At 56.0% G+C, this 56,351-nt stretch carries 53 protein-coding genes and 3 tRNA genes (2 of these 56 cut by a window edge); 23 read left to right on the top strand and 33 right to left on the bottom strand.

The annotated features are described in order from the left end of the window. The 3 genes from AC2TEM_RS01670 to AC2TEM_RS01660 form a co-directional block, all read left to right on the top strand. On the top strand, positions 1 to 677 hold the 3' portion of the coding sequence (locus AC2TEM_RS01670) for a branched-chain amino acid ABC transporter permease (protein ID WP_170393049.1). 334 nt of this gene lie to the left of the window's left edge; 677 of the gene's 1,011 nt are visible here — the last part of the coding sequence; its start codon lies off the left edge, out of view; it ends in the stop codon at positions 675 to 677. Further along, positions 674 to 1,987 (top strand): branched-chain amino acid ABC transporter permease, encoded by a 1,314-nt coding sequence (locus AC2TEM_RS01665; RefSeq protein ID WP_170421678.1) that lies wholly within the window; start codon positions 674 to 676, stop codon positions 1,985 to 1,987. Before AC2TEM_RS01670 ends, AC2TEM_RS01665 begins: the two co-directional genes overlap by 4 nt. 227 nt (positions 1,988 to 2,214) lie before the next feature. Then, the gene (locus tag AC2TEM_RS01660; protein ID WP_480438555.1) at positions 2,215 to 2,427 is read left to right on the top strand and encodes a hypothetical protein; all 213 of its coding nucleotides are present in this window, start codon (positions 2,215 to 2,217) and stop codon (positions 2,425 to 2,427) included. A 45-nt stretch (positions 2,428 to 2,472) separates the two neighbouring features. On the opposite strand, the gene AC2TEM_RS01655 is transcribed toward AC2TEM_RS01660, so the two are convergent. Continuing rightward, complete coding sequence (locus AC2TEM_RS01655) at positions 2,473 to 4,020, bottom strand: helicase HerA-like domain-containing protein (protein WP_480855964.1); 1,548 nt, start codon at positions 4,018 to 4,020, stop codon at positions 2,473 to 2,475. 441 nt (positions 4,021 to 4,461) lie between these two features. On the opposite strand from AC2TEM_RS01655, the gene AC2TEM_RS01650 reads away from it, so the two are divergent. Beyond that, positions 4,462 to 5,061 (top strand): invasion associated locus B family protein, encoded by a 600-nt coding sequence (locus AC2TEM_RS01650; protein WP_170421684.1) that lies wholly within the window; start codon positions 4,462 to 4,464, stop codon positions 5,059 to 5,061. A 52-nt stretch (positions 5,062 to 5,113) separates the two neighbouring features. On the opposite strand, the gene AC2TEM_RS01645 is transcribed toward AC2TEM_RS01650, so the two are convergent. Genes AC2TEM_RS01645 through AC2TEM_RS01630 form a run of 4 tightly spaced genes read right to left on the bottom strand, consistent with a single transcriptional unit; the run spans position 5,114 to position 9,348 of the window. Then, positions 5,114 to 6,322: a beta-ketoacyl-[acyl-carrier-protein] synthase family protein gene (locus AC2TEM_RS01645; protein ID WP_170421687.1), complete on the bottom strand. Its 1,209-nt coding sequence runs from the start codon at positions 6,320 to 6,322 to the stop codon at positions 5,114 to 5,116. Between the two features lie 8 nt (positions 6,323 to 6,330). Beyond that, on the bottom strand, positions 6,331 to 6,588 hold the full coding sequence (locus tag AC2TEM_RS01640) for an acyl carrier protein (RefSeq protein WP_170393043.1): 258 nt from the start codon (positions 6,586 to 6,588) through the stop codon (positions 6,331 to 6,333). A 32-nt stretch (positions 6,589 to 6,620) separates the two neighbouring features. After that, complete coding sequence (gene lpxD / locus AC2TEM_RS01635) at positions 6,621 to 7,712, bottom strand: UDP-3-O-(3-hydroxymyristoyl)glucosamine N-acyltransferase (RefSeq protein WP_170421689.1); 1,092 nt, start codon at positions 7,710 to 7,712, stop codon at positions 6,621 to 6,623. A 34-nt stretch (positions 7,713 to 7,746) separates the two neighbouring features. After that, entirely contained in the window at positions 7,747 to 9,348 is a 1,602-nt protein-coding gene (locus tag AC2TEM_RS01630; protein ID WP_170421693.1) for a L,D-transpeptidase family protein, read from the bottom strand. A gap of 345 nt (positions 9,349 to 9,693) precedes the next feature. Here AC2TEM_RS01630 and mepK point away from each other — a divergent pair, with 345 nt between their 5' ends. Next, positions 9,694 to 10,263 (top strand): peptidoglycan L,D-endopeptidase MepK, encoded by a 570-nt coding sequence (gene mepK / locus AC2TEM_RS01625; RefSeq protein WP_170393040.1) that lies wholly within the window; start codon positions 9,694 to 9,696, stop codon positions 10,261 to 10,263. 129 nt (positions 10,264 to 10,392) lie between these two features. Here mepK and AC2TEM_RS01620 read toward each other — a convergent pair. From AC2TEM_RS01620 to iscR, 10 genes are all read right to left on the bottom strand, one after another. Next, a tRNA-Arg gene (locus tag AC2TEM_RS01620) sits at positions 10,393 to 10,469 on the bottom strand. 57 nt (positions 10,470 to 10,526) lie between these two features. Next, entirely contained in the window at positions 10,527 to 11,747 is a 1,221-nt protein-coding gene (locus AC2TEM_RS01615) for a cysteine desulfurase (RefSeq protein ID WP_170421696.1), read from the bottom strand. A gap of 13 nt (positions 11,748 to 11,760) precedes the next feature. Then, the gene (locus tag AC2TEM_RS01610) at positions 11,761 to 12,327 is read right to left on the bottom strand and encodes a Yip1 family protein (protein ID WP_170421699.1); all 567 of its coding nucleotides are present in this window, start codon (positions 12,325 to 12,327) and stop codon (positions 11,761 to 11,763) included. Next, on the bottom strand, positions 12,324 to 12,809 hold the full coding sequence (locus tag AC2TEM_RS01605; protein ID WP_170421701.1) for a YIP1 family protein: 486 nt from the start codon (positions 12,807 to 12,809) through the stop codon (positions 12,324 to 12,326). Before AC2TEM_RS01605 ends, AC2TEM_RS01610 begins: the two co-directional genes overlap by 4 nt. Further along, entirely contained in the window at positions 12,809 to 14,089 is a 1,281-nt protein-coding gene (sufD, locus tag AC2TEM_RS01600) for a Fe-S cluster assembly protein SufD (RefSeq protein WP_170421704.1), read from the bottom strand. The genes AC2TEM_RS01605 and sufD overlap by 1 nt, the downstream gene beginning before the upstream one ends. Further along, positions 14,089 to 14,844, bottom strand: coding sequence for a Fe-S cluster assembly ATPase SufC (sufC, locus tag AC2TEM_RS01595; RefSeq protein WP_170393035.1), 756 nt, complete (start codon positions 14,842 to 14,844; stop codon positions 14,089 to 14,091). Before sufC ends, sufD begins: the two co-directional genes overlap by 1 nt. 51 nt (positions 14,845 to 14,895) lie before the next feature. Next, complete coding sequence (locus AC2TEM_RS01590; RefSeq protein WP_170405842.1) at positions 14,896 to 15,099, bottom strand: hypothetical protein; 204 nt, start codon at positions 15,097 to 15,099, stop codon at positions 14,896 to 14,898. Continuing rightward, entirely contained in the window at positions 15,099 to 16,619 is a 1,521-nt protein-coding gene (sufB, locus tag AC2TEM_RS01585; RefSeq protein ID WP_170393033.1) for a Fe-S cluster assembly protein SufB, read from the bottom strand. Before sufB ends, AC2TEM_RS01590 begins: the two co-directional genes overlap by 1 nt. Before the next feature lie 18 nt (positions 16,620 to 16,637). Next, positions 16,638 to 17,681 (bottom strand): cysteine desulfurase family protein, encoded by a 1,044-nt coding sequence (locus tag AC2TEM_RS01580; protein ID WP_170421708.1) that lies wholly within the window; start codon positions 17,679 to 17,681, stop codon positions 16,638 to 16,640. Between the two features lie 54 nt (positions 17,682 to 17,735). Further along, positions 17,736 to 18,194: a Fe-S cluster assembly transcriptional regulator IscR gene (gene iscR / locus AC2TEM_RS01575; RefSeq protein ID WP_170393031.1), complete on the bottom strand. Its 459-nt coding sequence runs from the start codon at positions 18,192 to 18,194 to the stop codon at positions 17,736 to 17,738. A gap of 178 nt (positions 18,195 to 18,372) precedes the next feature. On the opposite strand from iscR, the gene AC2TEM_RS01570 reads away from it, so the two are divergent. Further along, the gene (locus AC2TEM_RS01570; RefSeq protein ID WP_008758207.1) at positions 18,373 to 19,026 is read left to right on the top strand and encodes an alpha/beta hydrolase; all 654 of its coding nucleotides are present in this window, start codon (positions 18,373 to 18,375) and stop codon (positions 19,024 to 19,026) included. Then, entirely contained in the window at positions 19,026 to 19,271 is a 246-nt protein-coding gene (locus AC2TEM_RS01565) for a hypothetical protein (protein WP_170393030.1), read from the top strand. Before AC2TEM_RS01570 ends, AC2TEM_RS01565 begins: the two co-directional genes overlap by 1 nt. Before the next feature lie 72 nt (positions 19,272 to 19,343). Here AC2TEM_RS01565 and AC2TEM_RS01560 read toward each other — a convergent pair whose 3' ends face one another. Continuing rightward, positions 19,344 to 19,475, bottom strand: coding sequence for a hypothetical protein (locus AC2TEM_RS01560; protein WP_255612097.1), 132 nt, complete (start codon positions 19,473 to 19,475; stop codon positions 19,344 to 19,346). 186 nt (positions 19,476 to 19,661) lie between these two features. Here AC2TEM_RS01560 and AC2TEM_RS01555 point away from each other — a divergent pair, with 186 nt between their 5' ends. The 3 genes from AC2TEM_RS01555 (at position 19,662) to AC2TEM_RS01545 (ending at position 22,836) form a co-directional block, all read left to right on the top strand. Next, entirely contained in the window at positions 19,662 to 19,997 is a 336-nt protein-coding gene (locus AC2TEM_RS01555; RefSeq protein ID WP_480453698.1) for a DMT family transporter, read from the top strand. Between the two features lie 76 nt (positions 19,998 to 20,073). After that, entirely contained in the window at positions 20,074 to 21,891 is a 1,818-nt protein-coding gene (gene typA, locus AC2TEM_RS01550) for a translational GTPase TypA (RefSeq protein ID WP_170421712.1), read from the top strand. A gap of 273 nt (positions 21,892 to 22,164) precedes the next feature. Then, positions 22,165 to 22,836 carry a hypothetical protein gene (locus tag AC2TEM_RS01545; RefSeq protein WP_480855963.1) on the top strand — a complete coding sequence of 224 codons (672 nt, stop codon included), beginning with the start codon at positions 22,165 to 22,167 and terminating at the stop codon, positions 22,834 to 22,836. Positions 22,837 to 22,892: 56 nt separating this feature from the next. Here the strand turns inward: AC2TEM_RS01545 and AC2TEM_RS01540 are convergent, their stop codons facing one another. The 4 genes from AC2TEM_RS01540 to recA all read right to left on the bottom strand — a co-directional run bounded on the left by AC2TEM_RS01540 (position 22,893) and on the right by recA (position 28,080). Then, positions 22,893 to 23,513, bottom strand: coding sequence for a transglutaminase-like cysteine peptidase (locus AC2TEM_RS01540; protein ID WP_170421718.1), 621 nt, complete (start codon positions 23,511 to 23,513; stop codon positions 22,893 to 22,895). Positions 23,514 to 23,873: 360 nt separating this feature from the next. Further along, positions 23,874 to 24,161, bottom strand: a complete 288-nt coding sequence (locus tag AC2TEM_RS01535) for a DUF1330 domain-containing protein (protein WP_170421721.1) — start codon at positions 24,159 to 24,161, stop codon at positions 23,874 to 23,876. Position 24,162: 1 nt separating this feature from the next. Then, positions 24,163 to 26,835, bottom strand: coding sequence for an alanine--tRNA ligase (alaS, locus tag AC2TEM_RS01530; RefSeq protein WP_170421723.1), 2,673 nt, complete (start codon positions 26,833 to 26,835; stop codon positions 24,163 to 24,165). Positions 26,836 to 27,015: 180 nt separating this feature from the next. Next, positions 27,016 to 28,080: a recombinase RecA gene (recA, locus tag AC2TEM_RS01525; protein ID WP_170393025.1), complete on the bottom strand. Its 1,065-nt coding sequence runs from the start codon at positions 28,078 to 28,080 to the stop codon at positions 27,016 to 27,018. A 322-nt stretch (positions 28,081 to 28,402) separates the two neighbouring features. Between recA and AC2TEM_RS01520 the strand changes: the two genes are divergently transcribed. Further along, a complete protein-coding gene (locus AC2TEM_RS01520; protein WP_480790381.1) occupies positions 28,403 to 28,864 on the top strand; it encodes a gamma-glutamyl kinase in 462 nt (153 codons plus the stop codon). 5 nt (positions 28,865 to 28,869) lie between these two features. Here AC2TEM_RS01520 and AC2TEM_RS01515 read toward each other — a convergent pair whose 3' ends face one another. The 3 genes from AC2TEM_RS01515 to guaB all read right to left on the bottom strand — a co-directional run bounded on the left by AC2TEM_RS01515 (position 28,870) and on the right by guaB (position 33,937). Next, positions 28,870 to 31,161: an ATP-binding protein gene (locus AC2TEM_RS01515; RefSeq protein WP_170421731.1), complete on the bottom strand. Its 2,292-nt coding sequence runs from the start codon at positions 31,159 to 31,161 to the stop codon at positions 28,870 to 28,872. Between the two features lie 103 nt (positions 31,162 to 31,264). Further along, entirely contained in the window at positions 31,265 to 32,428 is a 1,164-nt protein-coding gene (locus AC2TEM_RS01510) for an RsmB/NOP family class I SAM-dependent RNA methyltransferase (protein ID WP_170421734.1), read from the bottom strand. 60 nt (positions 32,429 to 32,488) lie between these two features. Continuing rightward, positions 32,489 to 33,937, bottom strand: coding sequence for an IMP dehydrogenase (guaB, locus tag AC2TEM_RS01505; RefSeq protein ID WP_170421737.1), 1,449 nt, complete (start codon positions 33,935 to 33,937; stop codon positions 32,489 to 32,491). Between the two features lie 215 nt (positions 33,938 to 34,152). Here guaB and AC2TEM_RS01500 point away from each other — a divergent pair, with 215 nt between their 5' ends. Together AC2TEM_RS01500 and AC2TEM_RS01495 are read left to right on the top strand one after the other, a co-directional pair. Continuing rightward, positions 34,153 to 36,198 (top strand): ASKHA domain-containing protein, encoded by a 2,046-nt coding sequence (locus tag AC2TEM_RS01500; protein ID WP_170421740.1) that lies wholly within the window; start codon positions 34,153 to 34,155, stop codon positions 36,196 to 36,198. 24 nt (positions 36,199 to 36,222) lie between these two features. After that, complete coding sequence (locus AC2TEM_RS01495; protein WP_170421743.1) at positions 36,223 to 37,080, top strand: class I SAM-dependent methyltransferase; 858 nt, start codon at positions 36,223 to 36,225, stop codon at positions 37,078 to 37,080. Position 37,081: 1 nt separating this feature from the next. Here AC2TEM_RS01495 and AC2TEM_RS01490 read toward each other — a convergent pair. The 4 genes from AC2TEM_RS01490 to AC2TEM_RS01475 all read right to left on the bottom strand — a co-directional run bounded on the left by AC2TEM_RS01490 (position 37,082) and on the right by AC2TEM_RS01475 (position 39,589). Continuing rightward, a tRNA-Gly gene (locus AC2TEM_RS01490) sits at positions 37,082 to 37,155 on the bottom strand. 110 nt (positions 37,156 to 37,265) lie between these two features. Continuing rightward, on the bottom strand, positions 37,266 to 38,330 hold the full coding sequence (locus AC2TEM_RS01485; protein WP_170393018.1) for a methyltetrahydrofolate cobalamin methyltransferase: 1,065 nt from the start codon (positions 38,328 to 38,330) through the stop codon (positions 37,266 to 37,268). A gap of 9 nt (positions 38,331 to 38,339) precedes the next feature. Further along, positions 38,340 to 39,266, bottom strand: coding sequence for a methylenetetrahydrofolate reductase (locus AC2TEM_RS01480; protein ID WP_170393017.1), 927 nt, complete (start codon positions 39,264 to 39,266; stop codon positions 38,340 to 38,342). A gap of 26 nt (positions 39,267 to 39,292) precedes the next feature. Next, positions 39,293 to 39,589 (bottom strand): virulence factor, encoded by a 297-nt coding sequence (locus AC2TEM_RS01475; protein WP_170393016.1) that lies wholly within the window; start codon positions 39,587 to 39,589, stop codon positions 39,293 to 39,295. A gap of 241 nt (positions 39,590 to 39,830) precedes the next feature. On the opposite strand from AC2TEM_RS01475, the gene AC2TEM_RS01470 reads away from it, so the two are divergent. Together AC2TEM_RS01470 and AC2TEM_RS01465 are read left to right on the top strand one after the other, a co-directional pair. After that, positions 39,831 to 40,943, top strand: a complete 1,113-nt coding sequence (locus AC2TEM_RS01470; protein WP_170393015.1) for a Ppx/GppA phosphatase family protein — start codon at positions 39,831 to 39,833, stop codon at positions 40,941 to 40,943. Next, entirely contained in the window at positions 40,943 to 41,659 is a 717-nt protein-coding gene (locus AC2TEM_RS01465; protein ID WP_170393014.1) for an RlmE family RNA methyltransferase, read from the top strand. Before AC2TEM_RS01470 ends, AC2TEM_RS01465 begins: the two co-directional genes overlap by 1 nt. A gap of 6 nt (positions 41,660 to 41,665) precedes the next feature. Here AC2TEM_RS01465 and AC2TEM_RS01460 read toward each other — a convergent pair whose 3' ends face one another. The 3 genes from AC2TEM_RS01460 to AC2TEM_RS01450 form a co-directional block, all read right to left on the bottom strand. Beyond that, on the bottom strand, positions 41,666 to 41,860 hold the full coding sequence (locus tag AC2TEM_RS01460) for a hypothetical protein (RefSeq protein WP_170421746.1): 195 nt from the start codon (positions 41,858 to 41,860) through the stop codon (positions 41,666 to 41,668). A 91-nt stretch (positions 41,861 to 41,951) separates the two neighbouring features. Further along, positions 41,952 to 43,856, bottom strand: coding sequence for a cytochrome c3 family protein (locus AC2TEM_RS01455; protein WP_170422442.1), 1,905 nt, complete (start codon positions 43,854 to 43,856; stop codon positions 41,952 to 41,954). Then, positions 43,856 to 44,713, bottom strand: a complete 858-nt coding sequence (locus tag AC2TEM_RS01450) for a YihY/virulence factor BrkB family protein (RefSeq protein ID WP_170393012.1) — start codon at positions 44,711 to 44,713, stop codon at positions 43,856 to 43,858. Before AC2TEM_RS01450 ends, AC2TEM_RS01455 begins: the two co-directional genes overlap by 1 nt. Positions 44,714 to 44,871: 158 nt before the next feature. Between AC2TEM_RS01450 and AC2TEM_RS01445 the strand changes: the two genes are divergently transcribed. Beyond that, positions 44,872 to 45,963, top strand: a complete 1,092-nt coding sequence (locus AC2TEM_RS01445; protein ID WP_170421749.1) for an AI-2E family transporter — start codon at positions 44,872 to 44,874, stop codon at positions 45,961 to 45,963. 7 nt (positions 45,964 to 45,970) lie between these two features. Here AC2TEM_RS01445 and AC2TEM_RS01440 read toward each other — a convergent pair whose 3' ends face one another. Beyond that, positions 45,971 to 46,651, bottom strand: a complete 681-nt coding sequence (locus AC2TEM_RS01440) for a Crp/Fnr family transcriptional regulator (protein WP_170421752.1) — start codon at positions 46,649 to 46,651, stop codon at positions 45,971 to 45,973. Between the two features lie 191 nt (positions 46,652 to 46,842). On the opposite strand from AC2TEM_RS01440, the gene AC2TEM_RS01435 reads away from it, so the two are divergent. The 3 genes from AC2TEM_RS01435 to cls are packed head-to-tail and all read left to right on the top strand — an operon-like array spanning position 46,843 to position 50,924. Further along, positions 46,843 to 48,453 carry an arylsulfatase gene (locus AC2TEM_RS01435; RefSeq protein ID WP_480453702.1) on the top strand — a complete coding sequence of 537 codons (1,611 nt, stop codon included), beginning with the start codon at positions 46,843 to 46,845 and terminating at the stop codon, positions 48,451 to 48,453. Between the two features lie 60 nt (positions 48,454 to 48,513). After that, positions 48,514 to 49,488 carry an HAD family hydrolase gene (locus tag AC2TEM_RS01430; RefSeq protein ID WP_170421755.1) on the top strand — a complete coding sequence of 325 codons (975 nt, stop codon included), beginning with the start codon at positions 48,514 to 48,516 and terminating at the stop codon, positions 49,486 to 49,488. Positions 49,489 to 49,511: 23 nt separating this feature from the next. Continuing rightward, the gene (gene cls, locus AC2TEM_RS01425; RefSeq protein WP_170421758.1) at positions 49,512 to 50,924 is read left to right on the top strand and encodes a cardiolipin synthase; all 1,413 of its coding nucleotides are present in this window, start codon (positions 49,512 to 49,514) and stop codon (positions 50,922 to 50,924) included. On the opposite strand, the gene AC2TEM_RS01420 is transcribed toward cls, so the two are convergent. Then, positions 50,921 to 51,355 carry an ion channel gene (locus AC2TEM_RS01420; RefSeq protein ID WP_170393683.1) on the bottom strand — a complete coding sequence of 145 codons (435 nt, stop codon included), beginning with the start codon at positions 51,353 to 51,355 and terminating at the stop codon, positions 50,921 to 50,923. The two genes, cls and AC2TEM_RS01420, sit on opposite strands and share 4 nt — an antisense overlap. A gap of 166 nt (positions 51,356 to 51,521) precedes the next feature. Here AC2TEM_RS01420 and AC2TEM_RS01415 point away from each other — a divergent pair, with 166 nt between their 5' ends. Genes AC2TEM_RS01415 through AC2TEM_RS01405 form a run of 3 tightly spaced genes read left to right on the top strand, consistent with a single transcriptional unit; the run spans position 51,522 to position 55,604 of the window. Further along, positions 51,522 to 52,169: an ABC transporter ATP-binding protein gene (locus AC2TEM_RS01415; RefSeq protein WP_170421761.1), complete on the top strand. Its 648-nt coding sequence runs from the start codon at positions 51,522 to 51,524 to the stop codon at positions 52,167 to 52,169. Then, on the top strand, positions 52,166 to 54,580 hold the full coding sequence (locus tag AC2TEM_RS01410) for an FtsX-like permease family protein (protein WP_170421764.1): 2,415 nt from the start codon (positions 52,166 to 52,168) through the stop codon (positions 54,578 to 54,580). The genes AC2TEM_RS01415 and AC2TEM_RS01410 overlap by 4 nt, the downstream gene beginning before the upstream one ends. After that, a complete protein-coding gene (locus AC2TEM_RS01405) occupies positions 54,570 to 55,604 on the top strand; it encodes a lipocalin-like domain-containing protein (protein ID WP_170421766.1) in 1,035 nt (344 codons plus the stop codon). Before AC2TEM_RS01410 ends, AC2TEM_RS01405 begins: the two co-directional genes overlap by 11 nt. A gap of 33 nt (positions 55,605 to 55,637) precedes the next feature. On the opposite strand, the gene AC2TEM_RS01400 is transcribed toward AC2TEM_RS01405, so the two are convergent. After that, a tRNA-Leu gene (locus tag AC2TEM_RS01400) sits at positions 55,638 to 55,723 on the bottom strand. Positions 55,724 to 55,868: 145 nt separating this feature from the next. On the opposite strand from AC2TEM_RS01400, the gene AC2TEM_RS01395 reads away from it, so the two are divergent. Then, positions 55,869 to 56,351: the 5' portion of a YqaA family protein gene (locus tag AC2TEM_RS01395; RefSeq protein WP_170421768.1), read on the top strand. The gene runs 96 nt beyond the window's last position; 483 of the gene's 579 nt are visible here — the first part of the coding sequence; the start codon lies at positions 55,869 to 55,871; the stop codon falls past the right edge of the window.

Here is a 56,351-nt window from a genome sequence, read left to right as displayed (position 1 = left end):
TTCTGGTGATCGTCTCGATGGGTGTGATGTTCATCATGAACGGGCTGGTTCGTTTCATCATCGGTCCGGATGACCAAAGGTTCTCGGACGGAGCGCGTTTCATCGTCTCGGCGCGAGATTTCAAGGCGATGACTGGGCTGCGTGAGGGGCTGGCAATCAAGACCTCCCAGGGCATCACGGTGATCGTGGCGGTTGTCGCCGTGGCGCTGTTGTTCTGGTTCCTGAACAAAACGCGCACTGGCAAATCGATGCGGGCCTATTCTGACAATGAGGATCTTGCGTTGCTGTCCGGTATCAACCCCGAGCGCGTGGTGATGATCACATGGATCATCGTTGCCGCGCTGGCGACCACTGCGGGCGTGCTTTACGGCCTCGACAAAAGCTTCAAGCCATTTGTCTATTTCCAGCTTTTGCTGCCGATTTTTGCCTCGGCTATCGTGGGTGGCCTAGGAAACCCTCTGGGCGCTATCGCGGGCGGTTTCATCATCGCGTTTTCTGAGGTGACGATCACCTACGCGTGGAAGAAAGTGCTGACTTATCTGGCACCTGAAAATCTGGAGCCGTCAGGTTTGGTGCAGTTCCTGTCCACCGATTACAAATTCGCTGTCAGCTTTGCCATTTTGCTGATCGTACTTCTGTTTAAGCCAACCGGCTTGTTCAAAGGAAAAGTGATATGAGCGAGCCCGTCAAAAACACGCTGCTTTTTGTGGTCGTCGGCGCACTCATCCTGTTGACCGGATTCACCCAAAGCTGGAACGCCGCAATCCTGATCCTGAACATGGGCTTGATCTCGGCCATCATGTCGATTGGCGTCAACCTGCAATGGGGCTTTGCTGGCCTCTTCAACGTTGGTGTCATGGGCTTTGTAGCGCTGGGCGGGCTGGCGGTTGTGCTGGTCTCGACACCCCCAACCCCCGGCGCCTGGTCTGGTGGAGGATATGGCGTCATCCTGTCGCTTTTGATGGGCGCGGCAACCGTGGTTGCAGCTGTGATGGTGGCCCAAAAAATGCCCAAGGGACGCACACAAACCTTTGCAATCATCGGTATTCTGGTCGTAGGTTTTTTTGTTTACCGCGCAATTTTTGATCCCAACGTAGCTGCGATCGAAGCGATTGATCCTGCTGTCGCAGGTAATATCGGCGGTTTGAACCTTCCTGTCCTATTCGCTTGGCCTGCCGGGGGACTTTTGGCGGCGGGCGCAGCATGGCTGATCGGAAAAACGGCGCTGGGCCTGCGCTCGGACTATTTGGCAATTGCCACACTTGGTATCGCCGAGATCATCATCGCCGTCATGAAAAACGAGGACTGGCTGGCACGTGGGGTCAAGAACGTCTACGGCATTCCACGCCCCTCACCGGTGGTTGGCTACGAAGTTGAATTGCAGCAAGACCCAACTTTCCTTGCAAGGGCCGAGTGGTTCGGGCTGGATCCGGTTACTGCCTCGACGCTTTCCGTCAAGCTGGGCTACTCTTTGCTGTTCCTGATCGTGCTCCTGGTGCTGCTGTGGATGGCTCAGATGGCGTTGAAAAGCCCTTGGGGCCGCATGATGCGCGCCATCCGCGACAACGAGGTCGCCGCCGAGGCGATGGGCAAGGATGTCACCCGCCGCCATCTGCAGATCTTCGTGCTGGGCTCGGCCATCTGCGGCATCGCCGGTGCGATGATGACCACTTTGGACGGGCAGCTGACGCCGGGCACTTACAACCCGCTTCGCTTTACATTCCTTGTCTGGGTCATGGTGATCGTCGGCGGGTCGGGCAACAATTTCGGTGCCGTACTGGGAGCGTTCCTGATCTGGTTCCTGTGGGTTCAAGTCGAACCCATGGGCCTGTGGCTGATGAACCTGATAACCTCAGGCATGCCTGACGGCAGCGCACTTAAGACGCATCTGATCGATAGCGCCGCACATATGCGCCTGTTCACCATGGGGCTGATTCTTTTGATTGTTCTCAGATTCAGTCCAAGAGGGCTGATCCCCGAGAAATAAGCAAAATTTCTTGCGAAATTCCCCTAACGCACCGTTAATCGGTGCGTTTTATTGTGCGGCGAGTCAGAACGCTCTAAATCGGTGTATCGTGATCCACCACATCGCGCTGTGCCCCATACCATGTTTGTTTGGTGCGGAGTTGTAACGATCTGACAGTTAACCAAGATGAGAGCACCGTAGTCGCAATGATTAAACCACTCAGAGTTTTCGCAATCGGGATCCCGCTGATGGCAACGCTATCAGCGTGTATTCCCTCACCCGAACAGTTGGAGACCACCCCGGTCAAGGTCCAGACGCCCAAAGGTGTTGTGACCTGTCAGCTTTACCGCCAGGACCGCGTCACCTGGGACCGCGCAATCGATTTTCCGGCCACCAAAATGTCGGTGCCCGAGGCGGATAATTATTGCAGACAGGAAGGCCTGCGCCGGCTTAATCGATAACAATATGGGCGCGCGACTGGTTCGGCGCGCGCCGCACTCCGGATTCTAGCGATTGCGGAACAAGCCGCCCAGTATGCCCCTGACGATGCGGCGGCCAGTTGTTCCTTTCAGTTCTTTGATCACGGCCTCGCTCATGGCTGTGGCGAAGGTATCCTTTTTGCGCGAAAGACGAGAAGACGATCGCCCAACGCGGTTGCCCGAATACCTTCGGGCCGAGGCGTATTCGCGTTCTGCCGGGCTCTGCTGTTCCAGAACTTCGTCGGATTCCGCCTGTTCCGCCGCATTCGCAGCGGCATCCGCGCGCGCCTGCAGAATCTCAAACGCCGATTTGCGGTCGATACGCTTGCCGTATTTTGCATCCATCGGCGAAGCTTTGATCACCGACTGACGCTCAGCTTTGGTAATCGGACCAAGTTGAGAGCCCGGTGGCCGGATCAAAGTGCGCTCGACCACGCCCGGTACACCCTTCTTTTGCAGCATCGACGTCACGGCCTCGCCCACGCCCACCTCTCGGATTGCGGTCTCAGTATCGAAAGCTGGGTTTTCACGATAGGTCTCAGCAGCAAGTCGCAGATTCTTGCGGTCGCGCGCTGTGAAAACCCGCAGCGCATGTTGGACCCGGTTGCCCAGCTGACCCAAAATATCTTCCGGGATGTCTGCCGGATTCTGCGTGATGAAATAAACGCCAACGCCCTTTGATCGGATCAGGCGCGCCACCTGCTCGACCTTGTCCACCAGCACCTTGGGGGCGTCCTCGAACAGCAAGTGCGCTTCGTCAAAGAAGAACACCAGCTTCGGTTTTTCAGGGTCCCCCACTTCGGGCAGTTCTTCAAACAATTCGCTAAGCAGCCACAACAGGAAAGTCGCGTATAGGCGCGGAGAGCCCATCAGCTTGTCAGAGGCCAGAATGTTCACCATCCCCTGCCCGTTCGCATCTGTCCGCATCAGGTCGGCCAGGTCCAACGCAGGCTCGCCAAATAGATTGGTACCGCCCTGATTTTCCAGAACCAGCAAGCGGCGTTGAATAGCACCGATCGAAGATGTCGAGACATTGCCATAGCGCAGCGATAGTTGGGCGCGATTCTCGCCTATCCAGACCAGCAATGCCTGCAGGTCTTTCAGGTCAAGCAGCGGCATGCCTTCTTCGTCTGCGACCCGAAAGGCGATGTTCAGAATGCCTTCCTGCGCCTCACTCAGTTCCATCAATCGCGATAGCAGCAGTGGGCCCATCTCGGTTACGGTGGTTCGGACCGGATGCCCTTGCTCGCCAAACAGATCCCAGAACGTGACTGGACACGCGGCGTAAGAGAATGTGCCGAACCCGATCTTCGCGGCCCGATCCAAAAAAGCCTGGTGTAATTTGTGGGTTTCGCTTCCAGGCAGCGCCAGCCCCGACAAGTCACCTTTCACATCGGCCAGAAACACTGGAACCCCCGCCTGTGAGAAGCCTTCAGCCAGAATTTGCAGCGTAACCGTTTTGCCCGTACCGGTCGCACCGGCAATCAGGCCATGGCGGTTCGCATATTTAAGCGACAGCCCCTGTGCCACTGAATAGCCGTCGCCACCACCGCCTACGAAGATCTTGTTGTCCATTGAAAATCTGTCCCGAATTCTACCGATCTGCTGCAAGCATACAAAGTTAACCTTTCGCTGCGAGAGTAAATGTTGCTTCTCGTGGCCTGGCTGCGGGGGCAAACTTCCTCCCTGTCGACTGGCCGTGCCTTTGGGCACGGCTTTTTTTTAAATTCTACGAAAACCGAAAGACGCAAGAATAGTTTTTTAGGGTTAGGAGTTGACCAACGGGTTCCCCTTTCGTAACGTCTGCGCATAACTAAGTCGGCCAGTCCGACGGGGAGAAAATATTCAGGAAGGGAGCCGCTCCACCGGCTCCCTTTTTCGTTGCAGATCGCGATGTTTCCCACGCATTTCGGCAAAAAACGATCAATTCACGGTCTGGAATTCGGATTTACCCTGACACCACTGAATTGCGGTGATAGAGGAAACAAAAAACTGGATCAGTTAGATGAGGCATTCATGATCAGGAAACTTGTCCCTTTTAATGTGGCGGCCGCAGCACTGTTGTGCGGAACAGCATTTGCGCAGGAAACCACACAGCAACCTGAAGCCGGTGATGAAGCCGAAGTTGGCAGCGATCTGGATCTGGGTGAATCCGGTCCCCGTGTTGGCGAGCAATACGTCAAAGAACAAACGGGTGAATGGAATATTTCCTGCATCAAAACCGAAGGCGAAGACGATCCCTGCGCGATGGTTCAGATCCTGAATAACCAACAGGGTGATCCGATTGCCGAAGTTTCGATCGGAAAACTGCCCGAAGGCGGTGCCGCTGTTGCTTGGGCGAATGTTGTTGTACCGCTCGAAACCCTGCTGCAGGCGCAATTGGCTATGTCGATCGATGGGGCACCGCGCAAGCTTTACAATTATCACCACTGCATTCCGGTTGGCTGTGTGGCGCAACTGGGTTTGACACAGGGTGATATCGACGCGATGAAATCAGGCCAAAAGGCAGTGCTGTCGCTGGTTCCTGCGCGCCTGCCAGATCAGGTTCTGAATATGGACATGTCTTTGTCTGGCTTCACAGCAGGCTTTGACGGACTGAACGTTTCCATAAACTAAGCCCCGCAAAAGCATCGAATAAGAAAGCCGCCGTAATTACACGGCGGCTTCATCATATACGCTTCAACGCAAGAACGGCGTTCAGCCCACCAAAGGCGAAAGCATTGCTAAGGGCGACATTAACTTTCGCCTCACGCGCCTCGTTTGGAACCACATCCAGCGCGCATTCGGGGTCGGGCTCTTCATAGCCAATGGTCGGGGCGATCACCCCGTCGCGCAGGGCCATGATACAGGCTAATAGCTCAACTGCCCCGGTACCGCCGATCAAGTGACCGTGCATGGACTTTGTTGACGAAATCATCAGATCGTCGGCGTGCGGACCAAACACACCAGCAACGGCTGCGCATTCGGTTTTGTCATTTGCAGCCGTGCCGGTCCCATGGGCATTTATGTAACCCACATCGCATGCATTCAGCCGTGCATCCGATAACGCCCCGGCCATGGCCCGTGCTGCCCCTTGTTTGCTGGGCATAACTATGTCGGCCGCGTCCGAGGACATGGCGAATCCCACGACCTCGCACAGGATATCTGCTCCGCGCGCGCGCGCGTGTTCGTATTCTTCGAACACAAAAACACCCGCACCTTCGCCTTGCACCATCCCGTTTCGGTTTGCGCTAAAGGGCCGACAGGCATCTTTTGACATGACGCGAAGCCCTTCCCATGCCTTGACGCCCCCAAAGCACAGCATCGACTCCGAGCCACCGGTCACCATTGCGGGCGCTGCCCCGCTGCGCACCATCTGAAATGCCTGCGCCATCGCATGGTTCGAAGACGCACACGCTGTTGATACTGTAAAGCTAGGGCCTTTGAGGTTGTGCTCCATTGAAACGTGGCTGGCCGCCGCGTTGTTCATCAGCTTGGGCACGACAAAAGGATGCACGCGATTTTTGCCATCCTCGTAAACCGAGCGGTAGTTGTCATCCCAGGTGGAGACGCCACCACCGGCCGTTCCCAGAACCACCCCCGACCGCGCGGCTGTGTCACCCGAGAATACGATGCCGGATTGATCGATCGCTTCTTTGGCGGCGGTTAACGTGAACTGCGTGAACCGATCATACAGCGTCATCTGTTGGCGGTTGAAACGGCCCTCGGCCTCAAAACCCCGGACTTGACCACCGATCTTGATCGACAGGCGATCCACATCACGAAACTCAAGGTCGGAGATACCACAACGACCCTCGCGCATGGCTTCCAGAGTGTCGGGGACGGAATGGCCCAACGCGTTAATGGTGCCAGCACCCGTAATGACGACGCGTTTCATACCAGCGGTCAGACCTTTTCAGACACGAGTTTTTCGATACCCGCAATGATCGCTGTCACATTCGAAATGTCGAAATCGCCGGATGTGGGCTCGTTTGCGTTGAAGGGCACGGTGATATCGAACTCTTCCTCGATGGCAAAGATACTCTCAACAAGACCCAGGCTATCGATGCCCAATTCTTCGAGCGTACTGTCGGGCGTCACATCCGAAGGCTCAAGCACGGCCTGTTCGGCAATGATTGCTATGACGCGGTCGCTGATGCTCATCTCGATCCCCTGATTTTCGCCTTGGGGATGATTTAATCACTTGAAGGCTGTTTGAAAACAGCCTTTTTCAACGCCTCGACGTCGCGCGACAATCGGGGCAGACGACGTTGGGCTTTATATATCTCGGTATGGCTTTCCATTTTAATGCCCGGGTAGCCCATGATTACGCGACCAGCAGGAACATTTGACAGAATCTTGGTGCCGCCACCGGCAATCACGCCATCACCGATGAAAATATTATCGACAACACCAGTCTGACCGCCCAGTACTACGTTATTACCAATCTCGACCGAACCAGAAACGCCGGTTTGCCCACATAACAAACAATCCCGCCCGACTCGGGTGTTGTGTCCCACGTGGACAAGATTATCCAGTTTCGATCCACTTCCGATTACAGTATTGCGTATGGTCCCGTTGTCGACAGTGCAGTTCGAGCCGACCTCGACGTCATCGCCAATCTCGACCGCACCCAGCGAATGGATGCGCAACCAGCTTTGCGCCTTTGCATCCCCCTGATCACCCAGAGTTTTCCGCGCATTTTCGGCACCCGAGACTTCTGGTGTGACATAGCTGAAACCGTCCCCGCCGATACGGGCACCTGGCTGCGCGATAAAGCGATCACCGATTTGAGCCCGCGCACCGATGCTTACCATTTCGCGCAGCAGCGCGTTTTCACCAAGCGACGCATCCATCCCGATCACGCAATGCGGGCCGATAACCGAACCCGCGCCGACGCGCGCGCGCGCACCGATAACAGCAAGCGGGCCGACCGATACGTCGACCCCGATCTCGGCGGTTTCATCAATGACAGCCGATGGATGAATTCCCGGCGCGATCCCCTGCCCGCGATCCAGCATCGCGGTGATCCCTGCCATCGCCATGCGGGGGCGTTGCACAAAAATGGCGGCCTCAAGCCCCAGTGCTTTCCAGTCCGCGCCATCCCACAAAACCGCGGCCCGTGCTGCACCGGTCTCCAAGGCTTCAGCATATTTTGGCGACATCGCCATGGCCAGATCGGTTGGCCCGGCATCTCCCGGCTCGGCTGCCCGCAAGATGGTCAGGCCAGTCTGGCCTTCTGCGACGACCCCCAGGGAATCGGCGATTTGTTGAACAGTAAACTGCATGTCGGGCGTCCTCGTGGCGGGATTTGCCTCGTGATTACCCTTGAACGTCCGGCAGGACCACCCCTGCCTTTTGCAGCGCTTCCCAGATTTTGCGATCCCGGTCATACACGTCGCGGCGATACTGCACCTCGCCTTTGGGGCCAATATAGGCCGTGCGATAAATCAGATGCACCGGAATTTTTTTATCCAGTTCAACCTTCGTTTCTTTGCCCGTGTTCAGAACGCGGTGGAAAAACGCCTTTGGATCCTCTTCCTGCTTGGCCAGCAGCTTATAGGCAAACTCGAACGGTTGCGCCAAACGGATGCATCCATGCGAGAATGCCCGAACCTCGCGTGCGAACAGAGATTTCTGAGGCGTATCATGCAGATAGATGTTGTACTTATTAGGGAACATGAACTTCACTAGCCCCAGTGCGTTGCTTTTGCTGGGGGGCTGACGCATGGAAAACGGGAAATTACGCGCAGTGAATTGGGTAAAGTCAACCGCTCCACGATTCACCTGACGGCCACGGCGATCGGTGATCTGGATATGGCCGACAGCATTTGGATTGGCCCGTAATTGCGGCAGATATTCCTTCGTGATGATCGAGCGTGGCACATACCAACTTGGGTTGATCACCATATGCTCCATCTCATCCGAGAACTCTGGGCTACGGCGATCATGTGTGTTTTTGCCGATCACGGCACGAGTCTCAAACGTGACCTGCCCGTCATCGACGATCTTGGCAGAAAAATCGGCCAGATTCACCAGAATATGCCGCTCACCACGGTCTTTGGGTAACCAGCGCTCCCGTTCAAGCGCAACGTAAACAGCTTTCAAGCGGTCTGAAACTGGGCGATTGATCTCGGAAATAGTGCCTTTGCCAGCTACGCCATCCGCCTCTAGACCATGAGCAGCCTGAAAGGATTGCACCGCCGCAAACAGCGCATCATCATAGTTTGGGCTGGCAGTAGGCTTCAGATAACCCATCGCGACAAGTCGATTGCGCAGCCTGATGACATTGCTCCCTGTGTCCCCAAGCTCAAGCTTGGAGACAGGAACGGTCTCGCCCCAGCCACCTTGTGACATCAGCGCTTCCAGCGCCTTCTTCTGTTTCAACAGCGCAAGATACTGGCGCGATTGAGGCATCATATCCCTGAAATAGGTATCACCCTGGCTGGAAACGAGCAGTTCAAGATGCGCTGCGGCGCTGCGTCGTTCCACCGCCCGCACTAGGCCGGGGTCAATCTGCGAAGGCGTTACAGAACCGGAATGCAAGTCTCTGGCATATTTGACAAAAACCCGTGTCAGCTCGGCCTCGAGCATGCCCAGATCACGGGTGTTGCGCGCGTCCTGCATCTTTGTCACCAAAGTCTGGACGTCGTAACGTGCCCCAGGCAATCCATGCAGGTCGGTCGTCGAAAGCGCTTCGATCAGAGCTTTGCGTCGTGCAGCATGTTCGGGCGTATCGCCAACCCAAACCGGATCAAACCCGTTTGTGCGATAAAACTCAGCAATTGCCGGGCTGTTGGACGCACTTTCCGCAACGGCCATTTGAAACGCTGTGCCATCCGTCCCCGCCTGCGCGACTGAGGCCGAAGCCACAAGCAAAGCGGCGATAAAAACACTTGAACGAGCACGGGTAACAAATGACATAGGATGGCCCTGTTTCTTCAATGACTTGTCACGCCCTATAAGCGGCGTCTGAAAATAATGTTTTGCTGAGCGCCTGATGTCTATTCACAAATTCATCACCAGACCGCTTCTTTGACCCCTGGTGCGCGTTTGCATCGCCGACGCGCGAACTGCGCCAAAAGCAAGCATACTTGCATCAGTTGCGCAAAAAACTGCCGAAATTTCCCCCTTGATTTGACTGCGACCAAAGATTTCTTGGCTGTTGAATCCTACTGTGCCATAAATCCCGCATCTGGGATGGGAAAAAATTAATACGGCGCGCGTAACATCGTGTGCAGGCAGGAACAGTACGGGACGAAACAAAAAATGACCAAGAGCAGTACCTCGGGCCTGACCCGGCGTGCCCTATTGGGCGCATTCGCCGCAACCGCAGTTGTTGCAGCCCCCACATATTCCAACGCAGCTGGTTTCCTTCGCGGCGGAGGTGATATTCGCCGTATCCGCATGTATTCCGGCCGTACCGGTGAACGTATCGATATGGTCTATTGGGTTGATGGCAAATACATCAAAGACGCGGTGAAAGAGGTCAACCACTTCATGCGCGACTGGCGCAGCGATCAAGTCAAGTCCGTGGACCTGAGGACCATCGACATCATGGCGGCCACTCATAACCTTCTGGATGTCAGCGAGCCATACATGCTGCTGTCGGGTTACCGCTCACCGCAAACCAACGCAATGCTGCGCCGCCGCTCGCGGGGTGTTGCCAAGAATTCGCTTCATATGAAGGGTCAGGCTGCTGATCTGCGACTGTCATCACGCTCGGTCTCGCAAATGGGCAAAGCAGCGATGGCCTGCCGTGCCGGTGGCGTTGGACAGTACTATCGTTCGAATTTCGTTCACATGGATTGCGGTGTCATCCGCTCGTGGCGCGGCTAATCGAGCATTTCATCTTTCGCTGTTGCACGACCCCCATCAGATAGTTCTGACGGGGGTTTTGCCTTGCCAGGAAAGAACAGGTTCGTGCACCGTCAGTTCTGCGTAATATGACGACTAGCAAGGGTGAAATGGCGCACCTGAGAGGATTCGAACCTCTGGCCTCTGCCTTCGGAGGGCAGCGCTCTATCCAGCTGAGCTACAGGTGCCTTGGCCGTTAGCTACCCTCGTTCCAATCCGGGTGCAACTGCAAATCCGCAGTACGATCAGGCAAACAGATCGTGGGCAAGCTCCAACGCGTCGATCAGGGTGTCGACCTCATCCGTCGTGTTATAGAGCCCAAAGCTGGCACGACAGGTAGCAGTGACCCCCAAATGATCCATCAGCGGCCCGGCGCAGTGGTGGCCTGCGCGCACGGCGACACCCTTTTTGTCCAGAATGGTTGAAACATCATGGGCATGCCCTGCCCCATCCAAAGTAAAGCTGAATATCGCGGCTTTGTTCGCTGTGGTGCCTTGAACCTGCAGCCAGTTCAATCCATTCAACCGTTGCATTGCATAGTCGCGCAAGCCGGCCTCATGCGATGCGATGCTCTCCATGCCAAGGTCCATCATATAGTCAAGCGCCCCCCCCAACCCGATGGTCTGCACGATGCCGGGGGTTCCGGCCTCGAACTTCATTGGCGGATCGTTGTAGATCACCTGATCTTTTGAAACCTCTTTGATCATGTCACCGCCACCAATAAAGGGGCGCATTTCAGCCATGCGGTCCGATTTGATAAAAATTGCGCCAGAACCGGACGGGCCGTACAGTTTATGACCCGTGATGGCATAGAAGTCACATCCGATGTCATCGACATTGACGGGCATATGAACCGCGCCCTGGCTGCCATCCACCAGAACCGGAACGCCTTTGGCGTGGGCGCCTTGCGTGATTGCTTTGACATCAACCACAGTGCCCAGCACGTTCGAGCACTGGGTCACCGCAACCAGCTTTGTCTTGGGGCCAATGGCGTCGATTACCGCCTGAGGGTCAAGATGGCCGGTCGCATCGACATCGACCCATTTCAGCACCACGCCCTGCCGTTCGCGCAGGAAGTGCCACGGTACGATGTTGGCGTGATGTTCCATCACGCTGAGGACAATCTCGTCCCCCGCCTGCAGGCGTGGCATTGCCCAACCGTAGGCGACTAAATTGATCCCCTCGGTCGTACCCGAATTCAGGACAATCTCATTCTCGTTTGATACGCCCAGAAACCGCGCAACCGTGCCACGGACGGCCTCATATTTCTCGGTTGCGAGATTTGACAGATAGTGAAGCCCTCGATGCACGTTCGAATATTCGTGCGCATAGGCCTGCGTGATCGCGTCGATCACTACCTGGGGTTTCTGCGCGGAGGCCCCATTGTCTAGATAAGTCAGCGGCTTTCCGTTGACCTGACGTGACAGGATCGGAAAATCTGCGCGGATTTTTTGTACGTCATACATAGACAGGACTTCCCTATACAGACCCGGCGGGGATCAGCCAAAGAACAAACGGGACGGCCACAAGACCAGAGATCAGGATCACAACAAACGACTTTCCCAACGAATTAAATCGATGCGCCTCGTTGAGAAAATGCAGGGTGATGTAAAGGCTAAGACCCAGCATCGCCAGACTGGCCGGTAAGAATAGAAACGGCAGCGCTGCAACCAGCGCTAGAATGATTGCTTGCCCCGCAATTTGCAGGATTTGCAACCAGACAATCAGCGTCATGAAGTCATTGAACGTCCCCGTTCCACCCAGGACGCGGCCCACTAATAGGAACGTCACGACGCTGATCATGATTGCCGCAACGGAAACAAAAAGCGTCCTCGATAGTGGCTCAGCCAGTTGCTGAACATCCGGACTGATAAGCGGCAGGACGAAGCTGGACGCAGACTGGACCAGAGCGTTCAGGATCACCGCGAGAGAGAAGGCGAGCCACAGTACATCCGTACCCAGCCGCAACGCGAGCAATCGTCTTGCGGCTTCGGCTGGATTGGACAGGGTCAGAACGACCAGGTTGAGCAGTGCGGTGGAATTCATTTAGCAGCCTTTTGCGATTGCTTGAGGCCCGACAACCAGAACCAGAGAAAAACCGCAACCCATAACAGCCCCACAAGTGTTTGCGCTGACCCGGGGCCGATGAAACCGGACACCAGCCCATTCAGCAACACCAAAGGCGCTGACGCGAGAAGCGCCCAGAACAAGGCTAGCCGCGCGCCGAAACCATCACCTTTTCCACCCAAAATCCGGGCCACTAGATGTGTAAGCCCGGCAAGTAGGTAAAGCACAAGCGGCATACAGATCACCCAGGCAAATAGACCGGCTGCCAGCAAAGCGTTCAGTTCTTGCCCCGTAGCATGAGCCTCGCGGGCCAGTCGCGGGGTGTCTGCGATGAACACAATGGTGCAGGCGATCATGACGATGGCCAATGCGCGATCCTCGCGCGGCCCCATATCAAGCAGCCGACGCACCACACGCCCCGGTCCGCGATACGTGGCCACGATATCAGTTGTGACAGGCATCAGCGGCGGCGTGCCAGCCAATCTTGCAATCGGGATACGATATCGGCTGCCAGATTCTCGTCCTCGATCTCATCAACGGCTTCAGCTAGGAAGGCCAGTGTCAACATGTCGGTTGCTTCTGCCGTTGGGACGCCACGGGAGCGCAGGTAGAACAAAGCCGTTTCATCAATGGCGCCCGAGGTCGAACCGTGCGAACACGCAACGTCATCGGCGTAAATCTCAAGCTCGGGTTTGGCGAGGAACTGACTATCATCGTCCAGAAGCAACGACTGGCTGATCTGGTAACCATCGGTTTTCTGGGCACCTTCCTTCACAAGGATCTTGCCCTGAAAAACACCGGTCGCACCATTGCGAAGCACCTTCTTGAACACTTGGCGGCTCTCGCAATTCACCGCATCATGGGTGACAAAGACCGTGTCATCATGGTGAAAATCACCGTCTCCAACACAGGCACCCGCCACATGCGCGACCGCATCGTCACCTGTCAGCTCGACGACTTGCTCGTTTCGCGTCAAAACCCCGTTCACGGTCAGCGTGAAGGATTTATAGACGGATTCCTTGCCAAGCCGCGAGAACATATGCGTCGCCGCACGGCGTTGATGATCCCGGCCCTGCGCACGGATGTGATGCAGCGTGCCATTGTCGGCGATATCGATCTCCATGCATTTGTTGAAGCGCGACGCTGCGGGTCCGTTTTCAAGGATCGTAACTTCGGCGCCGCTTTCAACCCGAACGACGTGATGCAGGATCGCATCCGACGTTTCAGATTCATGGCGATAAATCAGGTTAATCGGTTTGCTCGGCTTGCCGGATACATGAATGGCAACTCCATCTGACGCATAGGCCGTGTTCAGCGCCGCCAAGGGACGCGCCACTGGATCTTGGCCTTTTGCTTCAAGAACGCCGTATAACTCTTTGGCCCAATGGATATCTTTGCAACAGATATCTTCCAGCCGATCGATCGTTACACCCTCCAGAGACAGATCATCAGACTCTTCCGGGCTGAATACGCCATCAATGAAAACGATCTTCAGTCGGTCGAGCGCGTGGAACAGAGCCGGTTCATCCGTTTTGAACAAAGCAGCACTGGGAGCTTTCGCAGAGACCAGAGTGTCTGGACGGGTATATTTCCAGTATTCATCTCGACGACTGGGCAAACCCATCGCGCGTACACGTGCAATTGCGGCTTCGCGCGCTTTGCGTGTGCATCCCGCATCCGGCATGGTCAGCGCTGCCAGCCGTTCCTCGGTCGCCGTTTGTTTCGCTTGGGGCAATGCCATCAGTTCACCTCGGCCAGAATGTCGGCATAGCCGTTGTTTTCAACTTCCAGCGCCAGTTCAGGGCCGCCGGATTTCACGATGCGACCATCCGCCATGATGTGAACCACGTCAGGTTTGATGTGATCGAGAAGCCGCTGATAGTGCGTGATAACAAGGAACCCGCGCCCCTCATCACGCAACGCGTTCACGCCCTCGGCCACCAGTTTCATCGCGTCCACGTCAAGGCCCGAGTCTGTCTCATCCAGGATGCACATCTTCGGCTCAAGCATCGCCATTTGCAGGATTTCGTTGCGCTTTTTCTCACCACCCGAAAAGCCAACATTGACCGGACGTTTCAACATTTCAGCGTCGATTTTCAGCGCCTTGGCCTTGGCACGAACCTCTTTCAAAAAATCCGTCGCCGACAGCTCTTCCTCGCCACGTGCTTTGCGCTGCGCATTCACGGCGGTGCGCAGGAAGGTCATGTTGCCCACACCGGGAATCTCGACCGGGTACTGGAACGCCAGAAACACACCTGCGGCTGCACGTTCTTCCGGTTCCATCTCAAGCAGATCCTCGCCATCAAGCGTCGCGCCGCCCTCGGTCACCTCATAGCCATCACGACCAGACAACACGTAGCTGAGCGTTGATTTGCCCGAGCCATTCGGCCCCATGATCGCGTGCACTTTGCCAGGCTCAACCGTCAGGTCGACCCCTTTCAGAATTTGCTTGTCTTCTTCCTCAAGTTTGACGTGCAGGTTATTGATTTCCAGCATTTTCTGTCCTTTAGCATCTCGCAAGGGGCGCATTGCGGCCCCGATAAGTTCTTATCCCAGCACCTTGCGGATCACGCGGGCGATGATCCATCCAAGCAACGCGCCTGCGCCCACTGCCCAAACCGGGTTTATGAAGTCCATGTACTTGGTATTGACGTAAGCAACCCCCAACAGGCCGCCGAGCACCGGCAACGCATAGCCAAGCACGGTCAGGACATCGTCCTTTCGGATTCGCTGTTGGGGTTTTGGTGTCATCAGCCGACTGATCCCTCAAGGCTGATTGCCACAAGCTGTTGCGCTTCCATCGCAAATTCCATCGGCAGCGCCTGCAGAACGTCCTTGCAGAACCCGTTGACGACCAAGGCCACGGCTTCTTCCTCGTCCATGCCACGCTGACGGCAATAGAACAGCTGATCGTCATCCACTTTTGATGTCGTCGCCTCGTGCTCGACCCGAGATGAGTTGTTCTTCACCTCGATATACGGAACCGTATGCGCCCCGCATTTGTCGCCGATCAGCAGGCTGTCGCACTGGGTGTAGTTTCGGCTATCCTTGGCCTTGGGATGCATCGACACCAGACCACGATAGGTATTCTGCGCCTTACCGGCGCTGATCCCTTTCGATACGATCCGCGACTTGGTGTTCTTGCCCAGATGCACCATCTTGGTGCCGGTGTCGGCTTGCTGCATGTTGTTGGTGATTGCGATCGAGTAAAACTCACCCTGGCTATCGTCGCCACGCAGGATGCAGGACGGGTATTTCCAGGTTACGGCTGAGCCGGTTTCGACCTGCGTCCACATCACCTTGGAGCGATCACCCCGACAATCGGCGCGCTTGGTCACGAAGTTGTAGATACCGCCCTTGCCATTCTCATCTCCGGGGAACCAGTTCTGAACGGTCGAGTATTTCACCTCGGCATCTTCTTCGACGATGATCTCGACAACCGCCGCGTGCAACTGAGCGGTGTCGCGCTGGGGCGCGGTGCAGCCTTCCAGATACGAGACGTAAGAGCCCTTGTCGGCGATGATCAGCGTGCGCTCAAACTGGCCGGTATTTTCTGCATTAATGCGGAAATATGTGCTCAGTTCCATCGGGCAGCGCACGCCCGGAGGGACATAAACAAACGAGCCGTCCGAGAATACAGCTGAGTTCAGCGTGGCATAGAAATTGTCCGAGACCGGTACGACCGTCCCTAAGTATTTTTTGACCAGTTCCGGATGCTCTTTGATCGCCTCGGAAATCGAGCAGAAGATAACGCCGGCTTTCTTCAACTCTTCCTGAAAAGTCGTCCCGACCGACACCGAGTCAAATACTGCATCAACAGCAACCTTACGGCCTTCTGCCGGTGCATTCTCAGCGCCCTCGACACCTGCCAGGATCATCTGTTCTTTCAGAGGGATACCTAGCTTTTCGTAAGTCGCCAGAAGCTTGGGATCGACCTCATCCAGAGATTTGGGTTTATCTTCCATCGATTTCGGACGGGCATAATAATACTGGTCCTGAAAGTCGATCGGCGGGTAGTGCACCATCGCCCATTTAGGCTCTTCCATCTGGGTCCAGCGCTCGAACGCGGCCAGACGCCATTCGGTCATCCACTCAGGTTCATCATTTTTGTCCGAAATCAGACGAACGATATCGGGATTCACGCCTTTTGGCGCATACTCCATCTCGATATCAGTTTCCCAGCCGTATTTATAAGTGCTGACCTCGCGAACCGCGTCTACGGTTTCCTGATCGACACCCTCTTTCACCTGGGTCTGGTCCAAAGCGGCCATAATTCACCCTCCGTCAGATCACGCGGCCCGCGCGCGATGCTTTTTCTCTTTTTCAAGCCACGTTTCCGCGAAACGCAGCACATCTTCTTCTGCCGTCTCTGGCCCCAGCGATACGCGGATTGCGCTAGAGGCCGTCATCTCATCAAATCCCATGGCCGTCAGTACGGCGCTTGCGCGAACCTTGCCGCTGGAACAGGCCGAGCCCGCACTGATCGCGAAGCCTGACAAATCCATCTGCATGACCTGGGTCTCACCCTTCCATCCCGGAGTGGCGAAGCACAGAGTGTTGGGGAGTCGCCTTTGGTCTTTCCCGACAAAAATAGTAGCTTTCGTACCAGCCTCAAGAGCGTTTTCTAGAATATTTCTAAGTTCTGCAACGTTTTCCCAAACGCCATTTGCTAAATCACGGGACGCGGCTTCAGCTGCTGCTCCGAACCCCGCAATTCCAGTGACATTTTCTGTACCCGAGCGACGCCCCATCTCCTGCCCGCCGCCCTTGATTTGCGCAGCAAGATCGGTGCCGCGTTTCATCACCAACGCCCCGATCCCTTTTGGCCCGCCAAGTTTGTGGGCTGAAATCAGCGCCATCTCAGCCCCCAGCCAGTTGAAGGCTATCGGCAACTTACCAAAAGCCTGAGTCGCGTCAGTGACCGCAAGACCGGCAGGCAAAGTTTGAACAATTCCAGTTTCCGAATTGGCCAGTTGTAGCGTGGATCGGGAAGCGTCCGGCACGTCAACGTAACCGCCTTGGGAGACAGGCAGAAGCTCATTAATCCAAGCTCTTACCGCGTCATGTTCAATCGCTGCACCTTGAAGATCGCGCCCCGCCATGGCCAAAGCCGCTGCCTCCGTCGCACCAGAAGTAAACACGATGTCGGCACCATCGGCCCCAAACGCTGTTGCGATTTGAGCCCGCGCTTTCTCGACCACCGCTTTAGCGGCGCGCCCTTCGGCATGGACCGAGGATGGATTGCCCACAAAATCCATCGCCGCGATCATTGCATCGCGGGCCTCGGGCCTCAGAGCGGCGGTTGCGTTATGGTCGAGATAAACCCGTTTCATAGATGTATCTTTTCCAAGATGGGTTTTGACGGAACACAGAAAAACGTCATCAGATCAATCGTCCACGACTGCGAACAAGCTAGGAACAGCGGGACACGGTGCAAGATCATTCCGAATTACATCCGACAGCCGCGTTTGATGCAGGAATACGTAAACATTCGCGCTCAGGCTTTCCCACAACCGATTGGTCAGTGACTGCGCCCGGCTGCCCGAAGACGCGCCCGAGGCACCTGCCCCCTTGTGCATCGCATCCACCGTCTCATCAACCGCGGCCAGTATCTCGACCACACGGATTTCCGAGGCTGGTCGCGCCAGGCGATAGCCCCCACCCGGTCCGCGTACTGAACTGACCAGATCAGCTCGGCGCAGTTTCACGAAAAGCTGCTCCAAATACGGCAGTGAAATATCCTGGCGTTCGGAAATCTCGCCCAACGTGACAAGTTTGTCCGAGGACTGAAGGGCGATATCCGCCAGCGCAACCATCGCATAGCGGCCTTTGGTCGACAGCTTCATTTTGTTTCCTTCAGGCAAGAACTGCGCGAAAACATTGACGTCGCCCGAGCCAGTGCGTATCTCCCACTGACAGCGTTTTCACGCGACACAATGTAATTAGAACCGTTCTAAGGTACCTGAGGATTACCGTCAAGATAATCTCGGGGCCGACGCGTCAAAAAACAGGACCAAAGCACACATGCCCGAGGTGATTTTTCCCGGACCCGAAGGCCGCCTGGAAGGCCGCTACCACCCGCAAAAGGAAAAAGACGCACCGATCGCTATCGTGCTTCACCCGCATCCACAATTTGGCGGGACCATGAACAACAAGGTGGTCTATAACCTGCATTACGCCTTTTACAACATGGGCTTCACGGTTCTGCGTTTTAACTTTCGCGGCGTTGGTCGCAGCCAGGGCGAGTATGACCAGGGTGTAGGTGAGCTGAGCGATGCAGCATCAGCGCTGGATTACCTTCAGTCGATGAACAACAACTCCAAGCATTGCTGGGTCGCTGGGTTCTCGTTCGGTGCTTGGATCGGAATGCAGCTTCTGATGCGCCGCCCCGAGATCACTGGCTTCATCAGTGTATCGCCGCCCGCAAACATGTACGACTTTTCGTTCCTGGCCCCCTGCCCGTCTTCTGGCTTGATCATCAACGGATTGGCGGACCGTGTGGCACCGCCTGCAGACACTGCGTCTCTGGTCGGAAAGCTGCATGAACAAAAGGGTATCACCATCACCCATAATGAGGTGGAAGGTGCCGATCACTTCTTCCAAGACCGCCACATGGACACGCTGATGACAGATGTGACGGATTACGTGAAACGCCGCCTGACAGAGAATACGCGCTGATGTCCGATACCATCACTACCCTCGCCGCCAGATTGGCCGAGGACACGATGAAGGTTATGGACGAGACAGGCGAGGATCGATTCTTTGTGGAGGTTGGAGACGTTCTCGGTGCAGCCTCGCAATCCCTGGAAGAAGCGTTCTTGACCGAAATCCGGGTTAGGCTGGCGGAACGCAAGGCGCGTCAATTCGTGGTGAAAAGACTGTCTGAACATCGATCCAAGCTGAAAGCGATCGAAAAGCAGTAAAGATTGCTTAGCGTCTGAAGAAAAGAAAAGGAGCCCGAAAGCTCCTTTTCGAGGATATCGCTCGGTGGGCGCCTAAACCGGAAAACCTGTGAACCGCTCAACATTCTGGGCTGCATCAATGTCGACGGACCCCCCGTCTGCAAGCCACCCCAACGCCACAATCAATACCGAAGCGATAATGACCGATTTTGCAAAAGTCGTCATCTTATCAAACTCATTAAAAACACACTAAAAACAATCGAGTGTTTAGCACATATGCAAAAGCCCGAATAGTCGGGTTTACCTGACCTTTGATAAAGTTAGGGTTTTGATCATCTGCATCTGAATCCCCTTGCCCAAATGATCGCAAGTATGCTCAACCTTTCGCGATAATTCAGAGAGGCATCGCTCGTGCCAAAGACCTACCTAATCCTAATGTTGGCTGTTATCGCGGAAACCATCGGCACGACTGCGTTGCAGGCTAGCCATCAGTTTACGCGATTTTGGCCGTCGGCTCTTGTCGTGGTTGGCTATGGGTCGGCCTTTTATCTTATGGCCCTCACGTTAAAGGTCATGCCTGTGGGCATTGTCTATGCAATCTGGTCGGGCCTTGGTATTGCCCTGATCGCACTGATTGGATTTTTGGTTTTTGGCCAAAAACTCGATTGGCCCGCAGTCTTGGGTTTGGGCATGATTTTGAGTGGCATTCTGATCATCCACCTGTTTTCAGCCACAGCGGGCCACTGACCGCCGGTTAGGGCTGGTATATTTTGTCGCGCCGCGTTATGCGCGCGGCAACTTCCCGTTCAAAGGCTGACCTCTCATGGACCTGCGCAACATCGCAATCATCGCTCACGTGGACCACGGCAAGACGACCCTGGTGGATGAGCTGCTTAAACAATCCGGCGCGTTCCGGGAAAACCAGGCCGTGGCAGAACGCGCCATGGACAGCAACGACCTGGAACGCGAACGCGGCATTACCATCCTGGCCAAAGCCACCAGCGTTGAGTGGAAGGATACACGCATTAACATCGTCGACACCCCCGGCCACGCTGATTTCGGTGGGGAAGTCGAACGTATTCTCAGCATGGTCGACGGCGTTGTACTGCTGGTCGACGCCGCCGAAGGCCCGATGCCGCAAACCAAATTCGTGACCTCAAAGGCGTTGGCTTTGGGCCTGCGCCCGATTGTCGTGCTGAACAAGGTCGACAAACCCGATGCCGAGCCTGATCGCGCGCTGGACGAATGTTTCGACCTTTTCGCCAACTTGGGCGCCGATGACGATCAGCTGGACTTCCCGGCCATGTATGCTTCGGGCCGGTCCGGCTGGGCCGATATGGAGCTTGACGGTCCGCGCAAGGACTTGACCGCCCTGTTCGATCTGATCGTTGATCACGTCCCCGCCCCCAAGCAGATCGAGAAAAAGGACGAACCGTTCAGGATGCTCGCCACCACTTTGGGCAGCGATCCATTCATCGGTCGCATTCTGACCGGTCGCGTGGAAAGTGGAACTCTGAAAGCAGGTGACAGCCTCAAGGCACTCAGCCGAGATGGCACCCAGATTGAAAGCTTCCGCGCGTCGAAAATCCTTGCATTCCGTGGATTAGCTCAACAACCCATTGACGTCGCTGAAGCAGGCGACATTGTCACGATTGCGGGTATGAGCAAAGCCACCGTGGCAGATTCCCTTGTAGCCCCGCAAGTCGAAGAGGCCCTGCCTGCCCAGCCTATCGATCCGCCAACCATCACAGTGACCTTCGGCATAAACGATTCCCCGCTGGCCGGTCGTGACGGCAAAAAGGTTCAGTCTCGGGTCATTCGTGATCGCCTGATGAAAGAAGCCGAATCGAACGTAGCCATCCGCATCAGCGACACGCCCGGCGGTGAGGCCTTCGAGGTTGCTGGTCGCGGCGAATTGCAGATGGGTGTTCTGATCGAAAACATGCGCCGCGAAGGATTCGAGCTCAGCATCTCGCGCCCACAGGTTTTGTTCCGCGAGGAGGACGGCCAGCGCCTTGAACCTATCGAAGAAGTCACGATCGATGTGGATGATGAATATTCTGGCGCGGTGATCGAGAAAATCACGGGTGCGCGCAAAGGTGAACTGGCTGAAATGCGCCCTGCAGGGGCAGGCAAGACCCGGATCATCGCCCACGTGCCGTCTCGTGGCCTGATCGGCTATCACGGAGAGTTCCTGACCGACACACGTGGAACTGGTGTCTTGAACCGGGTCTTCCACGGCTGGGCGGCTCATAAAGGGCAGATTCCTGGTCGACGTGCGGGTGTTCTGATCTCGATGGAAAACGGTCAGGCGGTCGCCTATGCGCTGTGGAATTTGGAAGAGCGTGGCCGCATGTTTGTTGGCCCGCAAACTGATGTCTATCAGGGCATGGTGATCGGAGAGCATTCGCGAGACAATGATCTGGAAGTGAATCCGCTGAAAGGTAAAAAGCTAACCAACGTGCGTGCCAGCGGCTCGGACGACGCAGTGAGGCTGACCCCTCATATTCAGTTCTCGCTTGAAGAGGCAATCGCCTATATCGACGACGATGAACTGGTCGAGGTTACGCCCAATGCGATCCGGCTTCGCAAACGTTATCTGGATCCGCATGAGCGTAAACGGATGTCAAAATCAGCCTGATCAATGCTGTGAACTTGTTCACGTTTTGGAAACATTGCCACATTCGTGACATTTTTGCGTCAGGCTAGAAACAACACAGAAAAAGAAGACCTGGTGCAACAGCAGGTCTTCTTTTTGTTTTTTATGGATTAATCGTGTTTGAGTGAGCTGGATCACAGAAATCCAACAGAAAGTTTGCTTGAAAATAGGCGATAGAAAGAGGACTTTGTGTTCAAAGTGTGACGCCGTTTGAGTATACGGCAATTTAGTTAACGAGTGCTTAAGGAGCGTGCGATGCGCATCAAATCCAAACTGTTATCGATTGCTTTTGCTTCCGCAATCTTACCCTTCACCTTCGGAAATTCCGCTCAGGCGGCTGGTACGTGCACAGTGAGCACGGCCAAACAGTCTGTTTCGTCGAACACTCTTTGTGCGTGCGACGTGGTTACTTCAGGCATGCTCCGGTATATCCAACGGCGCGCCGACTTCGAGTCGATCCTGGAGCGTACAATTCTTGATTGCCCGAGATTTGCAGCAGTTTTGACTGACTTGCCGACTGCGAGCATCGGTTTTGCCGAACAAAGATCGGGCGATGGTCCATCAGATGAATCGGAACGGGAAAGATCAAATTCCGGCCCTAGCGGTGACTCATCCCCGGACAACGACCCTGATCCATCGACGCCAGAAGGCGAGAATAAGGGTAATGACAACGATCCTGACAACAAGCAGGAAAAAGACAAAAAGTCAAAGGACAAGAAATCCAAAGATAAAAAGTCAAAAGACAAGAAATCCAAAGATAAAAAGTCAAAAGACAAGAAATCCAAAGACAAAAAGTCAAAAGACAAAAAGTCAAAAGACAAGAAATCCAAAGACAAAAAGTCAAAAGACAAGAAATCCAAAGACAAAAAGTCAAAGGATCAGGGCCCACCTAAAGATAAAGTAAAAACTGATCTATTTGACAACTGATACCAAGTAAGGGCGCTGCTAGCAGAGTGCGCCCTTATTTTTTTGTATCTCAGATTTTAGCTCTTACCGAAAACACCGACCCAATTTCGTGGCTGCTTAGGATCTTGCATCCTCAGGAACAGATAGCGCGTCGCCTTCCAAGGCTTGATCTGATTGGTCAAATTATCCAGAACCAGATCGCCGTCGCTTGACCGATAGACCAAAACAGCATGAGAGTTTCTGCGCGTATCCAACACTGTCGCGAGCAGTAGTTTACGAGGGTCGAAACCAGCCTGGATCAAATCTCTTTTCTTTAGAAGCGCAAAATCTTCGCAGTCACCACCGCGCGACGTTGGAAGCGCCCAAAGTTCACTGGTTTTGTATTGCGACTGATCCGTGACCTCTCGCGTGGATCGATTAACGCGGCGGTTGATCTCTTTGACAAGTTTCAATTCTTGGCTGGTGGATAAGGAACCGATACCTTTTTGCGCACATGCCCAGGAATATTTACCGCAAAGCTGACGCGCACCAGAGGGTGGTGGCGAGGCAGCGATACTTGGGATAAACGCGGCATCTTTCGCCGATGCTTCAGTCCCAAGCAACAGCGATCCGTTAATCAGGATAGCCAAACCAAACAGCCCGCCAAGCTTGGCAGCGCTCTTTAAGTGGGCGTCTATGGTCGTACCAAAGAATTTCATGCCTGTCCCTCGAGTCCTATTAATCCCTGCAAACTGCGTGGATCAGAACCCATCTGTATACCGGACCATATCCGCAAACTGTGGTTGTCACGCAATCAAATCCGAGATTGAGCGGAAAAAACGGCGGAAATTCGTCACTTTTCGTGACCATTTCCGCGCAAGAAAGTGGCGCGAAGTGCCACAATCGGACAGAGAAATATGTTCAAAACCAACAGGAAGTACGCACAACCCGTTGTAATAATGTGTATAAATTCAGAGCGATCGTGAAGAGCCGCCCACGCTAAAATGCATGGCAGGTCGCACGGCTCTGGGCCGGGCAGAATTTGCAAATTTCATGCGAAGGTAGATTTAGCCTGATTCTCAGTCGGTAATTTCAACGACCACCAGCTCTCGCTCGCTGGCGCCACGGGCATGATCCAATGCCTGCTGATATGCAGGAGAATTGTAGCACTCTACCGCAGCCTCAAGGGTTGGGAAGCGGGCGACCACATTGCGTGGTCGCTCTTTGCCCTCTAACTGCACGTAACGTGCCGCGCGGGCGATGAATTCACCCCCATGCGCCGCAATTGCCGGCCCTGCAAGCTCGGCGTATTTTCCATAAGCATCGGCATCTGTCACAGTAACGTGTGCGATCCAAAGTGCTGGCATCTTATCCTCCCAAAACCTGTTCAGCGGCCTTGATTGCAGCCTCTGCATTCGAGGCATCCTTGCCCCCACCCTGTGCCATGTCAGGCCGTCCACCACCGCCCTTGCCGCCAAGTTCGGTCACCGCCGCGCGGACCAGATCCACCGCAGATACCGTGTCTGTCAGGTCCGAAGTGACCCCCGCTGCGACAGCCGCTTTGCCGCCGGTATCAGCAATCAATAATACTGCACCCGTACCCAAACGGCTTTTGTGCTCATCAATCAATGCAGGCAGGTCCTTTCCGGAAACACCCGAGAGCGACTGCGCAAAGAACGCCACACCGTTTACATCGCGCGCTTCAGCGCCACTGCCCTGCCCCGCACCTCCGGCCATCGCCAGATCACGGCGCAACTGCGCAACTTCGTTTTGCAGCGACTTACGCTCATCCAGCAGAGTCTTTACACGCGCCACAACGTCATCAGGCTGCGCTTTCAACTCAAGCGCAATTGAGGAAAGGCGATGATCCTGCTTCGACAGATACTTAAATGCGTCATCACCGGTCAAAGCCTCGATCCGCCGCACGCCCGCGCTGCTGGCACTGTCGCCCAGCACGACGAAGGTTCCGATATCACCGGTCTGGCGCACATGGGTACCGCCACACAGTTCAATCGACCATGTTTCGCCATCCTGGCCTTTGCCGGTGGGTGCTTTGCCCATCGAAACCACGCGCACCTCATCCCCGTATTTCTCACCGAACAGAGCTTGAGCACCCAGTTCACGGGCGTCATCAGGTGTCATAATCCTGGTTTCCACGGTTGAGTTTTGGCGGATGAATGCGTTCACCTCTCGCTCAACTTTCTGCACTTCTTCCAGTGTCAGAGCCTTGGAATGGCTGAAATCGAACCGCAAACGATCTGATGCGTTGAGCGACCCGCGCTGCGCCACGTGATCACCCAATGTCTCGCGCAGAGCTTCATGCAGAAGGTGCGTCGCGGAGTGGTTGGCACGAATGGCCGTGCGGCGCGCGTGATCGACTTCCAGCTCAACTGCGTCACCTTTTGAGATCGCCCCATGATCAATCGTGACCTTGTGAGCATAGACTTTGCCATCAGCAAACTTTCTGGTGTCTTCAACGCGGGCGATATCGTCGCGCTCATCCAACCTGCGAATTTCACCGGTGTCGCCGACCTGGCCGCCGGCCTCGCCATAGAACGGTGTCTGGTTGACTACGACCCAGCCGGTACCACCCTTCTCGATCTTGTCGACCAATACACCATCGACCACCAACGCAGCGACCTGCCCTTCGGCCTTTTCAGTATCGTAGCCAAGGAAATCGGTCGCACCGGCCGCATCCAGCACATCGAACCAAACCACCTGATCGGCAGATTCTCCAGACCCGGCCCACGCCGCGCGTGCCTTGGCTTTTTGTTCGGCCATCGCCACGTCAAATCCATCGGTGTCGACGGTTCGGCCTTTCTCGCGCAGCGCATCCTGCGTCAGATCGAGCGGGAAACCATAGGTATCATACAGTTTGAACGCCGAGTCTCCGGGTAGTGGATCGCCGTCAGGTAGGCCCGAGACTTCCTCATCCAACAGCTTCAGACCGCGATCCAAAGTTTGCTTGAACCGAGTTTCCTCAAGCAGCAGTGTCTCTTCGATCAGTGGCTGCGCCTGACCGAGCTCTGAATATTGCGCACCCATCAATTGCACCAGCGTGGGTACCAGGCGGTGCATCACCGGATCTTTGGCCCCCAAAAGATGCGCATGGCGCATCGCGCGGCGCATGATACGGCGCAGAACATACCCTCGCCCATCGTTTGACGGCATCACACCATCCGCGATCAGGAACGAAGTTGAACGCAAGTGGTCCGCAATCACGCGATGATGCACGTTTTGATCCCCATAAGGATCAACACCGGTCGCATCCGCGGAGGCTTCGATCAGCGTTTTGAACAGATCGGTGTCATAATTATCGTGGCTGCCTTGCAGCAACGCACCAATGCGTTCCAATCCCATGCCGGTGTCGATCGACTGCATGTCGAGTTCGACCATCGAGCCGTCTTCGAACTGCTCGTTCTGCATGAAAACGATGTTCCAGATTTCGATGAACCGATCACCATCTTCCTCAGCCGAACCCGGAGGCCCACCCCAGATGTGATCACCGTGGTCATAGAAAATCTCGGTGCACGGGCCGCAGGGGCCGGTAGGGCCCATTTGCCAGAAATTGTCATTGGTAGCGATGCGGATGATCCGGTCTTCAGGGACACCAACCTTTTTCCAGATTTCAAATGCCTCATCATCGGTGTGATAGACAGTGGCCAACAGACGGTTCTTATCGATATCAAATTCTTTGGTGATCAGTTCCCAAGCGAACGGTATCGCCTCATGCTTAAAGTAATCCCCGAATGAGAAATTCCCCAGCATTTCAAAGAACGTATGGTGGCGAGCGGTATAGCCCACATTGTCCAGATCGTTGTGTTTGCCGCCTGCACGCACGCATTTCTGTGCAGTGGTAGCACGGCTGTAGTCGCGGGTTTCGACGCCAGTAAACAGATTCTTGAACTGAACCATACCCGAGTTGACGAACATCAGTGTCGGATCATTGCGCGGAACCAGCGGGCTGGACGCAACCACTTCGTGCCCCTGCTTGGCAAAGTAGTTCAGAAAGGTAGATCGAATGTCGTTCAGCGTTGGCATAAGGCTCTCTCGGCGCGCAGTCTATATGGTCAGCAAAGGTTTAGCCGCACCCCCCGAGAGTGTCCACAGCATAGGCCCGTCCGAAACGAAACAAGGTGGCCCCGACGGGCCACCTTGTTCCAGATAATTTCAGCACCACCGAGGTGCCGGGGATTTCTTCGGCGCCCCCTCACGCGTGCTTTAAGCTTCGAGGATGTCATCCTCTTCCGCCTCGGGCGGCATTTCAAAGTCCAATCCGTGCGCGGCGCGTATTTTGTCTTCAATCTCAAGCGCCGCACGGGAATTGTCACGTAGATATTGCTTGGCATTCTCACGCCCCTGCCCGATCCGCTCATCACCGTAGCTAAACCACGAACCCGACTTTTCGACCACACCGGCCTTGACGCCCAGATCCAGCAGCTCACCCATTTTGCTGATGCCTTCGCCATACATGATGTCGAATTCCACCTGCTTGAACGGCGGTGCCACCTTGTTCTTGACGACCTTGACGCGGGTCTGGTTGCCCACAACTTCGTCCCGATCCTTGATCGCACCGATACGGCGAATATCCAAACGGACCGAGCTGTAGAATTTCAACGCATTACCACCGGTAGTGGTTTCCGGGCTGCCAAACATCACACCGATCTTCATCCTGATCTGGTTGATGAAGATCACCATGCAGTTCGAGCGATTGATCGAGCCGGTCAGCTTGCGCATCGCCTGGCTCATCAGCCGGGCCTGAACACCCACGCTGCTGTCACCCATGTCGCCTTCCAACTCGGATTTCGGCGTCAGCGCCGCAACCGAGTCGACCACGACCATGTTCACGGCCCCCGACCGCACCAAGGTGTCGGTGATCTCAAGGGCCTGCTCGCCGGTGTCGGGCTGAGAGATCAGCAATTCATCCAGATCCACACCCAGCTTGCGCGCATATTGAGGGTCCAGTGCATGTTCTGCGTCGACGAACGCGCAGACTCCGCCGCGTTTTTGCTGTTCAGCGATGCAGTGCAGCGTCAGCGTGGTCTTACCCGAGCTTTCCGGGCCATAAATCTCGACGATCCGGCCCATCGGCAAGCCGCCGATCCCCAGAGCGATATCCAAGCCCAGCGATCCGGTCGAGCTCGCATCGATATCCTGCTTGGAATCTTCGCCCAACTTCATGATCGAGCCTTTGCCGAACTGCCGTTCGATCTGGGCCAATGCGCTGTCGAGCGCCTTTTGCTTGTCTGCGTTTTTCTTGTCGCTCATCGTCAGAAGATCCGCCATTGTCCTGTCGCCTTCTCTTTTGTCACACCCTTGATCGGGCGGCAATCGCTGCTTTGTTCGCCTCTTGTTCCTTATGGGACCAAAAAGAGAACATTTCAACTAAAACTTATGAAAACTACTCTTCAGCAATTGTGTTAAAGAGTCGTTTACGACAATCTGAGACATGAAAGGCATTGAAGAGAAAAGATAAATGCTTGTTTTCTATGAAAAGCGGCTTGCGCTTCTGTCTGTTCCAAAGACCGGCTCCACCGCGTATCAATCAGCTTTACGCGATCGGGCCGATATCGTCGTGTCCGGACCAACAGACCTGAAACATGCGAACATGCGCCGCTATGATCGTTTCTTCCAGACCATGTTTCGCAAGATGTTTGATGCAGAAATGGACGTCATGGCCATAGTGCGCGAACCTGTCGATTGGTTGGGAAGTTGGTATCGATATCGAACGCGCGCCGAATTGGCAGGTCATCCGCATTCCACAAAAGGTTTAAGCTTCGAGGCATTCCTTGACGCCTATATGCAAAACCCCCGCCCGGCCTACGCAAATGTGGGATGCCAAACCGATTTTTTGCAACCCCGCAGTAACGGTAAAGGTGTTGCGCATATCTTCAAATATGACAGCCAGCAAAAGATACTGGATTTCCTTCAGAATCGGCTGGAATGTAAAATCGATCTACCACGAGAGAACGTCTCGCCCGCTTGCCCGATGGACTTCTCAAAACAAACTGAACTCCGGTTCCAATCATTGAACGCCGCAGAATACGCATTGTATCGTGCTGCCGAATAGCGTTTTCAATTCATTTGCTGAAACACCGCTTCGGTCAGCTGGGTCAACGAAAACGGCTTGGGCAGGAAGGTGGAATTTTCGATCTGAGGACCAGATTCGCCGAACGCCCCTTCAGTATAGCCTGACATGAAGACCACCCGCACGTCAGGCCGTGTTTTCATGGCCTCGCGCACCCAGGTCGGGCCGTCCATTCCGGGCATGACGACATCGGTAACAAAAACATCCACCAGCAAATTGGGGTCGTCCAACAATTGCAGCGCATCTTCGGCTGATTCAGCTTCAAGCACAGTGTAGCCCTTCAAGCGAAGCGCCCGCGTCGCGAAGGCGCGCACCGGGGCTTCGTCTTCGACCAACAAAACCACGCCTTCACCCAATCGGGAACTTTGCACCTCTGAGGTATCGGGGGCCTCAGGCTCCGATTCTTGGACCCGGGAACTCACAGGCAAGAGCACGGTGAATTCCGTTCCCCGGTCCTGCACACTGTCGACAAATATGAAACCACCAGTCTGTTTTACGATCCCGTAAACAGTCGATAGCCCCAGCCCCGTCCCCTCGCCTGTGCGTTTGGTCGTATAAAATGGCTCAAACACTTTTTGCAGTTTGTCTGCAGGAATCCCGATGCCGCTATCGATGACTTTGACCGTAACATATTCTCCCGGCTGTACCGTAGCCCGATCGCGCGTGATCGATTGATCCAATGTCACTACTTCGGTCTCGATCCGAATCTCCCCACCCTCGGGCATCGCATCACGCGCATTGACGACCAGGTTCATCAAGACCTGCTCTAACTGGCGCTTGTCCGCGCAGACGGATTTGAGCACCGGATCATGACTGAGCGTCAGGCGGACCTTCTCGCCCACAAGACGGTTTAGCAAATGGATAAGGTCTGAAATCGTATCTCGCAGATCCAGCACCTCGGGCCGGAGCGTTTGTTTGCGCGAAAAGGCCAGAAGCTGGCTGACCAACGCTGCAGCACGGTTGGCGTTCTGATTGATCTGTATAAGATCGCCGTAATTCGGGTCATCTTGGTCATGGCGCAACAGCAACAGATCACAATGCCCCGAAATCGCCGTCAGCAAGTTATTGAAATCATGTGCGACCCCGCCAGCCAATTGCCCAACGGCTTGCATCTTCTGGCCTTGAACAAACTGCGCCTCCATCGTTTTCAGTTCGGTGGCATCGTTCAGAACCGCAATAAGACAGACCTGACCATCCCTGAGAATCCGTGACAGCGTAACTTGCACAAATACCTCTTTGTCCTTGCGCACCAAACGCAGGAATTCAGACCGCGGTGCTGCGCCTTGTTCGGCAGCACTCGCCAGCCAGTCCCTGATCGGATAGCCGAGCCCCTGCATCATGCTTTCGATATTCGTCCGCCCCGGTTGGATCTCACCGACCAATTCAACCGCGAGGTGGTTTGCTTCGCTAACATCTCCATCGGGAGACATGCACATGATCGCAACTGGCAAATCTGCAAATGATGTCGTGTGCTGCGGTCCTTCGGCGTGCTGCAGCGGCGTTAAAAGCAACTCACGCACAATACCGCTGTGCCTTAGCGTTGTGACAGTGAATGGTGCTTCGGTTTCCCCGGTTTTAATCTGTATGATGCTACCATCAACTGCACCGCCAGCTTGAACCATCGGCTTGAGGCATGTGGGAATCTGACCAAAAAGTTCGATTGCCGCATCATTGGCATCCAGCACCACGTCATTTCGTCCGACCGTCAGAACCGGCCGCTGCACGCTGCGCCAGATCTGGGGTGCATCTATTCTAAAACGCCAGCAAAACCGATTTTCACCCAGCTTTGAAACAGACACGGGTATTGTTTGTCCGCGCGTGACAACATCTTCTTCCCAAAAGCCCCGTTTCAGGGCATGAGACTGCAAACGCAACAGCACCGCCGACGGGTTTGCAAATACGGTACGCAGAGACTCATCTAGTCGCGTACCCGCGTTCCGAATAAGACGCGCATTGGCCTGAGCGTTTGCAACTAGCACCTCGCCCGTCGCATCCGAAATGACACAGGCATCGGTTTCTTGCTCTAGAAAACCCGTCATCGCAGCGTATGTTTGCGCTTCGATCTGATTCAATATCCAAGCGCGCGCCAAGGCAAAGACCACTACTACCAGGAAGGACAAGCCAACGGCTGCGGCCCCAGCACTTAACCGTGGCGGCAAGACGTCAAAGAAGGAAAGTACGCTCAATAAAATGGCGATCAATGCCAGTGAGGCATAGCGCCCACGATCAATGCCCCATCCACTTGATCGAGAGGGGGTAAATTCAGATTGAATAGACATAAACAGCCCGGATTATTACAATTTCTGATCAATATCTGCCTGCAATGGTTAATTGCTGCTTAATGATCAGTGACATAAACTTCTTAAGGTTGTGTTTTAAAGTTTATATTCGCGTCAAGTGTGCTGTAAAAAACCCATCGGTCCCGTGTGAAACCAGCCACGTTTTGCGGTATCCGCTCTGCCATTCGGGATTGCTGGCCAAGAATCCATCAATAATGTCGTCGTTTTCAATCGCCAGCATCGAGCAGGTCGCATAGGCAAGCACGCCTTTGGGCGCAACGAGAGGTGAAACATCTCGTAGAATGGTGGCCTGAATCTGCGCTAGTTCCTCCAAACGCTCGAGCGTTAGTGCCCATTTCCCTGCCGGCGCGCGACGCCACGATCCGCTGCCGGAACATGGCACATCTGTCAAAACCACATCGAACGGGGCCTGACCAGTGATTTGGCCTGTGGTCAGGATCTTGACATCCGCGCCCGCCCTTGCCGCGCGTGCTGGCAAGTCGCGCATACGGTTGGGATTGGCATCATGAGCAAAGACCTGAACACCCATATACGTAGCCGCTAAAGCAAGGGACTTGCCTCCGCCACCCGCACAATAGTCAAGGACACGCATGCCTGGCTGCAAATCAAGCGCGGCAACTACCGCTTGGCTCGCGGCATCCTGCAACTCAACCAGCCCATCTGTATACGGACCGCTCTGAGATATCTTGCGTGCGCCCTCGATAACTTCCAATGCAGTATCGCAGGCCGGATGTGGATGCGCCGTGATCTCCTCGGCAGCCAGTCGTTGAATGGCTGTAGGCAGGTCAGTTTTCAGCAGGTTGACCCTCAGATGAATCGGAGCGCGCGATTGTAGCGCGGCTGCGGCAAGTTCAGCTTCGTCCTTCAACGCGGCCTGAAATTGGGGCCACAACCACTCGGGGATATCCAGACGTTCTGCGTCGCTCCGAAATGACCTGGGTTGGTCAGCCTCGGTTACCTCTGCAGGTGCATATCGCGCGCTCGAAAATACTGACGTTAGGTCTGAGCCCAAGGATCGGGCGGCACCGATCATCAGGCCGCGCCCCGTCTCGGATCCACCGAGCGCCGAGAAGGATCGCTTGCACCGCAATGCATCAAACACATGATCCCGGATCGCAGCGCGATCCTTAGATCCCGCGAACCGACTGCGTCGAGCCCAGCCGGTCAACGCCTTCTCGACCGGTGCACCGGCAAGAATGTCATCGAGGATCTCGATCGAGGCCTGTACCCGAGCAGCAGGTGTCATCGCGTTTTCCGTTCGTCTACACGATCAATTTCGAGAGACCCCCTGAAGGGTCTCACAAACTTACATCACGCGATAATTGGGGCTTTCCCGTGTGATCTGAACGTCATGCACATGGCTTTCCTTCAAACCTGCGCCAGTGATTTTGACAAAGTTGCAGTTCTGGCGCATCTCATCGACGGTGGCACAACCGGTATAGCCCATCGCCGCGCGCAAACCTCCAACCAGTTGGTGCACAACAGCGCTTGCGGACCCTTTGTACGGCACCTGACCTTCGATCCCTTCGGGCACCAGCTTGTCATTCGCGGCGTCTTTCTGGAAATAGCGATCCGCCGAGCCGCGTGCCATCGCACCCAGGCTGCCCATGCCGCGATAGGATTTGAACGAACGTCCTTGATACAGAATGACCTCGCCCGGGCTTTCATCCGTACCAGCGATCATTGAGCCGACCATGGCACAAGACGCACCCGCCGCTATGGCCTTGGCAAAATCGCCCGAGAATTTGATCCCGCCATCCGCGATGACCGGAACATCCCCGGCCGCAGCAGCGCAATCCATGATCGCCGTCAACTGTGGAACCCCAACGCCCGCAACCATCCGTGTTGTGCAGATAGATCCCGGCCCGATGCCCACCTTGATTGCGTCAGCGCCCGCGTCGATCAACGCCTTCGTTGCCTCAGCTGTAGCGACGTTCCCGGCGATGATCTGCACCTCATTCGACAGTGTCTTGGCGCGCTTTACCGCGTCCAGCACCCCCTGCGAATGGCCGTGTGCCGTGTCCACAACGATGATGTCGACGCCTGAATCCACCAGCTGCTCAGACCGCTCGAACCCAGCGTCTCCGACCGAGGTTGCAGCAGCCACACGCAGACGGCCCAACCGGTCTTTACAGGCCGTAGGGTTCAGCACGGCCTGTTCGGTATCTTTCAGCGTCAGTAAGCCTGTCAGCTTGCCCTCGCCATCGACGACCAGCAACTTTTCGATCCGACGCGCACGCATAAGGCTTTTGGCCTCTTCCAGATCGGCAGGCTCTTGCAGCATCGCCAGATTGTCCGAAGTCATCATCGCGTGGATCGGCGTATCATCCGAGGTTGCAAAGCGCATATCTCGGTTCGTGACGATACCAACGACCCGGCCACTTTCGTCTACCACAGGGAAACCTGTGAAATTATACCGCTCGACCAAAGCCTGCGCATCCGCCAGTGTCTGATCCGCGCGCAACGTCACAGGGTTATAGACGATACCGGATTCGAACCGCTTTACCCGACGAATTTCACGCGCCTGTTCCTCGACTGAGAGGTTCTTGTGCACAACTCCGATCCCTCCGGCTTGTGCCATCGCGATGGCCATGCGCGCTTCGGTCACCGTGTCCATCGCCGAACTGAGCAGCGGGATATTCATAGTGATTTCACGCGTCACGCGTGTGCTCGTATCTGCCGTTGCCGGCAGCACAGAAGATGCGCCCGGAACCAGAAGAACGTCGTCGAAGGTGAGTGCCTCACGAATCTGCATTTGATAACCCCATGCAAAAGCCCGTTTGACGGTGACCCTATTGCATGGATTTCACCAGAGGGAAAGCCCCGAACCCAAGTTGTTTTCCCCTGCGGGCTTCTGCCACGCCCGAAAACGACGCAAGCAATGCAAAACGTGCCGCTGAATGCCCTTTCCCTTTGCGTTCAAACCCATATGTTCGCCGGCATACGCGCGAATACAAAGGCAGGCCATTCATGACCACCGATCCTCTTGTCGTTTTTACCCCGTCCGGCAAACGCGGACACTTTCCCGTTGGCACGCCAATCCTGACGGCAGCGCGCCAGTTGGGTGTCGATCTTGATTCAGTCTGCGGTGGACGCGGTATTTGTTCGAAATGTCAGATCACCCCCAGCTATGGCGAGTTTCCCAAGCATGGCGTGACCGTCTCGGAGGACGCGCTGAGCGAATGGAACGCGGTTGAACAGCGTTATGACGACAAACGAGGCTTGAAACCCGGGCGCCGTTTGGGCTGTCAGGCCTCGGTTCAGGGTGACGTGGTGATCGACGTGCCTCCTGAAAGCCAGGTTCACCGTCAGGTGGTCCGCAAGGCCGCCGCCGCCCGCGCCATCACCATGGACCCTGCAACACGCCTGTATTTCGTGGTGGTGGAAGAACCCGACATGCACTCGCCCACAGGCGATCTGGAACGGTTAGAACGCGCCTTGCGCGAACAATGGAAGATCGATGCGATTACCGCCGATCTGTCGCTGATGTCCAAGCTGCAGCCAGTGCTTCGCAAAGGGAAATGGGAGGTCACGGTCGCCGTCCACAAAGGCCACAAGGACAACGTGGCCCTTATCGTCGAAATTTGGCCCGGCCTGCACGAACATGGGCTTTACGGTCTGGCTATCGACCTCGGCTCGACCACCATCGCTGCGCACCTGACCGATCTGGAAACAGGTGAAGTCAAGGCTTCTTCCGGCCTGATGAACCCGCAAATTCGTTTCGGCGAAGACCTGATGAGCCGCGTGTCTTACGCCATGATGAATCCCGGTGGCGACAAGGAAATGACCCGGGCCGTGCGCGAAGCGATCAACGATCTGACCACTTCAATCGCTGATGAGGCCGGGATCGATGCCGCTTTGATCGTCGAAACGGTGTTCGTCTGCAATCCGGTCATGCACCATCTTTTGCTGGGTCTGGACCCAGTCGAACTGGGTCAGGCGCCATTTGCGCTCGCGACGTCCGAAAGCATGTCCCTGCCTGCGCATGAGATGGACCTGACCACGATGAATCCACGCGCGCAGGTCTACATCCTGCCGTGTATTGCGGGCCATGTGGGTGCGGACTGCGCTGCCGTTGCCCTATCCGAGGAACCCGGCAAGTCCGACGATCTGGTACTGATCGTGGATGTGGGTACCAATGCGGAAATCTTGCTGGGCAACACCCACCGCGTTCTGGCCTGTTCGTCACCCACCGGCCCCGCATTTGAGGGTGCCCAGATTAGCTCGGGCCAGAGAGCCGCGCCCGGTGCGATTGAACGAATCGAAATCGATCCTGTCACCAAAGAACCGCGTTTCCGCGTGATCGGGTCCGAAAAATGGTCGAATGACGAAGGCTTTGATCAGGACATTGCCACCACGGGCATCACCGGTATCTGCGGCTCAGGCATTATCGAGGCCGTGGCCGAGATGCGCATTGCAGGTCTTCTGGACGAAAGCGGGCTGATCGGCTCGGCCGCGCAGACGGGCACACCGCGTTGCGTTCCCGAAGGCCGCACCAACTCCTATCTGATCCACGACGCCAGCGCCGAGGGCGGTCCGCGTATCACGGTAACTCAGGGTGATATCCGTGCCATCCAGTTGGCTAAATCCGCGCTCTACGCCGGAGCGCGTCTCCTAATGGATGAGATGGAGGTTGACCGTGTGGATCGCGTGGTACTTGCCGGTGCCTTCGGCGCGCATATTTCGACCAAACACGCGATGGTGCTGGGTATGATCCCTGATGCACCGCTCGAGAAGGTCTCCAGCGCGGGTAATGCCGCTGGAACCGGTGCCCGGATCGCGCTGTGTAACATCGGATCGCGGGCCGAGATCGAACGCGTGGTGCGCGAGATCACCAAGGTCGAAACGGCAATCGAACCCAAGTTTCAAGACCATTTCGTCGCCGCCAATGCGATCCCGCACAAAACCGATCCGTTCCCTGAATTGGCGCAGGTCGTCACCCTGCCCGCTCCGTCCTTCAATACCGGCGGCGGGGATGATGAAAAATCTGGCCGTCGACGCCGCCGGAGGTCATAGTCGCCCCATCCACAGGAGGCGAACATGACATCAGTGAACGAGGAACAGGCGGAATTCTGGGGAAACTCGGAACAAGGCACCAAATGGCTGACCTATGAAGATCAGCTTGACCACGCCTTTGCGCCTGTTCTTGATCTCGTTCTGAACCGGGCCGCCTTGTCGGCAGGCATGAAGGTGCTGGATATCGGATGTGGCACGGGCGTCAGTGCAATCGCTGCCGCCCGCGCGGTAGGGCCGAACGGGCACGTTCTGGCCGCTGACATTTCACAGCCCTTTCTGGACCGCGCAGCCAAACGTGCTGGAAGCGACGGGATACAGACTATCACTTTTCAGCACGCGGATGCGCAAACCTACGCGTTTGAACCCGGACAAATGGAGGCCGCAATCTCCCGGTTTGGTGTCATGTTCTTTAGCGACTCGATCGCAGCATTCCGAAACATCGCCTCGGCACTGAAACCCGGTGGGCAAATGACGTTCGCTTCCTGGGGGCCATTGGACGTCAACCCGTGGTTCAAGATACCCCATGTCGCCGCCGTTCGGCGAATGGGTCAACCGCCCCGCGTAGACCGCTATGCGCCCGGGCCGCTGGCGTTCCACGACATCGACCATGTCAAAGGTCTGATGACCCAAGCGGGGCTGTCTGAAATAACCGGCGACGCGATCACAGTGAACCTGACGGGTTTTGGCGGCGTTGAAGGCACGGCGAGGCTGGTGACACGTGTTGGTCCTGCGGGCCGTGTTGTTGCTCATTTCGAAGGGAGTGAGGCTGATACTGACGCTATTCAACAAGCGGTCGCAGAAGAGTTCCGACAGTATCAGTCTGGTTCGGAGATCCTCATCCCGGCGATGATCAACCTCTATCAGGCCCGACGCGCAGAATGATTGGAGCGGGTAGCGGGAATCGAACCCGCGCGTTCAGCTTGGGAAGCTGACAGGCTACCATTACATCATACCCGCCGCTGGGCATTGATTAGCACTGCTCTTTACCGGGGTTCAAGGGTCAACAAACCCTGACGAATCGAATAGGCCGGATCAAAGATCCGGCCCAATCGATTGTTTTATATACCTTAAGCGCGGCGACGGCGACCGCCGCCACGACGTCCGCGTGCACCCTCGCCTTCGGCTCCGGCCTCAGCGGGTGGTTTGTTGAACCTGATCCACTCACCGCCATGTGCGTCGTTGTTGGTCAGCAGGTTGGCGGCGCGGATGGCCTCCATCTCTTTGCCCGCACGCGGAAGGGTCGAACCCAGACCGAACATCTGTACAAAGGTTTCGTCGTCCATATCCTCGGGCAGAATGATACCGGCGGCAGCAACGGCCTCTTTCTTTTCAGCAATCTTCTTCTGAGTCACCGGCAGAGCCACCGGGTTCATGATCGCTGAAGTCATTCCCGCACCCATTGCCATCGGCAGGAAGGCGTTGTTGATACCGTGACGGTTCGGCAGGCCGAACGAGATGTTGGACGCACCGCATGTGGTGTTCACGCCCAGCTCCTCCCGCAGACGACGGACCAGAGCAAACACCTGCTGGCCAGCAGTTGCCATCGCACCAATCGGCATGACCAGCGGATCGACCACGATGTCATGAGCCGGGATGCCGTGATCGGCTGCACGCTCAACGATGGTTTTGGCGACGGCAAAACGCACATCGGGGTCTTCCGAGATTCCGGTGTCATCGTTCGAGATCGCCACAACGGGTACGTTGTATTTCTTGACCAGTGGCAGAACCAGTTCCAGACGCTCTTCTTCACCGGTGACCGAGTTCAACAGCGGACGACCTTCCGCCGCCTCAAGACCGGCTTCCAAAGCGCCCGGAACCGAAGAATCGATGCAAAGCGGTACATCAACAAGCCCCTGCACCAGCTCGACGATCTTGGTCATCAGCGGCGGCTCGGTCTCGTTCGGGTTGGGGTTCGAGTTGTAGACGACACCTGCGTTGATATCCAGAACGGTCGCACCTGCAGCGACCTGCGCCAGAGCATCCTTTTCGACTGTCGAGAAATCGCCTGCTTCCAATTCGGCAGCCAGTTTCTTACGGCCCGTCGGGTTGATCCGCTCACCGATAACGCAGAACGGTTCGTCAAAGCCCAGAACGGCAGTTTTTGTTTTTGATTCTACGACTGTACGGGTCATGTCCGTTCCTTAGGAGTTAACCGGCTTTGCCGAAGCGCCGCCGTTGTTGATCGCCCAGTTGGCGTTGGTCTTGATCCCGCCCAGCGGGAAGAAGTGTACCTTGGTGATATTGAAATCCGGGTTGGCTGCCTTGTGATTGGCCAGTTCGGTGACCACATCGGTTGGCTCGTAAGGCAACAGCAGCTTGGACACGTCCATGGCGCGCTTCTGCAGGACTTTCAGCGATGGACCAACGCCGCAGGCGATCGCGAATTTGATCAGCGTCTGCAGCTTCGCCGGGCCCGCGATACCGATATGGATCGGCAGATCAATACCCGCTTCTTTCAGGCTATCTGCCCAAGCGATGATCGGCTTGGCGTCGAACGCAAACTGAGTGGCCAGCGCCATTTCGGCGTCGGTGGTTTCCGAAAACTTCTGCTTCCAGCGCAGCGCGTCATCGACATTCTTGGTCGAGCCGTCGGGATCGATATCCTTGTTGCCTTCGGGGTGACCGGCTACGTGCAGTCGCTTGAACCCCGCCTTGTCGAACAGTCCGGTTTCCAGCAGCTGCATCGAGCTGTCGAAATCACCATGCGGTTTGGCGACCCCACCGGCCAGCAGAAGCGCCTGCTCGACACCCGCTTCACCCTGATACATGGAAATCCAGTTTTCCAGCGTCGCGGCATCCTTGATGATCCGTGCCGGGAAATGCGGCATGACAGGGTAACCTTCGGCCGCGATGCGCTTGGCGGTTTTGACCATGTCTTCGATTGGCGTGCCCTCGATATGGGCGATGTAGACACGGGTGCCTTCTGGCAGCAGCGCGCGGAAATCTTCGACCTTTTCCGCAGTGCGCGGCATCACCTCGATCGAGTAGCCCTGCAAAAAGGCTTCGACGGTCGGGTTCACAGGGCCGTTTTCGACCGCATCACGTTTCTTGAAGTTCAGCAAAGCCATAGCGGCCTCCCATAAAGATCTGGGGCTCATGCCCAACCGTCATTGGCGATCAGGGTCTTGATACGGTCCTGATCGTACTCTGTTTCCAAACGCGCGGCCTCGGCTTCGGCAATTTCGGACGGGTCGCCCTCAACTGCGAAAGGCTCGGCTTTGCGCCACTCGGCCAGATAGGCATCACTATCCTTGGCGTTCACCTTCATTGCGGCCCGGTCGATGGCTTGTTCAAACCGCTCTTCCAACTGCCGCTTAGCGCCACGACGGCCCTTGCCGACGATGACTTGGGCGGGAATATCGCGCCAATATACGATGGTGACGTCAGGCATTACCGTGATTCCTCCTAACCAGATGGACCGGTTCTAAACTTCAATGTGGGTCCAAGTCGGTCGATTTTCGACATACGGCGTATTTGCAGCGACCTTTTTGCCCACGGCTGCATACCGCAGCTTTTAATGCCTTGGTGGCCAAAACCGAACATCAAAATCCTAATGACTTTAATGAGCGTCTTGCGTGATCCAATTGCGCGACCTATGGTCGGGGTAACTCGAAAATCGGAGGGCGTTTAAGATGGCGCCCAAGCGTCCCAGAGGTGCGGGCGCGTTCCCGAAAGCGGTCGAAAGCCCCGCGCCGGCAAGACCCGATCCAGATGCGTTATATGCGGCACTGGATTTGGGGACAAATAGCTGCCGCATGTTGATCGCCCAGCCCAAGGGCAGTGGATTTCATGTGGTGGACAGCTTCTCCAAATCGGTGCAGTTGGGTGCCGGTCTGGAACGCACCGGGCGATTGTCGCGGGCGTCCATGGCACGTACCGTACAGGCGCTGCGGATTTGTCAGCAAAAACTCAAGCGTAACAAGGTCAAGCGCATGCGCTTGATCGCAACCGAGGCTTGCCGTCGCGCCAAGAATTCACGCGATTTCATTCGGCAAGTTAAACGCGAAACCGGCCTGACGCTCGACATCATCCAGCCCGAGGAAGAAGCACGTCTGGCTGTGATTTCCTGTGCACCGCTAGTGTCGACCAAGACCGAGCAATTGTTGGTCGTCGATATCGGCGGCGGCTCAACCGAATTGGTCTGGATCGACATCTCCTCTGTTCCTCGTCGGGATCGGCCTGCCGCGATTATGAGATTGCATAACGGGTTCCACACGCCTGAAAGCCCTTTCCCTGCGGCCAAAGTGGTCGATTGGATCAGCGTCCCGCTGGGCGTGGCAACATTGCGTGATCAGTTCAACGACGTCGAAGACGATGCCGCGCGTTTTGCGCTAATGAGCTGGTTTTTCGAAGAAAATCTGGCCGATTTCGCACCTTACAAGGATGAACAGGCCCGCGAAGGGTTTCAGATTGTGGGCACCAGCGGAACGGTGACCACTGTCGCCGCCTCACACCTTGGCCTCAAGCGCTATGACCGGACGAAGGTGGACGGATTGCGGATGACCAGCGATCAGATTGACAAGGTGATACGAGGCTATCTAGAACTCGGCCCTCGTGGGCGCCGCCGTGATCCCCGGATCGGTGAAGATCGGCAGGCCCTGATCATGTCCGGCTCGGCCATCTTGCAGGCGCTGTTGCGCTGCTGGCCCACCGATCGCCTTTCTGTGGCGGACCGTGGGCTGCGCGAGGGTTTGCTTTATGCGCAAATGAGTGCGGACGGTGTATTGGAAGACGGACCGTTCTGATGGCGAAGACACCAACTGGCAAAAGCAACTCGGGTCGCGGGCAACGCGACCTGAAGGTGAAGGTCAAGACCGCGCGCGGGCGCAAGCTCAGCTCGACCCGCTGGCTGGAACGGCAGTTGAACGACCCCTATGTCAAACGCGCGCAGGTCGAAGGCTATCGCGGACGCGCGGCATTCAAGATACTTGAGTTGGACGACAAGTTCCGGTTTCTCGTACCCGGCGCGCGCGTGGTCGATCTGGGTTGTGCGCCCGGTGGCTGGCTGCAAGTCGCTGTGAAACGCGTCAATGCACTCGGCGAGAAAAGCGGCAAGCGCATCGGCACCGTCCTGGGGGTTGACCTTCAAGAGGTTGAGCCCGTCGCCGGTGCCACCGCGCATGTCCTTGATTTCATGGAAGATGACGCCGATCAGAAGGTCAAGGACTGGCTGGGTGGCAAAGCGGACGTGGTCATGTCTGATATGGCGGCTGCGTCTTCGGGCCACAAACAGACTGACCACCTGCGGATCATGGCCCTGTGCGAAACGGCGGCTTATTTCGCGTTCGACGTGCTGGAAGAGGGCGGCACCTTCGTTGCCAAGGTGCTTGCTGGCGGGGCTGAGGGGGACCTTCAGAAACTGCTCAAGCAGAAATTCAACAAGGTTGCCAACGTGAAGCCTCCGGCCTCACGTTCTGATAGTTCCGAGAAGTTTGTTGTCGCCACCGGCTTCCGGGGTTAAGCGGCGTTAATCCAAATCGATCTTTCCCGGCGCTATGCTCTGTTTCCGCAGAGACGCTGCAGCTATGCCTTGCAGCAATAGTGCTTCGCCATGATTGATATCGACAGGCTTGCGCGTGCGCAGCTCTTCAATACGCTGGTCAAGCGTTGTTTTACAGGCCGCCGTCAGCGGCTTTTCGAGGGTAGCGGTGCGATCCGGCATACATCACCTGTAGCAATCCGAGTGCTTATACCGGTTGGCTAACCGCAGAATGCGCCGTGAAGATGGCGCAATTCTGCCAGTTCCATGCCAGTTATCTCCCGAGTTCCTGCGCAAGTTGCATTAAGTTCGGATCATCGGGAAGCACTAACAAGGCCTCGTCCAATGTCGCCAGCGCAGCCTGTACACCACGATTGATGTGGGCAAGTTGAACCAGCATCGGCCAAGCCTCAACGCGCTGCGGGTCGAGCGTTACAACCTCGCGGAATGCACGTTCTGCAGCCGGCGCGTTTCTGAGCGCAAGCGCCCAACCACCCAACACCAAATGGGTCTCAGGAAAGTCCAAACGATTGGAAATGCTACGTTGCCAATCCGCCATGCCCTGCTGCGCGCTTGCGCGTTGGTCTTGCGTCATGGCCTGCGCTGGGATCGATAAGAACTCTTTCGCAGCCGAGATGCGTACATTGCGCATGGGGTCGGATAACAACGGCTCTAACCGCGAAGCGCGCAACTGGGCAGGAACCTGACGCTGCAGTACCGGCCCATTGGCCCGTATCAGTGGGTCCGGATCGGCCAGCAACGGTGCCAGACGCTCGGCAAGATCAGGCGTTGCAAAAGGTTGCAACAAATACAGAGCGGTTGCGCGAACGATACCTGCCTGCCCTTCATCCAGAGCGATCGCGACCAGCGTTTCGGGGTCGTCCAATTGACCACTGCCTGCTGCTGCAAATGTCGTGCCATAATGCGCCACTCTATAGGATGATTCCGGGAACCAGAGTTCAATCTGCTGCGCCGCCCAAGACTGATCTTCATCCGCATGGCAATCGGTGCAGGCATCAGTTCCGAGCCCAAGATCAGGGCGGGGAATGCGGAAGCTGTGATCGCGCCTGCCATCTACCCCCATATAGACACGCTCGATCATGTGGCAGTTCTTGCATTGTGCACCCGCAGAATTTTCAGCATGTTGGTGATGCGCGGGCGTGTCATATTCGGCGAGCCGAAGGGTCGGGAAATCCGGGTTGCCAGCGGGGGAGTGGCATTGGGTACACAACCCATTACCCTCGGCTTTTACCTCAGCCCGGTGCGGATCATGGCAATTCATACAACCCACCCCTTCTGCATACATGCGCGACTGCAGGAATGAGCCATAAACATAGACCTCGTCCAAAATCTGGCCATCTGGGTGATACAAACCCGGTCGCAGCAACGCCAGGTTATAGGCGTCGTGATACGGCTTGCCGGGAAGCGGATTACCATCTTCCAACGCCTCGCGCCGGGAATGACAGCCGGCGCATTGCTGAATTTCCGCTTCTGTCTGCCCCCTGCCCCATGTCGTAGGGAATCCAAACTCGCTCAAACCGTCTTGCAACACTTTTCCGGTCGTCCACTCCAAATGCGCAGAACCCGGCCCGTGGCAAGCCTCGCACCCGACACCAATTTCGACCTGTGTCGAGGCATAGCGCCTTTCCTCAGAGTCGTAGTTCTTCACATAACCGGTCGCATGACACTCGGCACAGCGGGCGTTCCAATTTTTGTACGGACCGGTCCAGTGCAGCCCATCATTCGGAGGCAGATCCTGATCCGGGTAAAGGTGGAACCAACGGCCCTTTTCGACGTCCCAAACCACATCAAAACTCTGCAATCGGCCGGGTTCGGTTTCGAAAAGATATTGCTGTAGCGGCGCGATACCAACCACTGAATGGACCGGATAGGTCGTTGTAACGCCGTCTTTTTCGGTGACTTGCGCCGTAAGAGCTCCATCTTGATCCGCAAAGGCCACGCTCATTCCATCATGCGAGAATCGTGTTCCATCGAAATCAGCCTGAACATGGCCGTCCTCCACCTCGGTCCAGGCAAGCGCATGGTATGAGCTTTCCCAGGCTTCGGTTTCTTCCTTATGACAATCCGAGCACGCGTCTGATCCAACATAGTCCTGCGCCTGCGACTGCTGCGCGGTCGCCCAAAGGATCGCGGTCATCACGATAGCGCGGAGATACATCATTGCCCCTCTTCGTTTTGCAAATCGATCAGCGCACCGTTGTATTCGGCCCCGAGGATCAGCATGGCCGAGCATAAGTACAGGAAAATCAGCGCTGCCATTGCCCCTGCAAGCCCGGCATACGTCGCGCTATAGGTCGCAAACTTGGCGATGTAGATTGAAAAGCCCCATCCACCTGCAGCCCACAAAGCCAATGTCAGGATTACGCCCGGCAAGATCTGTAGTAGGCTGTGCCGTCGGGTGGGCAAGATCAGATGGGCCAAAAGAACAGTGCCAGCGGGGACAGCCACGGTAAAGGTCCATCGCAGACGATCCACCGACAGCCAGTTGTCCACATCCACTGCCGTCTTTTCCGAAACCAAACGGGTATAGACCGGCAGAACGACTTCGACCGCCGCGATGGCCAGAATGGCAGCACCGCCGATTATGACCAGCACAAAGCACAGCAGTCGGGTCTTCCAGAACGGCCAATTGTCCGTGTCGTGATAGGCCTGCGCCATCGCCTTTCGCACAGCGGCGACTCCGTTTGAGGCAAAGTAGATCGCCAACAAGCCACCCAAAGTGATCACGCCCGAGCCCGCACCGGCCAGAACAGCACGCAGTTCTGAAACGATGGGATCGGCCACATCTTTGGGCCAGGCGCCAAATATCAGTTCGATCAGTTCATCGGTCACATAGCCCTGTGACAAGGCCCCTGCCAACGCGACCGTGAATAGAACGAATGGAAACAGGGCCATCATCAACGACATGGCGACGTGGCTGCTCATGACGAAGCCGTTTTTGTCATTAAATCGGCGCACAGCAAGCCAGAGCGCACGCAGGAATTGGCCGAACGAGGGAATCAAAACAGTTGGCATTGCGCTAGCCTAGCCTGCCTTTTCCTTTGGCAGAACCGTCAATCGGATCAGGCCACCGATTTCATGCGTATAACCTTCTGTATGGATTGCATAAACCCGCCAGCCTGTGCAGGATCAATCAAAACACATCCAGGCAGCACTCAGACCAAGGCCATCTTATGACCTCTGACCCAGAAAACAGCCCTTCCCGTGCGCGTCCGCAACTGAGCGTATTGCGGGATGTTGCGATCGTGGCCACGCTAATGGTGCTTGGCCTCTATGCAGGGGCAAACTTTCTGGTGCCGTTGACCATGGCGTTACTGGTCAACGTGCTGATCCTGGCCCTTAGCGACCGGGTCATTGCAGTGACGCGGGTGCCAATCTGGTTGGCGAATGTCGCGGGAGTAACAGTTGTATTGGCCGGTTTGTTCATGATCATGTACATTCTGGGCAGTCAGGCCACGCAGTTTGCACGCTCGATCAACACCTACGAAAGCCAGTTTGACGGGGCTGTTCATAGAATTACCGGGTTGGTCGGCAACGATGTCACAAGTTTTATCCGAGACAATCTGGTCAGCATCGATATGTCCTATGTCGCTCGGATATTGCTGGGCAGCGCCACATCACTACTTAACCAGTTCTTCCTTATCAGCCTTTATGTCGCCTTTCTGATGGCCGAGCGGTTGGCCTTTCGCAAGAAAATCCAGCTTGCCGCCGGCAACCCACGGCTGGGGGCTGACCTGGCCTTGGTTCTGGATGCGATTTCGTACAGCCTGCAGCGATACGTCGGCGTGAAAACATTTATCAGTCTGATCACCGCCACCATCAGCTACGCCGTATTCAAAGCGCTGGGTCTGGAATATGCTGAAACCTGGGCCGTGCTGACTTTCGCCCTGAATTTCATCCCGTCAATCGGTTCGATCATCGCCGTCATCTTTCCCGCAATGATCGCTCTGGTTCAGTTTGAGACGATCGGGCCATTTCTCGTGATCGTTCTGGGGTGCGGCACACTACAGTTTCTAATCGGCAACTTTCTAGATCCGGCCATGCTAGGCCGATCGCTGAACATGTCGACGTTCCTAGTGATTTTGGCGTTGACCTTCTGGACCACGGTCTGGGGTCTGATCGGAGCGTTCCTGAGTGTGCCTTTGACCGTCTGCATCCTGATCATCTTCAGCCACATCCCCGCGCTGCGCCCGGTCGCGATCTTGATGTCTTTGGATGGAAGGCTCGGTGAGGATGATCACTCGTCAACAGAACATTCGGCTTGAAAGTCCGTCAACTTTGACAGCTAGCGACGAGGGCGCGTCGATCTTTCAACCTCAGCCGACCATACCCGCCTTCGATCAAGTCTAATTCGATAAGCCTGTGTAATGCTCGGTGAAGCGTTGGCGCAGAGACTGCAATCATAGCCGCCAGCTCTTCCTGCGAAACCGGTATCCAACCCTCTGCATCGGATGTCACCTCATCCAGATGCAGCAACCTCAGAACCAGCCGTTTCTCGGTGCCGGTCACCGCAAGATTGGCAACGATACGCAGGGCTTTTTGCATGTTTTCATGACTTAAGGCGTAGAAATCCCGAACAAAGTCAGGAGAATCCTGCACCAAGCGTTCTAACCGCGGGGCCGGAAAGAAAAGCGTCTCGGTTGGCCGAGTCGCCACCACGCTGATCAGCCGATGCGCAGTCGCAAACAACGCGAGATCGCCGATCCAAAAGCCACGTCCTTCTTGGTGTATGACAAATTCCTGACCGTCATCTGCGGGGACGGTGATCTTAACACTACCATCCAATACAGCGTGGATCCCGTTGGCGGGATCACCCTGGACAAACAAAGCTTCGTCAGCACCGTAAGTTCGGCGCACGGCACTGCGTAACAGAGCATCCTGAAAGGCGGGAGATCTGGTTTTGAACCAGGAACTTTCCTGCAGCGCGTCTAGATCAGTTTCAATTAATGCCATCTATATATTTAAACTTCATCATATGATAAATTTCAATCAGGCTCACTGGCCTACATTACTTACACACGAATCCCGCAATCTGGCTATTTTCGCGGGATATCCAATGCTTAACGACTGCAACTAATCCTATTCTGGACACAAGTCTCAGATAGTTCACAGGGACAAATTGTCCACAAGTTCAGGAGTAAAACATGTTAACTACAACCCGGTTCTTGGAAAACTGGCGTATCGGACTGCGCCGTACCGCAGCAGCGTCGATTGCCGTTCTGGTCGCACTGCCCGCATGGGCGCAGGATCAAAAACCTAACATTCTGGTCATTTGGGGCGATGACATCGGCCAATCCAACATTTCGGCCTACACAATGGGCCTTATGGGATACCAGACCCCCAATATCGACAGGGTCGCCGATGAAGGCATGATCTTCACCGATTATTATGGCGAGCAATCCTGCACAGCTGGCCGCTCATCTTACATCATGGGCCAATCGGTGTTCCGGACTGGACTGTCCAAGGTTGGCTTGCCTGGCGCTAAAGAAGGGATGCAGATCGAAGACCCCACGATTGCAGGGTTGCTTAAGGATCATGGGTACGTGACCGGCCAGTTTGGCAAGAACCACCTGGGCGACCGGGATGAGCATCTGCCGACAAATCACGGATTTGATGAGTTTTTTGGGAATCTCTATCACCTCAATGCCGAAGAAGAACCCGAGCATGAAGATTATCCCGGGGACGCGGTTCTGCCCGACGGGCGCACGTTCCGCGAGGCCTATGGTCCGCGCGGTGTGATCAAGTCCAGCGCAGGCGGCCCCATCGAAGACACCGGTCCACTGACACGCAAACGCATGGAAACGGTGGATCAGGAAACCCTGGAAGCTGCCGTTGAGTTCATTCGTGAGGCCAACCAGAACGGCACACCATTCTATGTCTGGTGGAATGGCACACGCATGCATTTCCGCACCCATGTCGGGGAAGAAATGCGCGAAACAGCCAACGAAATCCTAGGTAGTCCGGCCGATGAATACACGGCGGGCATGATCGAACATGACATTCAGGTCGGCCAGCTGCTTGATCTGCTGGACGAACTCGGCATCGCCGACAACACTATCGTTCATTATTCCACCGATAACGGCCCGCATTACAACACTTGGCCGGATGCCGCTTCGACACCGTTCTGGGGCGAAAAGAATACCAACTGGGAAGGCGGCTGGCGCGTACCATCCATGGTGCGTTGGCCCGGTAAGATCGAAGCGGGTTCGATCTCGAACGAAATCGTGCATCACATGGATTGGCTGCCCACCTATCTGGCGGTCGCTGGCGACCCCGAAATCAAGGAAAAGCTGAAAGCCGGCTATTCCTCACCTGCCATGGGTCGCGACTACAAAGTGCATCTGGATGGCTACAACATCTTGCCACTGCTGACCGGTGAGACCACTGAAAGCCCCCGCCGAGAAATCTTTTATTTCACGGATGACGGCGACCTGTCCGCTTTGCGTTTTGACGACTGGAAGCTGATCTTTTTGGAGCAAAAAGCATGGGCCACCCTGCGCGCATGGATGGAACCATTCACGGAACTGCGCGTGCCGATCATCGTGAATTTGCGCCGCGACCCTTATGAGCGTGGATACCGTACATCCAACACATACTACGACTGGATGATCGACCGGGTGTATTTCCTAGTACCGGCGCAGCAATATGTGGCGAGTTTCCTGAGTACTTTCCAAGAATTCCCACCACGTCAGAAGGCGGCCAGCTTCAGCCTTGATCAGGTGATGCAAAAATTGGCCACACCAACTTCGAACTAGAAAACAAGACAGGGGCCGCCGTAAAGCGCGGCCCCTTTTTCCAGTATCAGAGGCTATTACATGAGATTTCTCAAACTCACGGCGTTTATAGCCACCGTCCCCCTTGTGGCGTTCGCAGACCCCCTGCCCAGCTGGACCGACTCGGCATCAAAACAGCAGATCATCGACTTTGTTGACGCGGTCAGCGACCCGGCGAATGAACTCTATGTCACTCCCGCCGATCGGATTGCGGTGTTTGACAATGACGGCACGCTCTGGGCTGAACAACCGGTCTATTTTCAGTTCATATTTGCCATGTACCAACTGGCAGAGCTTGCTAAACAAGACCCATCGATCTTATCGACCCCAGCGTTGAAAGCGGCTGCTGAAGGTGATCTGAAAACCATTCTGGAAGGCGGGCACGACGCTCTGATCGAAGTGGTCAACGCATCGCATTCCGGCAGCAGCGTTGAAGTATTTCAGGCGTCGGTGGCCGATTGGCTTAGTACTGCACGACATCCCGAGACCGATCTGCCCTACGACCAGATGACCTATCAGCCGATGGTCGAGCTGTTGCGCTATCTGCGGGATGAGGATTTCAAAACTTATATCGTTTCAGGCGGAGGCCTGCATTTCATGCGTGTCTTCGCCGAACAGGCATATGGCATCCCGCCCGAACAGATTCTGGGCACCTATGGTGAGACCACGTATGACAATGTGGACGGCACGCCTGTAATCAACAAGGCCCCCGGCATCGCCTTCATCGATGATAAAGAAGGCAAACCTATCAATATCGAGCGCACCATTGGCAAGCGCCCCATATTTGCCGGGGGAAACTCGGACGGGGATTTTGCCATGCTAGAATGGACCACCGCAGGCGACGGGCCACGGCTGGGCGTTTTGATCCATCACACTGATTCGGATCGCGAATGGGCCTACGACCGCGAAAGCCCGATTGGACGGCTAGTCGATGGGTTGGACAAAGGCCCGGATATGGGATGGGTCATTGTTGATATGGCCAACGACTGGTCCCGCATCTACACTGGGGCAAACTAAGCAACCCGGATCGCTGCGCCCCGATGTGGACATTACTCGTCTCGTTTTTTCTGTTTTCACTCTATTGCGTAGCGGTCGTCTTTGCAGTTCGCGCTGCGCAGACTGCACGCACACCTCAAGGCGCGGTAGGCTGGGTTGTGTTCCTACTGTCGGCCCCGATGTTTGGCGTGCCGCTGTATCTATTCCTCGGTCACCATCGGTTCAGAGGATACCGGATCGCTCGGCAAGAAAGTGAGCGCGTCGTCGAAGGGATCAAGACCTTTGCCGATTTCTCGAAACCCGACCCTCAGACGATGCGAGTCAATCCTCGCGCGTTTGAAGCGTTGGCCCATTTGCCCGTCTCACGTGGTAATGGAGCCGAGCTGCTGATCGACGGCAAAGCTACGTTTGATGCCATTCTCGACGCCATAGATAAGGCCGAGAATTACGTTCTGATCCAGTTCTACATCGTCCGGGATGATGATCTTGGGCGAAGGGTGCGGGACCGGCTAATCGCCGCGGTCAAGCGTGGCGTACATGTTCGGTTCATGACCGACGCGGTGGGTAGCTATGGCCTGCCGTCCAGCTATTTTGAGACGCTGCGCCAGGCCGGTGTGGATGTTGCAGATCCCCGCGAACAACGCGGGCCCAATTTCCGGTTTCAACTGAACTATCGCAACCACCGAAAAACTGTGATCGTGGATGGCGATGTCGGCTTTATCGGTGGTCACAACATCGGCGTTGAATACTTGGGGCAAAGCCCTCGGTTCGGTCGCTGGCGGGACACGCATATCAAGATGACCGGCCACGTAGTACGGCAACTGCAATTGATTTTTACCGAGGATTGGCACTGGGCGCGCAACGAAGATCTGATCGACCAACTCGATTGGGCTGGAAATGAATCCGATCAGGACATGAATGCGCTGCTGGTGGCAACGGGCCCGGGCGACGAAACAGAAACCGGCGCAATGATGTTCTTTGCGGCCATCACTGAGGCGAAAGAACGGCTTTGGATCGCCTCGCCCTATTTTGTGCCCGACATCGACATCATGACCGCGCTACAGCACGCGGCGTTGCGTGGTGTGGATGTACGAATACTCGTGCCGGATGTCATCGACCATCGTCTGCCCTGGCTGGCCGCTTTTGCCTATTTCGACGAAATCCGAGACTGTGGCGCCCGGGTGTTTCGCTATACCGACGGCTTCATGCATCAAAAAGCGTTTGTTGTAGACGATACCTTGGCCGCCGTTGGCACCACCAATCTGGACAACCGATCTTTCCGTCTGAACTTTGAGGCGATGGCCCTGTTCTTTGATCGTCGCGCAGCAAACGCAGTGGCTGCGATGCTGGAAACTGATTTTGAAGCAAGTTACGAACTGACCCGCGATTTGCCCCAGCAACCGTTCCACATCCGTTTTGGTGCGCCGCTTGCTCGGTTGTTTGCACCGATCCTCTAGTTCAGGAACCGTTCTTCAAAGACCCGCGTCATGAGGGCCACCAGGAACGCGGTCGACAGCCCAAAGGCCAGTAGGCCCGTGACCGATGCAAACGCTCCGAAGATGCGCAGCCCTTCGCCCAAGACGATGTCGCCGTAACCCAGCGTTGTGAACGTCACCAATGAGAAATAGAGGGCCGAATTCCAATCCGGCAGCACATCACCCCACACCCAGACAATCGCCCAGATCCAGACCTGAACCGTATGGGTCAGCACGATAAACACCAGCGCCACGCTGATCGGGCCTGCGGTTGCAAGGATAGTGCTGCGCGTCTCCCATTTCGCAACCAGTTTTCGGATGACCAGAACGCACCATGTCAGCAGCATGATTTCGATCAGAAAACAAATACCCAGATAGAAGCTGCCCCAAATGATTTGTTGCGACAATGTCATGTAAACGGCCTTTGTTCTGATCGCTGAAAACTGTGCAAGCATGGGGGTTTCGCGCGTTGCCGACAACCCCATGCGATGCGTAAGGCTGCGGCGAATAGAACCGATCTCGGCTCTGGACACTGGCGCGCCGCGTTGCACATTGTGACGGGACCAGATGAGAGTTTGTATGTTGCTATCAATTGATCACGTTCGAAAATCCTATCCCGGTGGGCGACCTGTCCTGACTGATGTTTCATTGACGCTGGAACAGGGACAGACCTTGGCGCTGACCGGAGAAAGTGGCAGTGGCAAAAGCACATTATTGCATCTGGTGGCGGCGCTGGATGGGTTTGATGGCGGAGAGATTACTCTGGACGGGCGCGCCATGTCGGCCCTGAATGATGCGGAACGCGCCGAATTGCGTCGCGGCACCCTGTCTCTGGTCTTTCAGCAGTTCAACCTGATCCCGTCGCTGTCCGTTGTCCAGAACCTCTCGATCCATGCGCGACTTGCGGGTCGGGACGACCCGGATTGGGTTGTCCACCTGACCGAGCGCCTTGGCCTGAGCGAATTGCAAGACCGCTACCCCGAGAACCTTTCGGGCGGACAGCAGCAGCGGGTTGCCATCGGACGCGCCATGGCGATCCGACCACGATTGCTGCTAGCGGATGAGCCGACGGGCAATCTGGACGAAACAGCAAGTGCGGTGGTGCTGGACCTGATGCTTTCATTGGTTGCCGATACCGGCGCTGCGCTCCTGCTGGTCACTCACTCGAATGACATCGCCAGCCGTCTCGACCGACGTGCCCACCTGACGGGCGGGCATATCGCATGACACGCGCTGCGGTCCTGGCGCTGGTGTCCCATTGGCGGATGCACCCATTGCAATTGATGACGCTTCTGACGGGTATCGCGCTGGCAACTTGTCTGTGGTCGGCCGTGCAAGCCATCAATGCCGAAGCGCGCGCGAGCTATGAACGCGCCAGCACCCAGCTTGCCATCGGACAATTCGACGAATTGCGCGCCTCCGGTTCCACGATCCCTCTTTCCCGCTACGCCGAGCTCAGGCGCGCAGGTTGGCAAGTGGCGGCCGTCTTAGAAGGCACGCTGCGCATCAAGGGCCGTTCCGTACGTCTGATGGGGGTGGATTTGGTGGCCTACCCTGTCCTGCCCGCGATCACCCAGATCGAGCAAGGCGCGGATGCCCCCGACCCAGCTGATATGCTGACAGCTCCGGGGCGGCTGCTGATGTCACCCGCCCTGGCCCCGCTGTTTCAATCTAGTGACGACTTCCCACCGGTACTTTTCAGCACCGCGCTGCCAGCTGATCTGGTGCTCACCGATATTGGAGTGGCCGAGCGTCTTCTGAACCGTCCCGGTCAGATTTCCCGTCTGGTGATCTTGCCCAATCAGCCCCGTGGGGTCCCATCTCTGTCAGAACTTGCGCCTGAACTTCAACGCATTAGCCCCTCGGCCCAGTTGGATACCGCGCAGCTTACCGACAGCTTTCACCTGAACCTCTCAGCCTTCGGCTTGCTGTCTTTCGCCGTCGGCCTGTTCATCGTTCACGGAACGGTCGGCCTCGCCTTCGCGCAGAGGCGTGGCACTATCCGTACATTAAGGGCGTTGGGCCTTCCCATGCGGGACCTGATCTGGATCGTTCTGGGTGAATTGCTTCTCTTGGCCCTGATCGGTGGCCTGTTCGGGTTAATCCTGGGGTATTTTCTGGCTGGAGCCTTGTTGCCTGATGTCGCCGCCACGTTGCGCGGCCTCTACGGGGCAACAATCGACGGGCAGATGTCATTACGCCCCCAATGGGTCGCCGCAGGTCTTGCGATGGCAATAGGCGGCACGTTGGCGGCCAGTGGCCACGCTCTTTGGCGACTTTCGCGCATGCCCATCCTCGCAGGGCCGGGCTTACAAGCTTGGCGTGGCAGTAAAGCCTCGGCCCAGATTACAGGCGCATGTGGCCTAGCCCTGCTAGCAGTGGGCTTTATCGCATATTTCACAATCGGCGGACTTATCGCAGGATTTGCCTTGCTTGCCGGGATGCTGACCGGAGCGGCCTTGTTGCTGCCGCTCGCACTGTCAGGGATATTGACCTTGTGCCTGCGCCGGGCCCGCACGCCTGTTGGTCAATGGGTGCTCGCGGACATGCGGGCGCAATTGCCCGGTCTGTCACTTGCGCTGATGGCCTTGCTGCTAGCGCTCGCCGCGAATATCGGCGTGGGCACAATGGTTTCAAGCTTCCGCCTCACCTTTACTGGCTGGCTCGATCAACGGTTGACCTCCGAACTCTACGTGACCGCAGCCGACAATGCACAAGGCGCAGCCCTTATCGATTGGCTCGCCCCAAGGGCGTCAGCTGTCCTACCCATTCGCAGCACCGAATTGCCGCACGAGACCGGGCCGTTGTTTCTGTACGGGATTGTTGATCACGATAGCTATCGCAACAACTGGCCACTGATCGCCAAGGATCCCGACGTCTGGGACAACGTCCTGTATCGCGGCGCCGTACTCATCAACGAGCAACTCGCACGACGCGCGGATCTATGGCCTGGAGATACCATCTCGATCACACCCGAGCACAGCTTGCCGATTGCAGGTGTCTATTCCGATTACGGGAACCCGACAGGTCAGGCCATAGTCGCTACGCCGATGCTAGATCAGATTGCCCCGGATACGGATACACGCCGCTTCGGCATTCGCATCGCACCGGATCAAGCCTCGGAGCTGGCACAGGCGTTGCGTGACCAATTTGACCTACCCCCATCGGCAGTTGTGCAGCAGGCCGCTATGAAAGCGCAATCGATGGCTGTTTTTGAGAAAACTTTCGTCGTCACCTCAGCGCTGAATGTGCTGACACTGGGCGTTGCGGGGTTCGCGATCCTCACCAGCTTGCTGACATTGTGGACCCAGCGCCTGCCTCAGGTCGCACCGGTCTGGGCGCTGGGCCTTACGCGCGCGCAACTGGCCAAGCTAGAGCTTCTGCGCAGTGTCCTGCTTGCGGTGATGACCGCTTGTCTTGCCCTTCCATTGGGCCTTGTATTGGCATGGGTGCTGCTGGCCGTGATCAACGTGCAGGCCTTCGGATGGCGCTTGCCCATGTATTTGTTCCCAACTGATTGGCTGAGCTTATTCCTGCTGACTCTGGTTGCCGCCGTGCTCGCAGCGGCCCTACCCGCATTACGATTGCTCCGCCTACCACCTGCTGCGCTGTTGAGGGTTTTTGCCAATGAACGTTAAAGCCTTCATTCTGTTCATCCTCCTTCCAATTCCCGGTTGGGCGCAGGGTTATGCCGGGTTGGGCGGCAATGCGGATGGCTTTACGCGTCCTGAACCGGGCTACAGCTTTCAGTTTCCGCAAGATCACGGCGCCCATCCGGATTATCGGATTGAATGGTGGTATCTGACGGCAAACCTCAAAGACGCAGAGGGTCGCGACTATGGCATACAATGGACCCTGTTCCGATCGGCCCTGAAACCGTCCGAGGCTGACGGCTGGCAAAGCCCGCAGATCTGGATGGGCCATGCCGCGCTCACAACGCCAGAAACACACTATTTCGCCGAACGACTCTCTCGCGGCGGTGTCGGACAGGCTGGCGTAACGGCCCATCCGTTTGAGGCATGGATCGATGAATGGCACATGCGCGGCGATGATTTGGAAACCCTCAGCCTGACAGCAAACGGATCAGACTTTGGGTATGATCTGACTCTGAAGGCCCAAGGCCCATTGGTGTTTCACGGGGCCGAGGGGTATTCGGTGAAATCCGCCGATGGTCAGGCAAGCTACTACTATTCACAACCCTTCTTCTCGGTCGAGGGCACGCTCCACCTGCCCAACGAAGATGTCGAAGTCGCCGGCCAGGGTTGGCTGGATCGCGAATGGTCTTCGCAACCCTTGGCCGAAGATCAAAGCGGCTGGGACTGGTTCTCGCTCAGCTTTGACGACGGTGACAAGCTGATGGCCTTCCGCCTGCGCGGGGATCGAGGGGATTTCACGGCCGCTACGTGGATTGAGGCCGATGGGCAAACGACCCCCCTACCTGACGGCTCAGTCCTGCTAGAACCCCTTGAAACCGCCCGCGTGGCACAACGTGACGTTCCGATCAAATGGCAGGTGTCGTTGCCGGATCGCGGGATCGATGTTGAAGTCGATGCCATAAGCCCGAAAGCCTGGATGGGAACCCGGTTCGAATACTGGGAAGGCCCAATCACCATCACAGGCAGCCACACAGGGCGCGGATATCTTGAGATGACGGGGTATTGAAGCCGAACTTCAGCAATATATTCAGAGTCGCTGTGGTGCCCAAGGAGAGACTCGAACTCTCACGCCCGTGAAGGCGGGGGATTTTGAATCCCCTGCGTCTACCATTCCGCCACTTGGGCCACGAACACTGGATTAGCGCCCTACCGAGAGAAGGTCCAGAGGCAAAAAACAACCACTGCCCTGAATGTTTCATCGAAGGAGGTTGACGGTCAGTCGGGTGCATGGTTTGGCTTGCCGCAGCGGTTACCAGGATACTTATTCTTCATGTTGCGATCCCTTTATGACTGGACCATTCGTCTGGCCGAACATCCTCATGCGCTCTGGGCGCTGGCTGTTGTGGCTTTTGTTGAAAGTTCGTTTTTTCCGATCCCACCCGATGTTTTGATGATTCCCATGATCCTTGCACGTCCGTCGAGGGCCTGGCTGATCGCGACAGTCGCCTTGGTTGCCTCGGTGCTGGGTGGGATATTGGGTTATGCAATTGGGGCATTCTTTTACGAAAGCCTTGGGCAGCCTGTTCTGGAAGCCATGGGCAAAGCCCACGCAATGGAAGAATTCAATACCCGCTTCAATGATTTCGGCTTCTGGGCCGTGCTGGCGGCTGGCGTGACGCCTTTCCCATATAAGGTCATTACCATCATGTCGGGCTGGACCGGGATGCCGATTGGGACGTTCATAGCCACCTCGATCCTGGCACGCGCCTTGCGCTTCTTTCTTGTGGCCGGGCTGCTGTGGAAATTTGGGGAA

The organism is Ruegeria sp. HKCCD3925 (assembly GCF_057221175.1).
The sequence above is the reverse complement of the archived record's forward strand: the minus strand, read 5'-3'. Positions and strand labels throughout refer to the sequence as shown.

Excerpts from the sequence above, each read along its gene's own strand:
- AC2TEM_RS01655 (WP_480855964.1), bottom strand. The coding sequence starts at position 4,020 with ATGGACAACAAGATCTTCGTAGGCGGTGGTGGCGACGGCTATTCAGTG.
- AC2TEM_RS01420 (WP_170393683.1), bottom strand. The coding sequence starts at position 51,355 with ATGACATTGTCGCAACAAATCATTTGGGGCAGCTTCTATCTGGGTATT.
- AC2TEM_RS01510 (WP_170421734.1), bottom strand. The coding sequence starts at position 32,428 with ATGACACCTGCTGCTCGGGTACAGGCCTCGATCGAGATCCTCGATGAC.
- AC2TEM_RS01480 (WP_170393017.1), bottom strand. The coding sequence starts at position 39,266 with ATGGCTTTGCTGAACTTCAAGAAACGTGATGCGGTCGAAAACGGCCCT.
- AC2TEM_RS01650 (WP_170421684.1), top strand. The coding sequence starts at position 4,462 with ATGATCAGGAAACTTGTCCCTTTTAATGTGGCGGCCGCAGCACTGTTG.
- AC2TEM_RS01590 (WP_170405842.1), bottom strand. The coding sequence starts at position 15,099 with ATGACACCAAAACCCCAACAGCGAATCCGAAAGGACGATGTCCTGACC.
- AC2TEM_RS01520 (WP_480790381.1), top strand. The coding sequence starts at position 28,403 with ATGCGCCGCTATGATCGTTTCTTCCAGACCATGTTTCGCAAGATGTTT.
- AC2TEM_RS01560 (WP_255612097.1), bottom strand. The coding sequence starts at position 19,475 with ATGACGACTTTTGCAAAATCGGTCATTATCGCTTCGGTATTGATTGTG.
- AC2TEM_RS01540 (WP_170421718.1), bottom strand. The coding sequence starts at position 23,513 with ATGAAATTCTTTGGTACGACCATAGACGCCCACTTAAAGAGCGCTGCC.
- mepK (WP_170393040.1), top strand. The coding sequence starts at position 9,694 with ATGACCAAGAGCAGTACCTCGGGCCTGACCCGGCGTGCCCTATTGGGC.
- typA (WP_170421712.1), top strand. The coding sequence starts at position 20,074 with ATGGACCTGCGCAACATCGCAATCATCGCTCACGTGGACCACGGCAAG.
- AC2TEM_RS01440 (WP_170421752.1), bottom strand. The coding sequence starts at position 46,651 with ATGGCATTAATTGAAACTGATCTAGACGCGCTGCAGGAAAGTTCCTGG.
- alaS (WP_170421723.1), bottom strand. The coding sequence starts at position 26,835 with ATGCCAACGCTGAACGACATTCGATCTACCTTTCTGAACTACTTTGCC.
- AC2TEM_RS01610 (WP_170421699.1), bottom strand. The coding sequence starts at position 12,327 with ATGAATTCCACCGCACTGCTCAACCTGGTCGTTCTGACCCTGTCCAAT.
- AC2TEM_RS01405 (WP_170421766.1), top strand. The coding sequence starts at position 54,570 with ATGAACGTTAAAGCCTTCATTCTGTTCATCCTCCTTCCAATTCCCGGT.
- AC2TEM_RS01460 (WP_170421746.1), bottom strand. The coding sequence starts at position 41,860 with ATGCCGGATCGCACCGCTACCCTCGAAAAGCCGCTGACGGCGGCCTGT.
- AC2TEM_RS01515 (WP_170421731.1), bottom strand. The coding sequence starts at position 31,161 with ATGTCTATTCAATCTGAATTTACCCCCTCTCGATCAAGTGGATGGGGC.
- AC2TEM_RS01445 (WP_170421749.1), top strand. The coding sequence starts at position 44,872 with ATGACCTCTGACCCAGAAAACAGCCCTTCCCGTGCGCGTCCGCAACTG.
- AC2TEM_RS01660 (WP_480438555.1), top strand. The coding sequence starts at position 2,215 with ATGGCAACGCTATCAGCGTGTATTCCCTCACCCGAACAGTTGGAGACC.
- sufC (WP_170393035.1), bottom strand. The coding sequence starts at position 14,844 with ATGCTGGAAATCAATAACCTGCACGTCAAACTTGAGGAAGAAGACAAG.
- AC2TEM_RS01570 (WP_008758207.1), top strand. The coding sequence starts at position 18,373 with ATGCCCGAGGTGATTTTTCCCGGACCCGAAGGCCGCCTGGAAGGCCGC.
- AC2TEM_RS01565 (WP_170393030.1), top strand. The coding sequence starts at position 19,026 with ATGTCCGATACCATCACTACCCTCGCCGCCAGATTGGCCGAGGACACG.
- AC2TEM_RS01545 (WP_480855963.1), top strand. The coding sequence starts at position 22,165 with ATGCGCATCAAATCCAAACTGTTATCGATTGCTTTTGCTTCCGCAATC.
- guaB (WP_170421737.1), bottom strand. The coding sequence starts at position 33,937 with ATGCAGATTCGTGAGGCACTCACCTTCGACGACGTTCTTCTGGTTCCG.
- lpxD (WP_170421689.1), bottom strand. The coding sequence starts at position 7,712 with ATGCAGTTTACTGTTCAACAAATCGCCGATTCCCTGGGGGTCGTCGCA.
- AC2TEM_RS01430 (WP_170421755.1), top strand. The coding sequence starts at position 48,514 with ATGAGATTTCTCAAACTCACGGCGTTTATAGCCACCGTCCCCCTTGTG.
- AC2TEM_RS01580 (WP_170421708.1), bottom strand. The coding sequence starts at position 17,681 with ATGAAACGGGTTTATCTCGACCATAACGCAACCGCCGCTCTGAGGCCC.
- AC2TEM_RS01465 (WP_170393014.1), top strand. The coding sequence starts at position 40,943 with ATGGCGAAGACACCAACTGGCAAAAGCAACTCGGGTCGCGGGCAACGC.
- AC2TEM_RS01500 (WP_170421740.1), top strand. The coding sequence starts at position 34,153 with ATGACCACCGATCCTCTTGTCGTTTTTACCCCGTCCGGCAAACGCGGA.
- AC2TEM_RS01630 (WP_170421693.1), bottom strand. The coding sequence starts at position 9,348 with ATGTCATTTGTTACCCGTGCTCGTTCAAGTGTTTTTATCGCCGCTTTG.
- AC2TEM_RS01470 (WP_170393015.1), top strand. The coding sequence starts at position 39,831 with ATGGCGCCCAAGCGTCCCAGAGGTGCGGGCGCGTTCCCGAAAGCGGTC.
- AC2TEM_RS01410 (WP_170421764.1), top strand. The coding sequence starts at position 52,166 with ATGACACGCGCTGCGGTCCTGGCGCTGGTGTCCCATTGGCGGATGCAC.
- sufB (WP_170393033.1), bottom strand. The coding sequence starts at position 16,619 with ATGGCCGCTTTGGACCAGACCCAGGTGAAAGAGGGTGTCGATCAGGAA.
- AC2TEM_RS01415 (WP_170421761.1), top strand. The coding sequence starts at position 51,522 with ATGTTGCTATCAATTGATCACGTTCGAAAATCCTATCCCGGTGGGCGA.
- AC2TEM_RS01435 (WP_480453702.1), top strand. The coding sequence starts at position 46,843 with ATGTTAACTACAACCCGGTTCTTGGAAAACTGGCGTATCGGACTGCGC.
- AC2TEM_RS01535 (WP_170421721.1), bottom strand. The coding sequence starts at position 24,161 with ATGCCAGCACTTTGGATCGCACACGTTACTGTGACAGATGCCGATGCT.
- AC2TEM_RS01475 (WP_170393016.1), bottom strand. The coding sequence starts at position 39,589 with ATGCCTGACGTCACCATCGTATATTGGCGCGATATTCCCGCCCAAGTC.
- AC2TEM_RS01495 (WP_170421743.1), top strand. The coding sequence starts at position 36,223 with ATGACATCAGTGAACGAGGAACAGGCGGAATTCTGGGGAAACTCGGAA.
- AC2TEM_RS01615 (WP_170421696.1), bottom strand. The coding sequence starts at position 11,747 with ATGTATGACGTACAAAAAATCCGCGCAGATTTTCCGATCCTGTCACGT.
- AC2TEM_RS01665 (WP_170421678.1), top strand. The coding sequence starts at position 674 with ATGAGCGAGCCCGTCAAAAACACGCTGCTTTTTGTGGTCGTCGGCGCA.
- AC2TEM_RS01485 (WP_170393018.1), bottom strand. The coding sequence starts at position 38,330 with ATGACCCGTACAGTCGTAGAATCAAAAACAAAAACTGCCGTTCTGGGC.
- AC2TEM_RS01640 (WP_170393043.1), bottom strand. The coding sequence starts at position 6,588 with ATGAGCATCAGCGACCGCGTCATAGCAATCATTGCCGAACAGGCCGTG.
- AC2TEM_RS01450 (WP_170393012.1), bottom strand. The coding sequence starts at position 44,713 with ATGCCAACTGTTTTGATTCCCTCGTTCGGCCAATTCCTGCGTGCGCTC.
- AC2TEM_RS01605 (WP_170421701.1), bottom strand. The coding sequence starts at position 12,809 with ATGCCTGTCACAACTGATATCGTGGCCACGTATCGCGGACCGGGGCGT.
- AC2TEM_RS01455 (WP_170422442.1), bottom strand. The coding sequence starts at position 43,856 with ATGTATCTCCGCGCTATCGTGATGACCGCGATCCTTTGGGCGACCGCG.
- cls (WP_170421758.1), top strand. The coding sequence starts at position 49,512 with ATGTGGACATTACTCGTCTCGTTTTTTCTGTTTTCACTCTATTGCGTA.
- AC2TEM_RS01645 (WP_170421687.1), bottom strand. The coding sequence starts at position 6,322 with ATGAAACGCGTCGTCATTACGGGTGCTGGCACCATTAACGCGTTGGGC.
- sufD (WP_170421704.1), bottom strand. The coding sequence starts at position 14,089 with ATGGCATTGCCCCAAGCGAAACAAACGGCGACCGAGGAACGGCTGGCA.
- recA (WP_170393025.1), bottom strand. The coding sequence starts at position 28,080 with ATGGCGGATCTTCTGACGATGAGCGACAAGAAAAACGCAGACAAGCAA.
- iscR (WP_170393031.1), bottom strand. The coding sequence starts at position 18,194 with ATGAAGCTGTCGACCAAAGGCCGCTATGCGATGGTTGCGCTGGCGGAT.